53 protein-coding genes and 1 tRNA gene (2 of these 54 cut by a window edge) are annotated in these 55,310 nt (G+C 69.6%); 22 read left to right on the top strand and 32 right to left on the bottom strand.

From position 1 onward, the window contains the following. Positions 1-923 carry the 3' portion of a lytic murein transglycosylase gene (locus HNR01_RS12600; RefSeq protein ID WP_183667941.1) on the top strand. 358 nt of this gene lie to the left of the window's left edge, so only the last 923 of its 1,281 coding nucleotides appear in the window; the start codon falls outside the window, past its left edge; its stop codon occupies positions 921-923. Between the two features lie 6 nt (positions 924-929). Continuing rightward, on the top strand, positions 930-1,514 hold the full coding sequence (locus tag HNR01_RS12595) for an NAD(P)H-dependent oxidoreductase (protein WP_183667940.1): 585 nt from the start codon (positions 930-932) through the stop codon (positions 1,512-1,514). A 6-nt stretch (positions 1,515-1,520) separates the two neighbouring features. Here the strand turns inward: HNR01_RS12595 and HNR01_RS12590 are convergent, their stop codons facing one another. Beyond that, a complete protein-coding gene (locus tag HNR01_RS12590; RefSeq protein ID WP_183667939.1) occupies positions 1,521-1,916 on the bottom strand; it encodes a GFA family protein in 396 nt (131 codons plus the stop codon). Between the two features lie 159 nt (positions 1,917-2,075). Further along, on the bottom strand, positions 2,076-3,413 hold the full coding sequence (locus HNR01_RS12585) for a dicarboxylate/amino acid:cation symporter (RefSeq protein WP_153873401.1): 1,338 nt from the start codon (positions 3,411-3,413) through the stop codon (positions 2,076-2,078). Positions 3,414-3,721: 308 nt separating this feature from the next. Here HNR01_RS12585 and HNR01_RS12580 point away from each other — a divergent pair, with 308 nt between their 5' ends. Together HNR01_RS12580 and HNR01_RS12575 are read left to right on the top strand one after the other, a co-directional pair. Further along, positions 3,722-5,590, top strand: coding sequence for a sensor histidine kinase (locus HNR01_RS12580; RefSeq protein ID WP_183667938.1), 1,869 nt, complete (start codon positions 3,722-3,724; stop codon positions 5,588-5,590). Continuing rightward, complete coding sequence (locus tag HNR01_RS12575) at positions 5,587-6,939, top strand: sigma-54-dependent transcriptional regulator (RefSeq protein ID WP_183667937.1); 1,353 nt, start codon at positions 5,587-5,589, stop codon at positions 6,937-6,939. Before HNR01_RS12580 ends, HNR01_RS12575 begins: the two co-directional genes overlap by 4 nt. A 13-nt stretch (positions 6,940-6,952) precedes the next feature. On the opposite strand, the gene HNR01_RS12570 is transcribed toward HNR01_RS12575, so the two are convergent. The 6 genes from HNR01_RS12570 to HNR01_RS12545 form a co-directional block, all read right to left on the bottom strand. Further along, positions 6,953-8,014 carry a GGDEF domain-containing protein gene (locus HNR01_RS12570; protein ID WP_183667936.1) on the bottom strand — a complete coding sequence of 354 codons (1,062 nt, stop codon included), beginning with the start codon at positions 8,012-8,014 and terminating at the stop codon, positions 6,953-6,955. 262 nt (positions 8,015-8,276) lie between these two features. Beyond that, complete coding sequence (gene gatB, locus HNR01_RS12565) at positions 8,277-9,749, bottom strand: Asp-tRNA(Asn)/Glu-tRNA(Gln) amidotransferase subunit GatB (protein ID WP_017486316.1); 1,473 nt, start codon at positions 9,747-9,749, stop codon at positions 8,277-8,279. A 74-nt stretch (positions 9,750-9,823) separates the two neighbouring features. Continuing rightward, complete coding sequence (locus tag HNR01_RS12560; RefSeq protein ID WP_183667935.1) at positions 9,824-10,606, bottom strand: class I SAM-dependent methyltransferase; 783 nt, start codon at positions 10,604-10,606, stop codon at positions 9,824-9,826. Between the two features lie 27 nt (positions 10,607-10,633). Next, positions 10,634-11,521 (bottom strand): cation diffusion facilitator family transporter, encoded by an 888-nt coding sequence (locus HNR01_RS12555; RefSeq protein WP_017486318.1) that lies wholly within the window; start codon positions 11,519-11,521, stop codon positions 10,634-10,636. 75 nt (positions 11,522-11,596) lie between these two features. After that, entirely contained in the window at positions 11,597-11,848 is a 252-nt protein-coding gene (locus tag HNR01_RS12550) for a hypothetical protein (protein WP_375373189.1), read from the bottom strand. A gap of 27 nt (positions 11,849-11,875) precedes the next feature. Continuing rightward, a complete protein-coding gene (locus HNR01_RS12545; RefSeq protein WP_183667934.1) occupies positions 11,876-12,124 on the bottom strand; it encodes a hypothetical protein in 249 nt (82 codons plus the stop codon). A 125-nt stretch (positions 12,125-12,249) separates the two neighbouring features. Between HNR01_RS12545 and queA the strand changes: the two genes are divergently transcribed. Genes queA through tgt form a run of 3 tightly spaced genes read left to right on the top strand, consistent with a single transcriptional unit; the run spans position 12,250 to position 15,337 of the window. Then, the gene (queA, locus tag HNR01_RS12540) at positions 12,250-13,368 is read left to right on the top strand and encodes a tRNA preQ1(34) S-adenosylmethionine ribosyltransferase-isomerase QueA (RefSeq protein WP_183667933.1); all 1,119 of its coding nucleotides are present in this window, start codon (positions 12,250-12,252) and stop codon (positions 13,366-13,368) included. After that, a complete protein-coding gene (locus HNR01_RS12535) occupies positions 13,365-14,201 on the top strand; it encodes a nucleotidyltransferase domain-containing protein (RefSeq protein WP_183667932.1) in 837 nt (278 codons plus the stop codon). The genes queA and HNR01_RS12535 overlap by 4 nt, the downstream gene beginning before the upstream one ends. Beyond that, the gene (gene tgt, locus HNR01_RS12530) at positions 14,198-15,337 is read left to right on the top strand and encodes a tRNA guanosine(34) transglycosylase Tgt (RefSeq protein WP_183667931.1); all 1,140 of its coding nucleotides are present in this window, start codon (positions 14,198-14,200) and stop codon (positions 15,335-15,337) included. The genes HNR01_RS12535 and tgt overlap by 4 nt, the downstream gene beginning before the upstream one ends. Before the next feature lie 13 nt (positions 15,338-15,350). Here tgt and HNR01_RS12525 read toward each other — a convergent pair whose 3' ends face one another. Both HNR01_RS12525 and HNR01_RS12520 read right to left on the bottom strand, forming a co-directional pair. Next, positions 15,351-15,605: a hypothetical protein gene (locus HNR01_RS12525; RefSeq protein WP_017486324.1), complete on the bottom strand. Its 255-nt coding sequence runs from the start codon at positions 15,603-15,605 to the stop codon at positions 15,351-15,353. A gap of 184 nt (positions 15,606-15,789) precedes the next feature. Continuing rightward, positions 15,790-16,896, bottom strand: a complete 1,107-nt coding sequence (locus tag HNR01_RS12520; protein WP_183667930.1) for a hypothetical protein — start codon at positions 16,894-16,896, stop codon at positions 15,790-15,792. Positions 16,897-17,027: 131 nt separating this feature from the next. On the opposite strand from HNR01_RS12520, the gene HNR01_RS12515 reads away from it, so the two are divergent. The 6 genes from HNR01_RS12515 (at position 17,028) to HNR01_RS12490 (ending at position 21,847) form a co-directional block, all read left to right on the top strand. Beyond that, positions 17,028-17,103, top strand: a tRNA-Lys gene (locus tag HNR01_RS12515). A 224-nt stretch (positions 17,104-17,327) separates the two neighbouring features. Beyond that, positions 17,328-17,561 carry a hypothetical protein gene (locus HNR01_RS12510; RefSeq protein ID WP_183667929.1) on the top strand — a complete coding sequence of 78 codons (234 nt, stop codon included), beginning with the start codon at positions 17,328-17,330 and terminating at the stop codon, positions 17,559-17,561. 123 nt (positions 17,562-17,684) lie between these two features. Further along, positions 17,685-17,984, top strand: a complete 300-nt coding sequence (locus HNR01_RS12505) for a phage holin family protein (protein WP_246417488.1) — start codon at positions 17,685-17,687, stop codon at positions 17,982-17,984. 159 nt (positions 17,985-18,143) lie between these two features. Continuing rightward, positions 18,144-19,478, top strand: a complete 1,335-nt coding sequence (locus HNR01_RS12500; protein WP_183667927.1) for a leucine-rich repeat-containing protein kinase family protein — start codon at positions 18,144-18,146, stop codon at positions 19,476-19,478. Between the two features lie 106 nt (positions 19,479-19,584). Beyond that, positions 19,585-21,123, top strand: coding sequence for a CYTH and CHAD domain-containing protein (locus HNR01_RS12495; RefSeq protein ID WP_183667926.1), 1,539 nt, complete (start codon positions 19,585-19,587; stop codon positions 21,121-21,123). Positions 21,124-21,337: 214 nt separating this feature from the next. Next, the gene (locus HNR01_RS12490; RefSeq protein ID WP_153873413.1) at positions 21,338-21,847 is read left to right on the top strand and encodes a CYTH domain-containing protein; all 510 of its coding nucleotides are present in this window, start codon (positions 21,338-21,340) and stop codon (positions 21,845-21,847) included. Between the two features lie 45 nt (positions 21,848-21,892). Here HNR01_RS12490 and HNR01_RS27900 read toward each other — a convergent pair whose 3' ends face one another. Continuing rightward, on the bottom strand, positions 21,893-23,008 hold the full coding sequence (locus tag HNR01_RS27900) for a calcium-binding protein (RefSeq protein ID WP_183667925.1): 1,116 nt from the start codon (positions 23,006-23,008) through the stop codon (positions 21,893-21,895). A gap of 390 nt (positions 23,009-23,398) precedes the next feature. Between HNR01_RS27900 and HNR01_RS12480 the strand changes: the two genes are divergently transcribed. Then, a complete protein-coding gene (locus tag HNR01_RS12480; RefSeq protein WP_183667924.1) occupies positions 23,399-25,126 on the top strand; it encodes an adenylate/guanylate cyclase domain-containing protein in 1,728 nt (575 codons plus the stop codon). Positions 25,127-25,135: 9 nt separating this feature from the next. Here the strand turns inward: HNR01_RS12480 and HNR01_RS12475 are convergent, their stop codons facing one another. Then, complete coding sequence (locus tag HNR01_RS12475) at positions 25,136-26,335, bottom strand: L-dopachrome tautomerase-related protein (RefSeq protein ID WP_183667923.1); 1,200 nt, start codon at positions 26,333-26,335, stop codon at positions 25,136-25,138. Positions 26,336-26,941: 606 nt separating this feature from the next. Here HNR01_RS12475 and HNR01_RS12470 point away from each other — a divergent pair. Then, positions 26,942-27,184: a hypothetical protein gene (locus HNR01_RS12470; protein WP_017486334.1), complete on the top strand. Its 243-nt coding sequence runs from the start codon at positions 26,942-26,944 to the stop codon at positions 27,182-27,184. Positions 27,185-27,320: 136 nt separating this feature from the next. Here HNR01_RS12470 and HNR01_RS12465 read toward each other — a convergent pair whose 3' ends face one another. From HNR01_RS12465 to HNR01_RS12445, 5 genes are all read right to left on the bottom strand, one after another. Beyond that, positions 27,321-29,453 carry a sodium-translocating pyrophosphatase gene (locus HNR01_RS12465; protein ID WP_026105802.1) on the bottom strand — a complete coding sequence of 711 codons (2,133 nt, stop codon included), beginning with the start codon at positions 29,451-29,453 and terminating at the stop codon, positions 27,321-27,323. Positions 29,454-30,399: 946 nt separating this feature from the next. Beyond that, entirely contained in the window at positions 30,400-30,747 is a 348-nt protein-coding gene (locus HNR01_RS12460; protein ID WP_183667922.1) for a hypothetical protein, read from the bottom strand. A gap of 191 nt (positions 30,748-30,938) precedes the next feature. After that, positions 30,939-31,154, bottom strand: coding sequence for a hypothetical protein (locus HNR01_RS12455; RefSeq protein ID WP_183667921.1), 216 nt, complete (start codon positions 31,152-31,154; stop codon positions 30,939-30,941). Between the two features lie 176 nt (positions 31,155-31,330). Beyond that, a complete protein-coding gene (locus HNR01_RS12450) occupies positions 31,331-32,551 on the bottom strand; it encodes an LL-diaminopimelate aminotransferase (protein WP_017486338.1) in 1,221 nt (406 codons plus the stop codon). Between the two features lie 176 nt (positions 32,552-32,727). Beyond that, on the bottom strand, positions 32,728-33,093 hold the full coding sequence (locus HNR01_RS12445) for a hypothetical protein (RefSeq protein WP_183667920.1): 366 nt from the start codon (positions 33,091-33,093) through the stop codon (positions 32,728-32,730). 127 nt (positions 33,094-33,220) lie between these two features. Here HNR01_RS12445 and HNR01_RS12440 point away from each other — a divergent pair, with 127 nt between their 5' ends. Next, positions 33,221-35,038 (top strand): PHA/PHB synthase family protein, encoded by a 1,818-nt coding sequence (locus HNR01_RS12440; RefSeq protein WP_026105803.1) that lies wholly within the window; start codon positions 33,221-33,223, stop codon positions 35,036-35,038. 109 nt (positions 35,039-35,147) lie between these two features. Further along, the gene (locus tag HNR01_RS12435; RefSeq protein ID WP_017486341.1) at positions 35,148-36,965 is read left to right on the top strand and encodes a cation:proton antiporter domain-containing protein; all 1,818 of its coding nucleotides are present in this window, start codon (positions 35,148-35,150) and stop codon (positions 36,963-36,965) included. A gap of 13 nt (positions 36,966-36,978) precedes the next feature. Here HNR01_RS12435 and HNR01_RS12430 read toward each other — a convergent pair whose 3' ends face one another. The 6 genes from HNR01_RS12430 to HNR01_RS12405 all read right to left on the bottom strand — a co-directional run bounded on the left by HNR01_RS12430 (position 36,979) and on the right by HNR01_RS12405 (position 44,412). Next, positions 36,979-38,118 (bottom strand): helix-turn-helix transcriptional regulator, encoded by a 1,140-nt coding sequence (locus tag HNR01_RS12430; RefSeq protein ID WP_183667919.1) that lies wholly within the window; start codon positions 38,116-38,118, stop codon positions 36,979-36,981. Positions 38,119-38,495: 377 nt separating this feature from the next. After that, entirely contained in the window at positions 38,496-40,670 is a 2,175-nt protein-coding gene (glyS, locus tag HNR01_RS12425) for a glycine--tRNA ligase subunit beta (RefSeq protein ID WP_183667918.1), read from the bottom strand. Positions 40,671-40,798: 128 nt separating this feature from the next. Continuing rightward, positions 40,799-42,694 (bottom strand): PhoX family protein, encoded by a 1,896-nt coding sequence (locus HNR01_RS12420; protein WP_183667917.1) that lies wholly within the window; start codon positions 42,692-42,694, stop codon positions 40,799-40,801. A gap of 94 nt (positions 42,695-42,788) precedes the next feature. Continuing rightward, positions 42,789-43,232 carry a DUF3828 domain-containing protein gene (locus HNR01_RS12415; RefSeq protein ID WP_183667916.1) on the bottom strand — a complete coding sequence of 148 codons (444 nt, stop codon included), beginning with the start codon at positions 43,230-43,232 and terminating at the stop codon, positions 42,789-42,791. 1 nt (position 43,233) lies between these two features. Next, positions 43,234-44,172: a glycine--tRNA ligase subunit alpha gene (locus HNR01_RS12410; protein WP_183667915.1), complete on the bottom strand. Its 939-nt coding sequence runs from the start codon at positions 44,170-44,172 to the stop codon at positions 43,234-43,236. Between the two features lie 81 nt (positions 44,173-44,253). Then, entirely contained in the window at positions 44,254-44,412 is a 159-nt protein-coding gene (locus HNR01_RS12405; protein ID WP_017486347.1) for a hypothetical protein, read from the bottom strand. Between the two features lie 251 nt (positions 44,413-44,663). Between HNR01_RS12405 and HNR01_RS12400 the strand changes: the two genes are divergently transcribed. Further along, positions 44,664-44,906 (top strand): hypothetical protein, encoded by a 243-nt coding sequence (locus HNR01_RS12400; protein WP_183667914.1) that lies wholly within the window; start codon positions 44,664-44,666, stop codon positions 44,904-44,906. A 30-nt stretch (positions 44,907-44,936) separates the two neighbouring features. Here the strand turns inward: HNR01_RS12400 and HNR01_RS12395 are convergent, their stop codons facing one another. Beyond that, positions 44,937-45,500, bottom strand: a complete 564-nt coding sequence (locus HNR01_RS12395) for a TetR/AcrR family transcriptional regulator (protein ID WP_183667913.1) — start codon at positions 45,498-45,500, stop codon at positions 44,937-44,939. A gap of 3 nt (positions 45,501-45,503) precedes the next feature. Then, complete coding sequence (locus tag HNR01_RS12390; protein ID WP_183667912.1) at positions 45,504-45,968, bottom strand: nuclear transport factor 2 family protein; 465 nt, start codon at positions 45,966-45,968, stop codon at positions 45,504-45,506. Positions 45,969-46,249: 281 nt separating this feature from the next. Between HNR01_RS12390 and HNR01_RS12385 the strand changes: the two genes are divergently transcribed. Then, on the top strand, positions 46,250-47,263 hold the full coding sequence (locus HNR01_RS12385; RefSeq protein ID WP_246417487.1) for an acyltransferase family protein: 1,014 nt from the start codon (positions 46,250-46,252) through the stop codon (positions 47,261-47,263). A gap of 8 nt (positions 47,264-47,271) precedes the next feature. On the opposite strand, the gene HNR01_RS12380 is transcribed toward HNR01_RS12385, so the two are convergent. Continuing rightward, complete coding sequence (locus HNR01_RS12380) at positions 47,272-48,132, bottom strand: S49 family peptidase (RefSeq protein ID WP_017486352.1); 861 nt, start codon at positions 48,130-48,132, stop codon at positions 47,272-47,274. 123 nt (positions 48,133-48,255) lie between these two features. Between HNR01_RS12380 and HNR01_RS12375 the strand changes: the two genes are divergently transcribed. Further along, positions 48,256-48,549 carry a hypothetical protein gene (locus HNR01_RS12375; protein WP_183667910.1) on the top strand — a complete coding sequence of 98 codons (294 nt, stop codon included), beginning with the start codon at positions 48,256-48,258 and terminating at the stop codon, positions 48,547-48,549. Positions 48,550-48,603: 54 nt separating this feature from the next. Here the strand turns inward: HNR01_RS12375 and HNR01_RS12370 are convergent, their stop codons facing one another. Both HNR01_RS12370 and HNR01_RS12365 read right to left on the bottom strand, forming a co-directional pair. Next, entirely contained in the window at positions 48,604-49,356 is a 753-nt protein-coding gene (locus HNR01_RS12370; protein ID WP_183667909.1) for a tRNA1(Val) (adenine(37)-N6)-methyltransferase, read from the bottom strand. 10 nt (positions 49,357-49,366) lie between these two features. Next, positions 49,367-49,594, bottom strand: coding sequence for a putative signal transducing protein (locus tag HNR01_RS12365; RefSeq protein ID WP_017486355.1), 228 nt, complete (start codon positions 49,592-49,594; stop codon positions 49,367-49,369). 190 nt (positions 49,595-49,784) lie between these two features. Here HNR01_RS12365 and HNR01_RS12360 point away from each other — a divergent pair, with 190 nt between their 5' ends. Continuing rightward, a complete protein-coding gene (locus HNR01_RS12360; RefSeq protein WP_183667908.1) occupies positions 49,785-50,819 on the top strand; it encodes a polyprenyl synthetase family protein in 1,035 nt (344 codons plus the stop codon). A gap of 21 nt (positions 50,820-50,840) precedes the next feature. On the opposite strand, the gene HNR01_RS12355 is transcribed toward HNR01_RS12360, so the two are convergent. The 4 genes from HNR01_RS12355 to HNR01_RS12340 form a co-directional block, all read right to left on the bottom strand. Next, positions 50,841-51,716, bottom strand: coding sequence for a 4-(cytidine 5'-diphospho)-2-C-methyl-D-erythritol kinase (locus HNR01_RS12355; RefSeq protein ID WP_183667907.1), 876 nt, complete (start codon positions 51,714-51,716; stop codon positions 50,841-50,843). 158 nt (positions 51,717-51,874) lie between these two features. After that, positions 51,875-53,770, bottom strand: coding sequence for a tetratricopeptide repeat protein (locus tag HNR01_RS12350; protein WP_183667971.1), 1,896 nt, complete (start codon positions 53,768-53,770; stop codon positions 51,875-51,877). Positions 53,771-53,914: 144 nt separating this feature from the next. Continuing rightward, positions 53,915-54,211, bottom strand: coding sequence for a hypothetical protein (locus tag HNR01_RS12345; RefSeq protein ID WP_153873430.1), 297 nt, complete (start codon positions 54,209-54,211; stop codon positions 53,915-53,917). 9 nt (positions 54,212-54,220) lie between these two features. Next, positions 54,221-54,433 (bottom strand): hypothetical protein, encoded by a 213-nt coding sequence (locus HNR01_RS12340; protein ID WP_183667906.1) that lies wholly within the window; start codon positions 54,431-54,433, stop codon positions 54,221-54,223. 651 nt (positions 54,434-55,084) lie between these two features. On the opposite strand from HNR01_RS12340, the gene HNR01_RS12335 reads away from it, so the two are divergent. Then, a protein-coding gene (locus HNR01_RS12335) for a hypothetical protein (RefSeq protein WP_017486363.1) crosses the window boundary here: on the top strand, positions 55,085-55,310 show its 5' portion. Its footprint extends 17 nt past the window's final position; 226 of the gene's 243 nt are visible here — the first part of the coding sequence; it begins with the start codon at positions 55,085-55,087; its stop codon lies off the right edge, out of view.

Here is a 55,310-nt window from a genome sequence, read left to right as displayed (position 1 = left end):
AGGTGCTGGGGCGGATCGAGGCGGCCTACGGCGTCGATCGGCATATTCTGGTCGCCTTCTGGGGCGTCGAGTCGAATTATGGGGCGGCCCTCGAAGGTGGCGGAATCCGCCCCGTTGTGCCGGCACTCGCGACGCTCGCCTGCGGCGACCCCGCCCGTCCCGGCCTGTGGCGCGACGAACTCGTCGCGGCCCTGAAGATCCTCGCCGACGGCGATGCCGACACGGAGCGGATGCGCGGATCCTGGGCCGGCGCCATGGGCCACACCCAGTTCATGCCGACCGCCTTCCTGCGCCACGCGGTCGATTTCGACGGCGACGGCAAGCGCGACATCTGGCACTCGGTGCCCGACGCGCTCGCCTCGACCGCCAATTTCCTCAAGCAATCGGGCTGGCGCGCGGGCGAGGGCTGGGGCGTCGAGGTGCTCCTGCCGGACACGTTCGATTACCGGCTCGCCGACGAGACCACCGAGCGGCCCTTCTCCGAGTGGCGGGCGCTCGGCCTCGCGCCGGCCAACGGCGCCTTTCCCGAGGGTGCGGAGCGTCGCGCCGCCCTGCTGCTGCCGACCGGCGCGAAGGGTCCCGCCTTCCTGCTGGAGCCGAACTTCCGGGTGATCCTGCGCTACAACACGGCGCTCGCCTACGCGCTCACCGTGGCGCATCTCTCCGACCGTCTGCGCGGGGCGCCCGGCTTCACCCGCGACTGGCCGCGGGGCGACCGCATGCTCACGGCGGAGGAGCGGACCGACCTCCAGACCCGGCTCGCCGCCCTCGGTCACCCGGTCGGCGGCGCCGACGGCAAGATCGGGCCGAAGACCCGCGCCGCGATTCGCGCCTTTCAGGAGGCGAGGGGCCTCGTGCCGGACGGCTACGCGGACGCCGCGCTCCTCGACAGGGTGCGGGACGCGCAGAAGCCGGGACAGTAAGCTCCCATGCGAGTCCTCCTGGTCCACTGTCATCCCCGGTCCGACAGCTTCAACACGGCCCTTCGCGGCGCGGCCGCCTCCGCTCTCCACGCGGCGGGTCATGAGGTCGAGAGTCTCGATCTGTACGAACAGAACTTCGATCCGCGCCTGAGCGCGAGGGAGCGCCGCGCCTACTACGACGAGAGCGCCGACCGGCCCGACATCGCCGGCCACATCGCCGCCCTGCGCCGGGCCGAGGCGCTGGTCCTCGTCTACCCGACATGGTGGTTCGGGCCGCCGGCCATGCTGAAGGGCTGGTTCGACCGGGTGTGGCTGCCCGGTATCGCCTTCGCGCTGGGCGGGGCGAAGGTTCTACAGCCGCGCCTGACCAACATCCGCAGGATTACGGTGGTGACGACCTACGGCTCGCCGCGCTGGCTGCTCTGGCTCGTCGGCTGGCCCGACTGGCGGATGTTCCGCTTCGGCATCCGCCCGCTCTGCGCCCGGCGCTGCCGCCTCGACTGGATCGCGCTGACCGGCATGGACCGCGCCTCGGAGCCGGTGCGGGCCCGCTTCGTCGCGCAGGTCCGCAAGCGGCTCGCGGCCCTCTGAGCAGCGTCAGGCCGACGGATAGCGCTCGAAGCTCGGCAGTCGGTGCGCCTCCTCCATCCAGGCGATGCGCTCGGCCACCTGGATATGCACCTGCGGCGGCAAGGCCTCCGGCGTGTCGAGGGTGCCGGTCTGCACATCGATCATGCCCGGCAGCATCTGCTCGTTGACGTAGAACAGACCGGTCCCGCAGCGCCCGCAGAAGTGCCGCCGCCCGTGCTCTGAGGAGGCGTAGACCGTGGGCTCGCCGGAGATCGTCACGCGCTCGGCCGGCACCATCGCCCAGCCGACCATCGGCGCACCGGAATGGCGCCGGCAATCCGAGCAGTGGCAGAGCGCGTTATGCATGACCTCCGAGGACATCTCGTAGGTGATGGCCCCGCAATGGCAGCGTCCCTTGAGCATGGCGCCTCCTTCCCCGAATCCCGCAGCGTCGCCGCGGCGCGCCGGAGGATAGGGCCCAGGGACGGTCCCTGAAAGCGAGAAACCGCGACAGCCCGATTCCGGCTGCCGCGGTTCCCATACCGGACGGAGGACGCAGGACGGTGCGCCCTCCTGCCCGGATCACTCGGCCGGCTGCAGGGCCGGAGCCGCCTCGGCGACCGGCTTGCCACCCAGCGCGGCGTGGAGCTTGGCCTCGTCGACCTCACCCTCCCAGCGGGCGACGACGATGCAGGCCACCGCGTTGCCGATGAAGTTGGTGAGCGCGCGGCATTCCGACATGAAGCGGTCGATGCCGAGGATCAGCGCCATGCCGACGACCGGCACGGAGGGGACGACGGCGAGGGTCGCGGCCAGGGTGATGAAGCCCGAGCCCGTCACGCCCGCCGCGCCCTTCGAGGAGAGCATGGCGACCAGCAGCAGCAGGACCTGCTCGCCGAAGGTGATCGGGGTGTCGGTGGCCTGGGCGATGAAGAGCGCCGCCATCGTCATGTAGATGTTGGTGCCGTCGAGGTTGAACGAGTAGCCGGTGGGGACGACGAGGCCGACCACGGGGCGCGAGCAGCCGGCGCGCTCCATCTTCTCGATCAGCGAGGGCAGGGCCGATTCCGAGGAGGAGGTGCCGAGCACCAGCATCAGCTCTTCCTTGATGTAGCGGATGAGCCGGATGATCGAGAAGCCGTTGTAGCGGGCGACCGCACCGAGCACGCCGAGCACGAAGATCGCCGAGGTCAGGTAGAAGGCGCCGACGAGGTAGGCGAGGTTGGCGAGCGAGGAGATGCCGTACTTGCCGATGGTAAAGGCCATCGCGCCGAAGGCGCCGATGGGGGCGACCTTCATGATGATGTTGACGACGCCAAAGATGGCTTCCGACAGCACCTTGATGATGTCGAGCACCGGCTTGCCGCGGTCGCCGAGGAAGGCGAGGCCGAAGCCGAACAGCACCGAGAAGAACAGAACCTGAAGGATCTCACCGCCCGCGAACGCGCCGACCGCGGTGGTCGGGATGATGTTCATCAGGAAGTCGGCGATGTTCTGCTCCTTCGCCTTGCCGGCGTAGGTGGCGACCGCCTTCGGATCGAGCGAGTTCGGATCGATGTGCAGGCCGTGACCGGGCTGAAGCACGTTGGCGACGATGAGGCCGACGATCAGCGCCAGCGTCGAGAAGGTGAGGAAGTAGGCCAGCGCCTTGCCGCCGACGCGACCGACCTTCTCGAGATTCGTCATGCCGGCGATGCCGGAGACCACGGTGAGGAAGATCACCGGCGCGATGATCATCTTCACGAGCTTGATGAAGGCGTCGCCGAGCGGCTTCATGTCGGCGCCGAGCTTCGGATAGAAATGTCCGAGCGTGATGCCGATCGCGACGGCGACCAGCACTTGGAAGTACAGCGTACGATAGATGGGTTTGGGCGCGGGCGGCGCGTGGGGTGCGGTCAGCGGGGACGGTACGGCGGCCATGGGCGTTTCTCCCTCACGAAGCGATGGTGGCTCGTCGGATCGGTCGACCGCAGACCCTCAGGGGATCCCGGCGCCGCCCGCTCTTGCTTTTGGCCTCTCGGCACACAGCTCTGCGGTTCGCTCATGGCTGCGTTTCGGCGGGGGAATGGCAACCGGCATGCCAGTTCGAAAGTGCCGGTAACTTTTCGTTAAAGTGTTGAAATGAATGATATTTCCAAAGCACGCGCCGATGGCGCTCATCCCCTCGGTGCGGTGATCCGCACAAGGGGCGTCGGCGCATTCCGAATTTTCGCACCGGGCTCCGGGGCGTGATCGTTCCCAGCTCACCCAACGCGAACGATTACCGGCGCGCGCTCGCCGTCGTGGCGGGTCTCGCCATCCTCATCCTCGCGGGCTGGCTCGGCGGACGGGTGGCGGAACGGTGGGCGCTCATCGATCTTCGCCGTTCGGCCGCTTCGGCGCTCGGGCTGCAGGTCGCCGCGCTTCGAGCCGAGATGCAGACGCAGAGCTCCCTGCCTCTCGCGCTCGCCGCGGACCCCGAGATCGCCCGCGTCGTGGGGCCGGCGCCGGAACCCGGACTCGTCGAGGAGGTGAACGGGCGCCTCGCCCAGATCGCCGAGGCCACGGGCGCCGCCGTGATCTACGTGATCGGGGCCGACGGCGTGACGGTCGCCGCCAGCAATGCGGCGGCCGAGAAGAGCTTCGTCGGCCGCGACTACAGCTTCCGGCCCTATTTCAGGGACTCGATGACGACCGGTGCCGGGTCGCAATTCGCTCTCGGGACGGTCAGTGGCCGGCCGGGCTACTACCTTGCCCGCCGGTTGCCCCGCGCGGCCGGGGTCGTCGTCGTCAAGATCGAGTTCGACGCGATCGAGGCGGCCTGGCGGGGCAGCCGGGAGAGCGTGTTCGTCGCCGATTCCCGCGGCATCGTGCTGGTGGCGAGTGAAGCCAGTTGGCGCTTCAAGGCCCTGCGCAGCGTCGACGAGGCCGAGCGCAGGCGCATCCGCGAGACGCTCGAATTCGGCGAGGCGCCGCTCTCGCCACTGCCGCTCTACGCCACGGCGGAGGCCCGCGATCTCGTGCGGGTCGGCGGAGGCGCGAAGCCCGCCTGGCCCGCGCTGATGCTCGACGCCGCGATCCCCGGCACCGAGTGGCACCTCTACACGCTGACTCCCATCGCAGCCGCGGTCCAGCGCGAGCGGGCGCAGGGCCGTGTCATCGCCTTGCTGACGACCGGACTCGCCTGGGCCGGGCTCGCCACGCTGATCGGACGCCGACGCCGGATGCGGGTTCGGCTGGCCGAGGCCGCCAGTCGGCGCGAGGAACTGGAGGCCCGGGTGGCCGAGCGCACCCAGGCGCTGAGCGAGGCCAACCGGCAACTTCTCGCCGAGATCGAGGAGCGCCAGCGCGCCCAGGCCGAGCGCGAGCGCCTGGGCCGCGAACTGGCCCAGGCCGGGCGGCTGGCCGCTCTGGGTCAGTTCGCCGCCAGCATGGCCCATGAGATCAACCAGCCGCTCGCGGCGATCCGCTCCTACGCCGACAACACCGCGATCCTCGTGCGCCGCGGCCGGGTCGAGGATGCGGCGGAAAACGTCTCCGCCATCGGCCGGCTCACCGAGCGCATCGGAACCCTGACCCGCCAGCTCAAGGGCTTTGCCCGCCGCGCCTCGGGACGACGCGAGCCGGTGCGTCTCGCCGGGATTTTTCGCGCTAGTCTCGAAGTGGTCTCTTGGCGCGCGGTGCAGAGCGGGATCGCCCTCGACGTCGCGTTTCCCGCGCCGGACCTCGCCGTACTCGGCGACGGGCCGCGCCTGGAACAGGTCGTCGTCAACCTCCTGCAGAACGCCCTCGACGCCGTGGACGGCCGACTTGACCCGCGCATCGCCGTACGGGTCGAGGCGACGGCCGAGCGGGTCGCCGTCGAGGTCGCCGATAACGGACCGGGCATTCCGGAGGCGGTCCGCACGCAGGTCTTCGACCCCTTCTTCACCACGAAATCCGAAGGGCTCGGACTCGGGCTGGCGATCTGCCGCGGCATCGTCGAGGAATGCGGCGGCACGCTCGGCCTGCGCTCGGGCGCCGACGGCACCACCTTCCGGATGGAACTGACACGCGCCGTCGCTCCGCCGGAGGAGGCGCAGGACAGCAAGCCGATCGGAAGCCTGGAGGCGATATGAGCAGCGAGCCGGAGGGCACGGGCGAACGGATCGTCTTCATCGATGACGAGGAGGACGTGCGGCGCGCCAACCGCCAGAGCCTCGAACTCGACGGCTTCCAGGTCGAGACCTTCGAGGCGGCGGAGCCTGCGCTGGCGGCGATCCGGGCCGAGCCGCCGGGCGTAGTCGTCACCGATGTGCGTCTGCCCGGCATCGACGGGCGCGCCCTGTTCGAGCGGATCCGGGCGGTCGACGCGGATCTGCCGGTGATCCTCATCACCGGCCACGGCGACATCTCGATGGCGGTCGCGGCAATCCGCGCGGGCGCCTACGACTTCCTCGCCAAGCCCTATCCGGCCGAGGCGCTGATGGGGTCGGTGCGGCGCGCCCTCGACCATCGCCGCCTCGTCCTGGAGAACCGCCGGCTCAATGCCCGGCTCGACGCGGCGGTCGAGGCGGATCCGGCCTTCCTCGGCATCTCGCCGCAGATCGTGGCCCTGCGCCGACTCGTGCGCGACGTCGCGGGCGCCGATGTCGACGTGCTCGTGCTCGGCGAGACGGGTTCCGGCAAGGAGGTGGTGGCGAACGCCCTGCACCGCTGGAGCCGGCGCGCGTCCCGGAACTTCGTCGCCATGAATTGCGGCGCGCTGCCCGACAGCGTGGTGGAAAGCGAGCTGTTCGGCCACGAGGCCGGCGCCTTCACGGGGGCGCTCAAGCGCCGGGTCGGCCGCATCGAGCACGCGCAGGGCGGCACGCTCTTCCTGGACGAGATCGAGAGCATGCCGCTGGCCCTGCAGGTGAAGCTGCTGCGGGTGCTGCAGGAGCGGGTGGTCGAGCCGCTGGGCACCAACGAGCGCCGACCGGTCGACATGCGGGTCGTCTCGGCCACCAAGGTCGACCTCGGCCAGGAGGCCGCCGCCGGCACCTTCCGCGACGACCTCTACCATCGGCTCAACGTCGTCACGGTCGCGATCCCGCCGCTGCGCGAGCGGCGGGAGGACATCGTCCTGCTGTTCCAGCACTTCCTGACCCGCGCCGCCGCCCGGTTCGGGCGCGAGGCGCCCCCGGTGACGGCGGCGATGCGCGACCATCTCCTGCGCCATTCCTGGCCCGGCAACGTGCGCGAACTCGACCACTTCGCCGAGCGCTGCGCGCTGGGCCTGACCGGACAGGCCACCCCGGAGGCATCCCCGACGCCGGCCCTGAGCCTGTCCGAGCAGGTCGAGCGGTTCGAGCGCGGCCTGATCCGAGAGGAGTTGATCATGGCCGGCGGCGACGTGCGGGTGGCGGCCGAGTCCCTGAGCGTGCCCCGCAAGACCCTCTACGACAAGATCGCCCGCTACGGTCTCGCGCCCACCGATTTCCGCTGATCGTCCCGCGCCCTCAGGCGACCGCGGCTTTCGGCGTCGGGCAGACGCGGTCGCGTCCGGTCCGCTTGGCCTCGTAGAGCGCGCGGTCGGCCCGCTCGATCACGTCGCGGGCGGCCTCGCCCGGCCGGCACTGCGCCACTCCCGCCGAGATCGTGACCTGTCCCACGACATCTCCGGTGCCGCGCTTGACCAGCCGCTGGGCGCGCAGACGGCCGCAGATCTCCTGGGCGAGCGCGACGCCGGTCCCGATGCCGGCCTCGCCGAGCACGATCGCGAATTCCTCGCCGCCGTAGCGCGCGGCGAGATCGCGATCGGTGGTCTTGTCCGACAGCAGCCGCCCGACGAGCCGCAGCACCTGATCGCCGAATCGGTGCCCGTGCCGGTCGTTGAGTCCCTTGAAATGGTCGATATCGAGCAAGATGAGCGAGAAGGTGCTGCCGGTATCCGCCCTAGTCCGGGCGACCGACTCGCGCAGGAAGCGGTCGAAGGTCGTGCGGTTGGCGAGCCCGGTCAGGGCGTCGGTCGCCGCCGCACGGCGCGCCTCGACGAGATCCCGGTGCAGCGTGCCGATGTGCTCCGCCGAGGCCGCAAGCTGAACCTCGAGCAGCCGGTTGCGGGCCTGAGCCGCTTCGGTCTCGCTGATGAGGGCGACGAGCGCCGTCATGAGTTCGTCGGCCGTGGGGCGCGCCACCAGGCGGCCGGACCAATGACTGAGGGTCTCGCCGTATCCGGCCAGGGCCTCGCGACCGCCGGCGACGCGCTCCGCCAGCGCGCCTGCCGCCTCCGCCAGCCGGCCGGCCCCCTCGAGCACCGAGGCCTCGGTCGAAGCTCCGGCGATGCAGGTGTCGTAGAACGCGCTCGCCTGCTCCTCCGTCAGCAGGGCGCCGGGCGCCAGGCAGGGCCCGAGGCATTCCGACAGCGGCGGGTTGGCGCCGCTGAAGAAGGTGTGCAGCAATTCGTAGTTGCGCGGGGAGGGCGGGAGACCGTGCTGGGACAGGGCATCCCAGGCACGCTGCGCAGGGACTTGGGCGCGGCCGAGGCTCGACTCCGCCTGCTGCTGCACCAGAACAGACATCTCCAACCCCAGCCAACGCGGTTACAACCGGAGAGGTATTCGATTATTGTTAAGTTTCAGTCTTTCGTGCCGGCGCTGCGGATCTCCCGGATCGGGGAACTCGAACCGGCCCCTGCGGCAGACTCACCCCGTCTCGCGACAGCGGATCGGGGATCGGACTCATACTGAATTCGGTTGATCGCGCTGAGATGAGTTCGGGCTTCGCGCGAACGCCGGCCCGCCGAAACGGGTGTCCGCTTCGGCGGGCGAAACCCGTATCAGCCTATTCGATACCGAGCTTATCCTTGAGAAGCGCATTGACGGCGGCCGGATTGGCCTTGCCGCCGGTCGCCTTCATGGTCTGGCCGACGAACCAGCCGAGCAGGGTCGGCTTGGCCTTGGCCTGCTCCACCTTGTCCGGGTTGGCGGCGATGATCGCGTCCACCGCCGCCTCGATCGCGCCGGTATCGGTCACCTGCTTCATGCCGCGGGCCTCGACGATCTCCCGCGGGTCGCCGCCCTCCGACCAGACGATCTCGAACAGGTCCTTGGCGATCTTGCCGGAGATCACGCCCTCGCCGATGAGATCGACGATGCCCCCGAGCTGCTCGGCGGAAACCGGCGTGTCCTCGATGCTGCGGCCCTCCTTGTTGAGGCGGCCGAACAGCTCGTTGATCACCCAATTCGCTGCCGCCTTGCCGTCGCGGCCCCGCGCCACCGCCTCGAAGTAATCGGCCGAGGCCCGCTCGGCGACGAGCACGCCGGCATCGTAGGCCGAGAGGCCGAAATCCTTGATGAAGCGCGCCTTCTTGGCGTCCGGCAGTTCCGGCAGGCCGGCGGCGAGCGCATCGACGTAGGCCTGGTCGAATTCGAGCGGCAGCAGATCGGGATCGGGGAAGTAGCGGTAGTCGTGCGCCTCTTCCTTCGAGCGCATCGAGCGGGTCTCGCCCTTGCCCGGATCGAACAGGCGCGTCTCCTGGTCGATCCGGCCGCCATCCTCCAGGATCGCGATCTGACGGCGCGCCTCGACCTCGATCGCCTGGCCGATGAAGCGGATCGAGTTGACGTTCTTGATCTCGCAGCGCGTGCCGAAGGGCTCGCCCGGCTTGCGCACCGAGACGTTGACGTCGGCGCGAAGGCTTCCCTTCTCCATGTCGCCGTCGCAGGTGCCGAGATAGCGCAGGATGGTGCGCAGCTTCGTCACGTAGGCCTTGGCCTCCTCTGACGATCGCAGATCCGGCCGCGACACGATCTCCATCAAGGCCACGCCGGAGCGGTTGAGATCGACGAAGCTCTTGGTCGGGTCCTGATCGTGCAGAGACTTGCCGGCATCCTGCTCCAGGTGCAGGCGCTCGATGCCCACGGTGATCGACTCGCCGTCCGGCAGATCGACCAGCACCTCGCCCTCGCCGACGATCGGGTCCTTGTACTGCGAGATCTGATAGCCCTGCGGCAAATCCGGATAGAAGTAGTTCTTCCGGTCGAACACCGAGCGGTGATTGATCTTCGCCTTCAGTCCGAGACCGGTGCGCACGGCCTGGGCGACGCATTCCTCGTTGATGACCGGCAGCATGCCGGGCATGGCCGCATCGACCAGCGAGACGTGGTCGTTGGGCTCGCCGCCGAAGGCGGTCGAGGCGCCGGAGAACAGCTTCGAGCGGCTGGTAACCTGGGCGTGGATCTCCATGCCGATCACGACCTCCCAGTCGTGCAGGCCGCCCTTGATGAGCTTCTTCGGATCGACGCGCTCGGTCATTCTCTTCGACTTCGGTGCCGGCGCCGTCGGATCGGCGCCCGTGTCAGGTGTGTAGGAAGCCGGTGCGGGACGGGTCAAGCCGGCGGAGGGGCCGAGGGTCGCCACGCCGCGAGCGTCACCGCCGGCCCGTTCACGAAATCCGGAGCGTCGGTGACGACCCGCGTCTCGGTGAGGCCGTGATGGGCCAGCACCCGGATCAGGTCGGGCAGCTCGATCCAGCGGGTCTTGCCCTGGTTGCCGCCCCAGAAGGTGGCGAGCCCGCGGTCGCGGTAGGTCAGTTCGTGCAGGGTGAGCCGCATCCCCTCGTGCTCGACCGGGCGGGGCACGTGGCGGCGCAATCTCGGCTGCGCCGCGAAGTAATGCGTCCAGAGGAAGAGCCGGTCGGAGCGGGCGGCGGCGAGCCGGATCAGTTCGAGGGGATCGAACATGTGGTAGAGGATGCCGCAGGCGAAGATGAGGTCGTAGCGCGGACCCGGCGCGGCGAGGTGCCGGCTGACGTCACCGAGCAGGAAGGTCGAGCGGGTCAGCCCGGCGATGTTCTTGACGATGAGCGACTTGAGGAAGGCCTCCGAGTTCGACTCCACCGCCGTGACGCTGTTCGCGCCGAGCGCTTCGAGCTGGCAGGTATGGGCGCCTTCGAGCGGCCCGAGTTCGAGCACGTCGTAACCGTCGAGGCGTCCGTCGCAGCCCAGGATCTCCGCCGCCTGACGTGGGCGGGGGTCGGCCCGGAAGCCCGGCAGGCCGCCGCCGACCGGCAGGTCGGGGACGAGTTCGCTGAGATCGCTCGCCCAGCGTCCCTCGAAGAGATCGTAGGCGTTGCGGTGGCTCGGCGTGGAGGTGAGGAAGACCCGCTTCATGGGAAGCCCTATAGCCGGGCGCTCGCCTCAAATCACCGGCACGCCGCGGCCCTTGGCCTGATCGCCGGGTTCGACATGGATCACCACCACCGCGCCCTCGATCTCCGCCTCGATCACTTCCTCCAGCCGGTCGCAGATCGCGTGGGATTCCGACACCGTCATCTCGCCCGGCACGACGAGGTGGAAGTCGATGAAGGTGGCGCTGCCGGCATGGCGGGTGCGCACGTCGTGGGCCTCCAGCGCGCCCTCGCTGTGGGCCGAGATCAGGCCGCGGATGCGGCTGACCATCTCGGGCGAGGCCGCCTGATCCATCAGGCCGTTGATCGAGTCGCGCACCATGGTCCAGCCCGACCAGAGGATGTTGAGGGCGACCAAGCCCGCCACGATCGGATCCAGCGCCAGCGTTCCGGTGACGAGGACGAGCCCGAGGCCGATGAGCACACCGCCCGAGGTCACCACGTCGGCGAGGATGTGTCGGGCATCGGCGATGAGGGCGGGCGAGCGCAGCCGCCGACCGCGCCGGAACAGCATCAGCGCCCAGATCGCGTTGATCACGGTGGCGACGGCGTTGACGGCGAGACCGAGCGCGGGCGCGTCGAGCGGCTTCGGGTCGAGGATGCCGAAATAGGCCTCGCGCAGGATCAGCAGGGCGGCGACGATGACGAGCGCGCCCTCGATCACCGCGGAGAAGTACTCGGCCTTGTGGTGTCCGTAGGGGTGATCCTCGTCGGCCGGCTGAGCGGCGACGCGCACGGCCAGGAACGCGCAGGCCGCGGCCACGACGTTGATGATGCTCTCCAGCGCGTCGGAATAGAGCGCGAGGCTGCCGGTGAGCCAGTAGGCAACGAATTTCAGCGCGGTGACGAGCACGCCAACGGCGGCGCTCGCCAGGGCGGCCTTCTCGGTTCCGGTCATGCGGCTCGCAAGGGGCGGGGAGGGGACGGCCCCGCCCTTACGATCCGCGGACGAGGGAAGGCCACGGCAAAGGTTTTAGCCCGAGCTATCGCCGTCCGAGGCCGCCACCTGCGCGGTCGCGGGGAGGCGGCCTCGGGCGATCTCCCTCGCGCGGGATCGCTCGGCCTTCTCGAGTGCCCGCTGCGCCTTGCGGGCATAGAGACGGCCGAGCCAGGAGAAGCTCGCCCGTGCCGACAACTCGTCGAAGCGGGCCGCTTCCCGCTCCCAGTAGCGCACGAGCTGCGCGTCGAGGGTCTCGTGCGGCGGCTTCCTGCCGGATTCGGTCATGACTGAAGACATCCTCGCAAACGGGCTTCACGCTTCCGGTGCGGGCGGCTCAGCGGTCTCCTCGACCACCAGCCCCTCCGCGTCGCCCCGGAAGCTGCCGGGTCCGACATCGCCGGTCGGATGACCCGGCGTGCCGAACGGCTCGCTCGGATAGGCCACCTCGAAGCGGCGGCGGGCGTCCTCCGCGTTCTCGGCCTTCAGGGTGATCCGCGGCGTCTCCGGCAGGGGCCAGCGCGGGTCGGCGGGATCACGCGGGCGTAGGGCGTACCATTTCATCGTGGGTGGCGTTCTCCGTTGGACTCCTTTGGAGCGGAGGTCCAACGCGCGGGGCGGCATCTCGGCTGCACCCGAGGCATCATCCGCCATTTGCGTCGCGCGCCCATCCGTGCTGATGGCGCGGGATGCGCGTAGACCTTTTCGATTTCGAGTTGCCGGAGGCTGCGATCGCGCTGCGGCCGGCGAGCCCGCGCGACGCGAGCCGCCTTCTCGTGGTGCGCCCCGGCGCCCCCCTGGCGGATCGCGGCGTGCGCGACCTGCCCGCCCTCCTGAATCCCGGCGACGCGCTCGTCTTCAACGACACGCGGGTGATCCCGGCCCGCCTCTCCGGCATCCGCCACCGGGCGGGAGGATCGGGGCAGCGTTGCGAGGCGATGCTGCACCTGCGCGAGGCACCCGACCGCTGGCGCGCCTTCGCCCGCCCGGCCAAGCGCCTCGCCCCCGGCGACCGCATCCGCTTCGGCAACGGGGATGCCGGGCAGGCAGCCAGCGAAGTCTGCGCCCTGTCCGCGCTCGACGCCACGGTGGAGGAGCGAGGGGAGGGCGGTGAGATCCTTCTGCGCTTCGACCTCTCCGGGCCGGCGCTCGACGAGGCCATCGCCGGGCTCGGCGCCCTGCCGCTCCCCCCCTACATCGCCGGCAAGCGCGCCACCGATGCGCGGGACACCGCTGACTATCAGACCGTCTACGCCCGCGAGCCCGGCGCGGTCGCCGCTCCCACGGCCGGGCTGCACTTTTCCGACGCGCTGCTCGAGGGGATCGACGGGGCGGGGATCGAGCGGCTTCACGTCACGCTGCATGTCGGGGCCGGCACCTTCCTGCCCGTCAAGGCGGACGACACCGATGCCCACCGGATGCATGCCGAGATCGGTCTCCTCGACGCCGCCACCGCCGAGCGGCTCAACGCCGTGCGGGCGCGGGGCAACCGGATCGTCGCGGTGGGCACCACAGCCCTGCGGCTCTTGGAGAGCGCGGCCGGGCCGGACGGCACGATCCGCCCCTTCTCGGGGGCGACCGACATCTTCATCACGCCGGGCTACCGCTTCCGCGCGGTCGATGCTCTGATGACGAACTTCCATCTGCCGCGCTCGACCCTGTTCATGCTGGTCTCGGCCTTTTCCGGCCTCGACACCATGCGCGCGGCCTACGCGCACGCGATCCGGTCGGGCTACCGCTTCTATTCATACGGCGACGCCAGCCTGCTGTTTCGGGAGCGCATCCCGACGCCGGAGCATGTCGCATGAGCAGCCGGCGCCCGCCGCTCCGGGTCGATGTCGCCCGCACCGTCGACCGCTTCCTCGGCCTCATGGCGAGCGAGGGCGGCCCGACTCTGCGCGGGCTCTACCTCGTCGGCTCTGTGGCGCTCGGCGATTTCCGGCCGGGCCGCAGCGACATCGACTTCGTCGCTCTCCTCGACGGGCCGGTGGGGGACATTGAGGCGCTGGCGCGGGTCCATGCCGCCCTGGCGCGCGCCGGCGGGCCGCCGTTCGACGGCGTCTACCTGCCGATCGATGCCCTGCGGCGCGCGCCGGAAGCGGGTGCCGTCGTGCCCTTCAGCGTGGAGGGGCGGCTACGGACCGGCGAGCCCTGCCGCGAGGTGAATCCGGCGCTGTGGCGCTGCCTCGCCCGCGCGGGCCGACCGATCCTCGGCGCGGCTCCCGCCGCGCTCGGCATCGCCGACGACGACGCGACCCTGCGCGCCCACACCCTGGCCGATCTCGACGAGTACTGGCGGCCCTGGATCGCGCAAGGCGAGGCGGCCCTCGCCGCCAAGCCACCGGACTCTGCCTGCGACGCGAAGACCCTCGAATGGGGGGTTCTCGGCGTGAGCCGCATCGTCTGTACGCTGGCCACCGGGCGGGTCGTCTCGAAGCGCGAGGGCGGCCGCTTCGTGCTCGACCACCTGTCGGAAGCGCATCAACAGGCGGTCTGGGACGCGCTCGACGCCCGCGACGGCGCGCTGGAGCACGTCACCCCGGCAGAGATGCGCGCAGGCCTCGACGCGATGCGTTTCCTGATCGACGGCAGCCCGGGCTATCAGGCCGGCGCACACGCCCCCACATCCCCGGACCGATGACAGCCCCGCTCGACTTCTCCTTCACGGTCTCCGCCACGGACGGCCAGGCCCGCACCGGCCACATCGCCATGCCGCGCGGCCGGATCCGCACGCCGGCCTTCATGCCGGTGGGCACGGCCGCGACCGTCAAGGCGATGTATCCCGAGCAGGTGCGCGATCTGGGCGCCGACGTGGTACTCGGCAACACCTATCATCTGATGCTGCGCCCCGGCGCCGAGCGGATGGCGCGGCTCGGCGGCCTCCACCGCTTCATGCGCTGGGTCGGCCCGATCCTCACTGATTCCGGCGGCTTCCAGGTGATGTCGCTCTCGGCGCTGAGGAAGATCGACGAGGAGGGCGTGACCTTCCGCTCGCATATCGACGGAACCGCCCACCGGATGAGCCCGGAGCGCTCGATCGAGATCCAGGGGCTGCTCGGTTCCGACATCCAGATGCAGCTCGACGAGTGCGTTCGCCTGCCGGCCGAGCGGCCGGAGATCGAGAAGGCGATGCACCTCTCGCTGCGCTGGGCCGAGCGCTGCCGCGTCGCCTTCGGCGAGCAACCGGGCAAGGCGATGTTCGGCATCGTCCAGGGGGGCGACGTGCCGGAGCTGCGGATCGCGAGCGCGCGGGCGCTGACCGATCTCGATCTCAAGGGCTACGCCATCGGCGGCCTCGCGGTGGGCGAGCCGCAGGCGGTGATGCTCGCGATGATCGAGACCGTGGAGCCGCACCTGCCGTCCACCAAGCCGCGCTACCTCATGGGCGTCGGAACCCCCGACGACCTGATGCAGTCGGTGATGCGCGGCATCGACATGTTCGATTGCGTGATGCCGACTCGTGCCGGCCGCCACGGCCTCGCCTATACCCGGCACGGCCGGATCAACCTGCGCAACGCCCGCCACGCCGAGGACACCCGGCCCCTCGACGAGGCCTCCGATTGCCCGGCGGCACGGGACTATTCCCGCGCCTATCTCCATCACCTCGTCCGCTCGGACGAGATTTTGGGGATGATGCTGCTGACCTGGAACAACCTCGCCTACTACCAAGCCCTGATGGCCGGCATGCGCGCGGCGATTTCCGCCGGGCGGCTCGCGGATTTCGTGGCCGAGACCAAGGACGGCTGGGCGCGGGCGGAGGCCGCCGCGAAGGGTTGACGGCGGCCCGGCCTCAGCGGAGGTCGGCGCGCTTCTGGGCCTTGTTGTAGCTGGTGATCGCCGCCTGGCAGTTCGGCGAGAGCTTGGCCTTGTTCTGCTTGAAACAGGCGCGCACCTCGGCGCTGTCGGGGGCGAACTCGCCGCAATAGCTCAGGTAGTCTCCGGTGCAGTGCTGCCGCAGCGCCTCGCGGTCGGCTGGGGCCGCTGCCGGGCCGGCGAGCGCCGCGCTCGTGGTGATCATCAGGGCGATGGCTGTGCGTGCGATCATGGAAACTCTCTGCAACTCCGACATCACGGCTCCCGCCCGCCTTCGAGCGGGCCGGGACGCGAGGACGGCCCGGCAGGGCCGGGCCGCGGGGTGTAGAGCCTGCCGATCGGGCGAGAGTGCGGCCGGCTCGTGGCAGGCCGGACCCTGCTTCGGCCACAGAAAACCGCCCGGCGCCGGGCCCGGTTCACCGGCTTCGGGGTCGTCCCCGAGCCTCGCTCGAGGGCTCCGGCGCGTGCGCCAGAACCCGATAGCTCCCGTCGGGATCGTCGCGCCCGCTCGCCTGAGCCGCCTTCAGCCCCGCCACGATCCGCGCGGCGACCGGCAGGCGGTAATGCAGCGGATCCCAGTAGTTCGTGTCCTGCGTCGTGATCGGCGACGGAATGCGGAAATCGACCACGGTCGCCCCCCGCGCCGCGCCGATCCGCGCCACCTGCGCCTTGCAGGCGGCTTCGCGCGCCGCGCTGGATGAGCCCGGCGCGCCCTGTTGCGAGACATGGACGGGCGGGAAGACCACGAGTTTGCGGGTCTCGGGCGGCGCCTGCGCCAGAAGGGCCTCGAGCCAGCCGAGCGCCGGCATCGGAGCGTCGGCCGAGGTCGGCCGGTAGCCCGGCTCGGCTTCGGCGGCGGCCTGGACCGCCTGGGAATGGCGGATATGCGCCCGGGCGCGGGCCGCGTCGTAGAGGCCCTCCGGCGGGGTGAAGACCGCGTAGCCGTTGGCCGCGAGCCGCGCGCGGGCGAGCCCGAGCCGGTACAGGGCGCCCTCGAAGGCGGTGCCGAGGCTCTGCCAGTTCACCTGGCGCAGCGCGTCCCACACGGTGATGGGCTGGTAGAGCCAGGCGGGAAAGGCGCGGAACGTCAGGCGGCGCTCGGCCGCATCCGGCTCGCACCACGTCGGATCGATGCCGAGCAGCAGCGTCGCCGGCCGCTCGTGACGCAGGTAGAGCCGGGCCAGCTCGGTCTGCTCGTAGGGCGTCGCCGCGTTCATCGAAAGGTTGGCGAAGCGCCCGCCGAAGGCTTGGCCGAGATCCGCCGGATCGAGCAGGCGCAGGGTCGAGGTGCCGAACACCGCCCCGTCATAGGCGCCGCTGCGCGCGACCTGCGGATACATGAAGCGCTGGTTGCCATCCATCAGCGGCCCCTGCGCCCGGCCGGGTCCGGCCCGCAAGCCGTAGGGGTCGAGGGCGGCGACGAGGCCGATGCAAACGGCCCCGAAAGCCGCCGCCACACTCAGGAACAGCAGGACGAAGCGCCGCCATTCCGGCGGCGAGCCCGCCGGGTTCGCTCTCGTCATCGGCTCTCGTATCGACTCAACGGTCGGCGGCACACCGAGCCGTGTTGACCCTCCCGCCCCGACCCCCTATTGCGAGCCCCACGCTCCGAGCGCAACCGGCCCGCCCCGCGGCGCCCGCGCGAGCCGGGTGCGAGCGCGTAGCTCAGTTGGTAGAGCAACGGACTTTTAATCTGTAGGTCCTGGGTTCGAGTCCCAGCGCGCTCACCATTCCACCGCCGCTTGTCGAATCCTCTAACTCTCTAGTTCGTTGAATATTTTGACGTTCGTCTGTCTTTGGCGGATGGTCGCTCTCGGCCTTTTTCAACGATCGGATCAGACGCTCCTGTGGCCGGTATTGTGCCACCCGTCCGATCTCCTCGTGCAGGCGTTGCGCTCAGGACGACATCAGGAAGGGTGTTGTGCGATCCGCGCGTATCGCACAGGCTGAGGCCATGACCGATGACGTCTCACCGCAGCGGCCGCTGCCCGAGTGCCTGACGCGGTTCCTCTCCGAGCCGGCGCCTCGGCCGCCGGCGCCTCAGCGTCGTCGAGGGATCCCCGAAACCCCGGTCCGCGACCGCGCATCATCGTCGAGCCGAGCCCTGCAGATCGTGCTCCTCTGGGCACTCGGCTACAACCTGTTCGGATTTGCGATCATCCTTCTGCTATGGCGGAGCATGCAGTGAGGAGCGGTCGGCGCCCTCTCTGGCGGGGGAGGGCGTCCATCCGTGGTCGAGGAAACACGTGTCAGCGAGCGGAGCGCCCGGAGCGCTCGGCCGGATCAGGACCCGCGCACCACGGCTGTCCTGATGCTGGCCGCCGTCCGGGAGGCGGGCGCGCATCTCGGCAACCTCCTGCGGCTGTCTCGGGTCGAGATCCGGGGCAATCTGCGCGCCCTCGCGCGGCTCGTGACGCTGTTCGGCGGGGTGCTCCTGCTCGTCCTCGCGGCGCTGGTCCTGTTGCTGTTCGCGCTGCGCGACGCTCTGGCGGCACTGATCGGCCAGGACGGGCCGGCAGCCCTGATCGTCGCTCTACCCTTCCTCGTCGCCGCGGCGATCCTGACCTTTCTCGGCGTTCGGCGCATGAGCCCACGCTCGCCTGAGGCTTGAAGCGAAGCGCTCGTTCGGGGCGGTCTCGCCATCTCGGCGATCGCGCGGCTATAGACCGTTGACCGGCCCGTCACGCGCTTTCGCGTGCAGCGGATTGATTGCGGGTTGATCGCGGATTGCTGGGCGGCCATCCCGGCGCGGGCGAGACGCGAGATCTCCATGGACGTTCCACAGCACCCCACGCTGCAGGCCCTGCGCCGCGGCGACCTTGCCGGAACCAAGGAGCTGCGCCTCGGCGGAGCGGTGACCGCGTTTCCGCCCGAGATCTTCGGGCTTGCCGATACGCTCGAAGTGCTCGATCTCAGCGGCTGCGGCCTCAGCGATCTTCCCGATGATATCGGCCGGCTCAAGCGGCTTCGTGTCCTGTTCTGTTCCGGCAATCGCTTCGAGCGGCTGCCGCCCGCACTCGGAGATTGCCCGGCCCTGAGCCAGATCGGTTTCCGCGCCACCGGGCTGCGGGAGGTGCCTGAGGAGGCGCTGCCGCCGGCCCTGCGCTGGCTCACGCTGACCGACAACCGGATCGAGCATCTGCCCGACGCCCTCGGCCGGCGCCCGCAGTTGCAGAAGCTGATGCTGGCGGGAAACCGATTGCGGAGCCTGCCGCCTTCGCTCGAAGGCGCGGGCAGCCTCGAATTGCTGCGTCTGTCCGCCAACCGGTTCGAGGCGCTGCCCGCTTGGCTCCCGGCGCTGCCGCGCCTCGCCTGGATCGCCTGGGCCGGTAATCCCCTCGACGGCGAGGCCGCCCCGGCCCCCGTGCCGCGCGTGGCCTGGGACGCCCTCGATCTCGGCTCGTGCCTCGGCGAGGGGGCCTCGGGCCGGATCTTCCGGGCATCGTGGCGCAGAGCCGGGGGGACGGAGCTGGTGGCGGCGAAGCTGTTCAAGGGCCGGATGACCAGCGACGGGTTGCCCGAGCGCGAGATGGAGGCCTGCCTCGCCGCCGGCCGGCACCCGCACCTCACCGGCGCCCTCGGCCGGATCGAGGGGCACCCGGAGGGCGCGCAGGGGCTGCTGATGCCGCTGATCCCCGACGGATGGCGGATCCTGGCCGGACCGCCGAGCCTGGAGAGCTGCAGCCGCGACGTCTACGCGCCGGACCTCGCCCTGCCGCCGCAGGCGGCGCTGCGGATCGCGGCCGGCGTCGCCGGGGCGGCCGCCCATCTCCACGACCGGGGCGTGCTCCACGGCGACCTCTACGCGCACAACACCCTCTGGGACGGGCGCGCGGGCGATGCGGTGCTGAGCGATTTCGGGGCCGCTTCCCCGCTGCCCCGCGGCGAGGCCGGCGCCCCCTGGCAGCGGGTCGAGGTCCGCGCCTGGGGCGTCCTGCTCGGTGAACTGCTCGACCGCTGCGCCGAGGAGCCTCCGGGGATCGCCGCGCTGCGGGCGCTGGAGCGGGCCTGCTGCCAGGCCGACGGGCGGGCGCGCCCCTCGATGGCGGATGTCGTGGACACCCTGTCCCCGCATTTGTCGCCGGAACGTCACGCTCCTGCATGATCCATGATCCATGACGCGTGCAGCCGCGTTGTGTCTGTTCCGGACCATGCGGCAAGATGCAGACCGGCATCGGCCACAACCATCACGAGGAGCAGGACGAAACCGCATGAGCGACCCGCGCGAGATCGAGCTGAAGCTGGAATGCGAGCCTTCCGACCTCGCCGCCCTGCAGGATCACCCGCTTCTGCGCGAGGCGGCGGTGCAGGGGGAAGCGGAACTCGCATCCGTCTACTTCGACACTGCCGACCGGCAATTGCTCGCGGCCAGGCTCGGCCTGCGGGTGCGCGAGAGCGCCGGCCGCTTCGTCCAGACCCTGAAGGCGGAGGGTGATGGGCTGTTCGACCGGCCGGAATGGGAGCAGCCGGTGGTGCGCTCCGAACCGGATCGGGCGGCTCTCGCCGACACGCCGTTCGCGCGCCACGTCGATGCCGAGGCGGCACTCGAGCCGCTCTTCATCACCCGGGTGACCCGGCGGACCTACCTCGTCGAGCAAGGCGACTCGCGCATCGAGGTCGCCCTCGACACCGGCCGGATCGAGGCGCCGGCCGCGGGTGACCGCATCCTGCCGATCTGTGAGGTTGAGCTCGAACTGAAGGACGGAACGGCGAGCGACCTGTTCGCCCTGGCTCAGGCCATCGCGAACCTCGTGCCGGTCCGCCTCGGCGTGCGCAGCAAGGCCGAGCGCGGCTACGCCCTGGCCACGGGCAAGCTCGACAAGGTGCGCAAGGCCGAGCCCGTGCCGCTGCGCGAGGACATGAGCGCGGCGGACGCCTTCCGCGCCGTCGCCCATGCCTGCCTGCGCCAGATGCGCATCAACGAGGACATCCTGCTCAAGGGCCGCGACGCCGACGCCCTGCACCAGATGCGCGTCGCGATCCGGCGCCTGCGCTCGGCCTTCTCGCTGTTCGGCGACCTTGTGGACGATCCGCTCGGCGTGCGCATCCGGACCGAGTTGAAGGAGGTCACCGAGCCGCTCGGCCGGGCACGCAACCTCGACGTCTTCCTTGCCACCATCCTTCCGGCCGAGCGCGAGCGGCACCCCGACGAGACCGGCCTGCTCGGACTCGAACGTCAGCTCGAGGACGAGCGCACGAAGGCCTATCGCGACATCGCCGCCCTCCTGGGCTCGGATGCGTGGCGGATGCTGCTGCTCGACCTCGTCGGCTGGATCAATGCCGGACCCTGGCTGCGGGACGAGGGCCCCGGCCGCACCGCCCTGCGCGAGGAGCCGGCCCGGGTCTTCGCCGCGCGCGAGCTCGACCGGCGGCGGCGGCAGGTGAAGCGGCGCGGGCGCCATCTCGACGAGCTCGAGCCCGAGGAGCGCCACCGGGTGCGCATCGCCGCCAAGAAGCTGCGCTACGGCGCCGAGTTCTTCGCTGCGCTCTTCCCCGGAAAGAAGGCTGCCAAGCGCCACAGCGCCTTCGGCAAGGCACTGTCCGACCTCCAGGACCATCTCGGCGCGCTCAACGACATCGCCACCGGCGACGAGCTGATGCGGGACATGACGGTGGAGCCGGTCGGCGCGTCGACCCTGTTCGCCGCCGGTATGACCGCGGCCGACATCGAGTCGCGCACACGGACGCTGCTCGAGGCGGCGGCCGAGGCGCACGAGGAGCTCGTCGACACCAAGCCGTTCTGGCGCTGAGCCGGCTGCCGCCACGAGCGGGGTCGGGCGCTCTTCCCACGGGAGGGGACCATGCGAACCCGGCTCCCGTGTCAATGGATCCAAGAGGGTTCTAAGTCCGCTCGGTCTGCGCCCGTGGCCTGCACAAGACCCGATTGCACGCAATCAAACGCTGCCGTAACGGGGCTTCGCTGAAGGCGCGGGAACGTTTCCGCGACCAAAGTTTTTCGCGGTAATGCGTTTCGAGGTCGAGCGGAAATTCCTCGTGGCCGATGAGGGCTGGCGGACGGGGGTCACCTCGCGTCGCCGCCTCACGGATGGCCTGATCGGACAGTTCGCGACAGGCAACAAGGTGCGGGTGCGGCTCGACGACGATCGGGCCTGGCTGACGGTCAAGGGGGAGCGCGTCGGTCTCGGGAGACCGGAATTCGAGTACGAGATCCCGCGCGCCGACGCGCAGTCGATGTTGAGCCTCGTCTGCGATACCTGCTTCATCGAGAAGACGCGCCACTGCGTGCCGCATGCCGGGCTGATCTGGGAAGTCGATGTCTACGGCGGAACCCTGACCGGGATGATCCTGGCCGAGGTGGAGCTCGACGACGAGGGACAGAGCTTCGAGCGCCCGGCCTGGCTCGGCCGGGAGGTGACCGGCGATCCGCGCTTCCGCCAGTCGGCGCTGCTGCGCCGCTTCGGCGATGCGGGTCGCATCGTCACGCCGGAGGAGGTCCTGGCCCTGCCTCTGTGAGTCGCCGACTCCGACCGCCTCTGCGGCGTGGCGTGGCGTCGTGCCTCACACGATCAAGGCAGCGGACAGCGCGTCCGTGAGATCGACGCCTTGCAGTATGACAAGCGTCTCGAAGCTATCCGCGCCTCCATCGCTGTCGAAGAGGAGTTGCGTCGATCCATCGACCGAGGCGAACGACAGCCACCCGTCTCCGAACGCGTCGGCAGAGGCTCCGACCTTGGCGAGCAGTCCCGACACGTCCAGCTTGTCCTTGGCCGCAATCGAGAAGTCGGTGATGGTGTCGGCACCCATCATGTCCAGTTGCACGAGATCGCCATAGACGAAGCGATCCGCTCCCGCGCCCCCGGTCATCACGTTCTGGTAGGCGCCGCTCTCCAGCGTGTCGCGCCCATCGCCGCCATCGAGGATATTGTGCCCTCGGCTGATGATGACGTCGTTGCCGGCGCCGCCGTAGAACTGGCTCGACACGTAGCGGTCATAGCCGCCGGTGAGGTGGTCGTTGCCGTCTCCGCCTTCGACGACCGCGCGTCCGACATTCACCGAAATCGTGTCGTTGCCGCTATCGCCGTAGACGTAGGCGGTCGATTTGGCGGCACCGATCGCGATCGTGTCATTGCCGTTTCCGCCGTGGATCCTGCCCAGCGCACTACCGATTCGGATGCTGTCGTTGCCGTCGTCGCCCGACAGCGTGCCGCCCGACATCGTGTTGATGTCGAACGTATCGCGATCGTCGCCTCCTTCCAGACGGCTCGCCTGAAGGAAGTCGAAGGTGAAGCTGTCGCGACCGGCATCGCCGTGCAGGGTCAGGCGGAATCCGTATGATCCCGCGCCGGTGAAGCTGTCGTCGCCCGACCCACCGAACGCCTCGATCCTGTCCAAGGGGATGCCCGGCTCCGGCGGCAGCAGGATGAACTGATCGTCGCCGCTCTCTCCGTACAAGAGGTCGCCGCTGCCACCGATCAGCGTATCCCGCCCACTCCCTCCCCAGAGGACGTCGGCGCCAGCGCCCCCGTCGAGCCGATCGTTGCCGGATCCGCCGTGAAGGGTATCGCTCCCAGCGCCGCCGGTCAGGCTGTCGTTGCCGCCAAGCCCGTCGATGACGTCATCCTCCGTTGTGCCCAGGAGGGTGTCGTTCGAATTCGTTCCGCGGATCGTCGGCATGTCTTGGGTCTTCCCTGAGGATTCGAATCCGGACAATCCTACCGCTTTGACTCGAACTTCCGCAGTCGCACTTCGGAGTTAGATCAATATCAGTTTCTATCTTCCGATATTTCGATCCGACACGATCGGGACTGACCGCGCATTGTCAAATTTTAGAAGCATTCGAACCTGCTTTTTGTCTGAACGAGCGTGCTTCTAAAACCTGCACGACGTCGAGCGTGGGTCCTCGATCGCGTTCGGAGGCTGTCGCGACGCCGTCACGCAGGATGCCGGCGAGCCGCGCCTGACGGCGAAACGTCCGCCATGTGGTCGCGGCAGACGTCTTCGTCGTTGCGCCGCGCCACGCTATGAAGGTCGCAGAAACGGCGTTCAAATCAGGGAGCGGGAGCGGTGGGGCAGGCGGCGCGTGCGGGTTCTGGCCGCCCCTTCCGCCTGCACTGGCCGGGCCGCCCGAGCGTGCGGCAGCTTCGCCTCGGCAGCGGCCTCTTACTGTTCGCCTACGTGCTCACGCATCTGCTGGTCCATGCGCTGGGCAACGTCTCCCTCGGCGCGCTGGAGGCGGGGCTCGCCGTGAAGGTCGCGCTGTGGCGCACGCCGCCCGCCGTGCTGCTCCTCTACGGCGCGCTTCTCATCCACCTCGTCCTCGGCCTCCACGCCTTCTACGAGCGGCGCTTCTACCGGGTGCGGCCGGCGGAGACCGCACAGCTCCTGCTCGGCCTCGCGGTGCCGGTACTGCTTCTCAGCCACGTCGTCGGCACCCGTCTCGCCTGGAGCCTGGAGGGGCTCGACCGGGGTTATCCCCAGGTTCTCTACGCCACCTGGGTCGCCGCGCCGGGCCAGGGCATGATGCAGGCGACCGGCCTCGTCGTGGCGTGGCTGCACGGCTGCTTCGGCCTCTACTTCTGGCTCCGGCTCAAGCGCGGCTTTCCCCGCGCCGCGCCGTGGCTGCTCGCGGGCGCGGTGCTCGTGCCGGTGCTGGCGCTCCTCGGCATCGTCCAGGGCGGACGCAGCGTGGCGCTGCTCGCCGCCGATCCCGCGTGGCGGGCGCAGGAACTCGGAGCGAACCATTTCGGCCTGAAGGAGCAGGGAGAGCGGCTCTCCGCGATCCGCCGCGACTTGTTCTCGGCCTATATGACGGCGCTGGGGCTCGTCGTGCTGGCCCGCGGCGCCCGGACCTTGGCCGAAACGCGGGGCGGCTTCGTGCGCATCGGCTATCCCGACGGGCGCACCGTCCGGGTGCCACGGGGCAGCAGCGTCCTGGAGGCGAGCCGGCGCGGGCGCATCCCGCATGCGAGCGTGTGCGGCGGCCGGGGCCGCTGCTCGACCTGCCGGATCCGGGTGGTCGATCCGGAGCGCAGCCGCCACCTGCCTGAGCCGGAACGGGCGGAGCGCCTCGTCCTCGAACGCATCGGCGCGAGCCCCGGCATCCGCCTCGCCTGCCAGCTCCGGCCGGCGGCCGACCTCACCGTCGCGCCACTGTTCACGCCGCAGGCCCGCGCCCGATCCGTCCCCGACACGGAGCGGGCCGCGACCGGCGAGGAGCGGTTCGTCGTCGTACTGTTCGCCGACCTGCGCGGCTCGACCCGGTTCGCCGAGGAGCACCTGCCCTACGACACCGTCTTCGTCATCGGCCGCTTCCTCGGCGCGGTCGGCCGGGCGGTGCGCGAGGCAGGCGGATCGGTGAACCAGCATCTCGGCGACGGGCTGATGGCGATCTTCGGTCTCGACCGCGACCCGAAACACGCCGCCCGCGCCGCCCTGAAGGCGGTCGACGGCATTGCGGCCCAGGTGGAGCAGCTGAACCGCATGCTCGCCGCCGATCTCGGCGAGCGCCTGCGCTACGGCGTCGGTCTGCATGCGGGCCTGGCCATCGTCGGCGAACTCGGGGACGAGACCGAGTCCCGCTTCACGGTTCTCGGCGACACGGTCAACGTCGCCGCGCGGCTCGAGGGCCTGACCGGGCCGATGCGCCAGGTCGCGATCGTCTCGGAAGCCGTCTACGCGGCCGCCGGCCTCGCCCCCGGCCCGCTTCAGGAACTGACGCTGACGGGGAGGGCCCAGCCGCTCCGGGCGCACTTGATCGGTGCCGGTGCTCCGGCCGCCCTCCAGGACGGCTGAGCGCTCCGATCAGCGACCCGTCGCGGTTCCGGCGGATCCGGTCGCGTCGGCGGGCAACGGCTTGATGGCCCAGAGTTCCGTTGGCAGGCTGACCGGCGCGCCGGGTTTGTAGTCGGCCGAATCCTGGATGTGCGAGGTGGTGACGTAGATCGTCCCGTCCGGCCCCTCGCTGAACGTGTCCGGCCAGCGCAGGGCGGGATCCTGCACCAGGGTCGTCAGGCCGTCCCCCTTTCCGGCATTGCCGCCGGAGAGGTCGCGCACCTTCACCGCGTTGTCCTGGGGCGAGGTCACGTACATCCGCCCGTCGCGGCGGGCGATCTGCAGGCCGTCGGCGACACCATTCTCTCCGACCTTCGCGACCTTGCCCGAGAGACTCTTGTCGGTGAGGGTGTCGGGCACCACCGAGGCGGCGGTCCAGCCAGTCAGGGCATCGGTCGGCAGGCTGTAGAGCGTCTTACCCTTGATCGCCTGCCAGTAGAGCGTCTTGCCGTCGTTCGAGAGGGCGATGCCGTCGGCGGCGAACGCCACGCCGCGCCCGTCGGGTCGGCGCAGCGGCTTGCCGTCGTAGCTCACGGTCACCGATGTGTCGGGCATGGTCGACGGGTCACCCGAGAGGATGCGCTTGGCCGTACCGCCCTCGAGATCGACGACGATCAGCGCGCCTTCGGCACCGGAATCGGTGAGGTAGGCGGTCTTGCCGTCCGGCGAGATCCGCACGTCGTTGAGATAGGAGGCCTGGAGCACCGTGTCGGGGTCGAAGGAGATCGTCTTGACCACCTTGTTGGTCTTCAGGTCGATCCCGACGAGCTTCGGCCCGTCCTTGATCACGTGCGCCATGGCGGGCGCCGCGGCGTCCACGACCCAGAGCCGGTCCCGCCCATCGGCGACGACGCTCTGCACGCAGACGAAATGGTCCCTGGGCGGCAGTTCGTCGGCCCGCGCGTTGCGCCACGCGTTCCACCGCTCGTCTGGATAGGGGACCGGCTTGCCGTCCTTGAGTTCGGCCATCGAGATCGGCGCGTCCTCGCTCCAGCGCGGAAAGTTGACGAAGATGCGCCCGTCGCGGGCGACGGTGACGCCAGTGACCTGATGCTCGAAGCCCGCCACCTTGGTGAGCACGGCCTTCCCCTCCTGGGCCGAGGCGGGGAGGGGGCTCGCCATCGTCCCCGTGAGCAACGCCACGGCGAGAACGGTCAGGGATCGGGTCATGGTCGGCAAGCTCCGCTGAGAGGATCGAGCGCACACTCTCGGCGCAACCCCAGCCCCGCCGGCCGAGGTCCCTCACAAAACCGTTGCTCTCTCCGTTGCCCTCTCGAAAGCTCCGGCATGACGGATCCCGCGCTCCGCCTGCATCGGCGAGTCGAGGGGCGGCGCGAATCGGCGGCAGAGCGCGGAAAGGCGGTCGTCGGCGCAGTGCCGGCAGCCCCGCCGATCGCGGCCGGCGCCTATCTAGGCGGCCGGTCCGACGGGACCTCCGAGCGGCCCAAGCAGACACCGCTTAGGCCTGCCATACGCGGCCGATACTGCGGACCGCGAGCGATCGGCTGCGATCTCGCTCTCATGCGGCGTCGGTGTCCCGATACCGTTCCGCCCGCAGATCGGGACAGCCGTTCTTCGCAGCCCCGTGTCTCAGCGGATCCGTCGCGGTGGACCGTGTGTACACGCGAAGGTTCGGGTGAAAGCCCATGATCCGGCGGTCCGTCGTGGATCTTCGATCGCCCCGGCAAAAGGATCGAGTGCGTCGCCAAATTCGTCGGAACGGTTCAGGTTCGACCGCCGTTACTGGCGCAGAATTGTCCGATACGGAGGATTTTCATGCGCAAATCCCTTCTCGCTGCGGCCGCTGTTCTGACGCTCGCCGGTGTCTCGGGCGCCTCCGCCCAGACCACCGTGATCGAGCGTGACGCCCCGGACCGGGTCGTTGTGGACCGCCCCGCCACCACCTCCTCGACCACGGTCGAGCGGCGTGAGCGTACGGACGGCTGCTCCAGCAAGACCGTCACGAAGGAAAACGACATGGGCGACCGCAAGACGGTGACCAAGGAAGCCTGCGACTGATGCACTTCCATCGTCCCGAAAGCCGGCAGACGGCTTTCGGGACGATTCCGACACAAGGGGCTGGAGCTACAGTCCTGGAATAGAACAACCCGCCGCGGGTGCCCGCGGCGGGTTGTTCTTTTCGGGCGTTGTCGGCTCAGGCGTGCGCGAGCACGGCGAGCAGGAGCAGCGCGATGATGTTGGTGATCTTGATCGCCGGGTTCACGGCGGGGCCGGCCGTGTCCTTGTAGGGGTCGCCGACGGTGTCACCGGTCACGGCCGCCTTGTGCGCGTCCGAGCCCTTGCCGCCGTGGTGGCCGTCCTCGATGAACTTCTTGGCGTTGTCCCAGGCGCCGCCGCCCGAGGTCATCGAGATCGCCACGTAGAGGCCGGTCAGGATGACGCCGAGCAGGGAGGCGCCGACGGTGGCAAACGCCTGGCTCTTGCCCGCGATCGGCTGGATCACGAAGAACAGCACGATCGGCGTCAGCACCGGCAGGAGCGAGGGGATGATCATCTCCTTGATCGCGGCCCGGGTCAGCATATCGACGGCGCGGCCGTAATCGGGACGATCGGTGCCCTGCATGATGCCGGGCTTGGCCCGGAACTGGCGCCGGACCTCCTCCACCACCGCACCGGCGGCGCGTCCCACCGCCGTCATGGCGATGCCCGCGAACAGGAACGGGATCAGGCCGCCGAGCAGGAGGCCGACCACGACGTAGGGGTTGGAGAGCGAGAAATCGACGGAGACCCCCTGGAAGAAGCGGTACTGCGTCGGGCTCGCATTGGCGATGAAGTAGTTCAGGTCCGAGGTATAGGCGGCGAACAGCACCAGGGCACCGAGGCCGGCGGAGCCGATGGCGTAGCCCTTGGTCACCGCCTTGGTGGTGTTGCCCACCGCATCGAGCGCGTCGGTGGCCTTGCGCACCTCGGAGGGCAGGCCGGCCATCTCGGCGATGCCGCCCGCGTTGTCGGTGACCGGGCCGAAGGCGTCCAGCGCCACGATGAAGCCGGCCAGCGCCAGCATCGCCGTGACCGCGATGGCGATGCCGAACAGACCGCCGAGCGCGTAGGTGGCGATGATGCCCGCCACGATGACAATGGCCGGCAGCGCGGTCGATTCGAGCGAGATCGCGAGCCCCTGGATCACGTTGGTGCCGTGACCGGTGACGGAGGCGGTGGCGATCGACTTCACCGGGCGGAAATTGGTGCCGGTGTAGTACTCGGTGATGACGACGATCAGCGCGGTGATGAGGAGGCCGAGCACCGCGCAGCCGAACAGCGCCCCCGAGGTGAAGGTGAGGCCTGTATTCGTCGTGAAGGTGGTCGAGAATCCGCCGAACAGGGCGAGGTTCACGCCGGCGATGGCCACGATCGAGAGCACGCCGGCCGCGATCAGACCTTTGTAGAGCGCCCCCATGATCGACTGGTTGGCGCCGAGCTTCACCGCGTAGGTGCCGATGATCGATGTGACGATGCAGGCCGCGCCGATCGCCAGCGGGTAGAGCATCATCGCCTCCAGCACGGCAGCGTTGCCGGCGAAGAAGATCGCGGCGAGAACCATGGTGGCGACCACCGTCACCGCATAGGTCTCGAACAGGTCCGCGGCCATGCCGGCGCAGTCGCCGACGTTGTCGCCGACGTTGTCGGCGATGGTGGCCGGATTGCGCGGATCGTCCTCGGGAATGCCGGCCTCGACCTTGCCGACGAGGTCGCCGCCGACATCGGCGCCCTTGGTGAAGATGCCGCCGCCGAGGCGGGCGAAGATCGAGATCAGCGAGGCGCCGAAGCCCAGGGCCACCAGCGCGTCGATGACCTCGCGGCTGCCCGGGGCGAGGCCGGCGCCGCGGGTGAGGAACAGGTAGTAGAGCGCGACGCCCAGCAGCGCGAGCCCCGCCACCAGCATACCGGTGACGGCGCCGGACTTGAAGGCGACCTCCAGGCCGCCGCCGAGCGACTGCGTGGCAGCCTGGGCGGTGCGGACGTTGGCGCGAACCGAGACGTTCATGCCGATGAAGCCGGCCGCGCCCGAGAGTACCGCGCCGATCAGGAAGCCGATGGCGACCTTGATGCCGAGGAAGAAGGCCAGGAGGACGAAGAGGACGAGGCCGACGATGCCGATGGTGGCGTATTGGCGCCTCAGATAGGCCTGCGCGCCCTCGGCGATGGCGCCCGCAATCTCCTGCATGCGCTGCGTGCCCGCATCCCTTCGCATCACGTCACGGATCGTCACAACACCGTAGGCAACGGCGCAGAGCCCGCCCACGATGATCAGCAAAAGTGCGGTCATGCGTGCGTCCTTGGATTTTGATGGAAGTGTGCCGAGCTTGGCCGGGATGGCCATTGGACGTCGCTCGGTTTGAGGCGCCCTCCCTGGAGAAGCGGAACTTGATTGCCAAACTTCGGCGTTCAGCGCAAATGCCTCGTGCCGTTGAGAACCTTTCGAAACGGCCAAGATGCAAGATAATGACAATTTTCGAATTGCTGCAGCGCAATCGCTGCATTGCAGGATGAGGATGTGAGGGGTCTCCTCAACTCATCCGAGGAGAGCGGCGCGGACTTTTCGCAACCCTGTAAGTGACGGCGAACGCCCGACGGATTGCTGTCCCGCCATGCCCTGTCCCCGTCGTTTCCGATTGCAGAGATCGCTTGCGTCGAACCTACCGAGGCGCGGAAGCAGCGCGCAGGCCGTATGCCTCAGGCAGCAGCCGATCGGCCCTTCAGGGATGGCGAGACGCGAGTCGTGCGCCGGTGCCGTTTGAACGGAGCGCGATTCGCTCGTGACACGGTCTGCGGCATCGATTCGCAACAGGTCGCCGGTCGGAGAAGAGGCAGATATCGACCCGATTCGCTGCTTCCGGAATTGGCACTCCAAGAGCGATCCGAGACGGATGCGCGAGCAAGGGCCGTGTCGCGGGCAGCCGCTTCTCACCCACAGACGGGTGCAGGGAGCGGATCCAAGCGAAGAGGGCGCGGGGCGGCGAACGTCCCTCCCGCGTCGGCACTAAGGACGGGTCGAGTCCCGCGCCCGGCGCGCCCGTTCGAGGGTCGCGGCCGATCCACCTCCGGGTTCGGCCGCCGCCTGGATGAGGGGTGTGAGCTCGGTCACGGCCCTGTCGTTGAGCCCGAAATCCAGCGATCGATCGCGTGATGCCGGGGCAGGTGCTCGACCGCGGGACGCGGCCGATCACGAGTCTCCGCCGCCAAGCGGCGCCGATGGCAGTCGGATGGGTGCGTCAGCGCAGGGGCGGGGACTTGTAGGCTGGGGCTAGGACGTAGCCGTCCGAGTTGCGGCGCGGGCCCTGCGGCGTCGCGATGAGCACGTTGCCGAAGTAATCGTTGCCGGTCGGGCCGAAACTGCCGCCGTTCATGACGGTCGGCACCGGCACGGCGCCGATGGCGCGCAGATCCTGGCCTTCGGTGCTGATCGGCGGTCCGCGGAAGCGACCGGTGTCGGGATCGACCTGATGCACCACGGGGGCCCGCGCCTCGCCGTAGGGACGGTCCTGCAGGTTCTGGGCCTCAGCGCCCGGGGCGGCGAGCCCGAGGAGAGAGGCGGCAAGGAGGAGGCGGGCACGGGCCACGGGCTTGCTCCGTCGTTGGAGTCTCTTGCGCCGAGCGAGTGCCGCCCGGCCTGAGAGCGCATCGACACTGGGAATGAGCCGACGCCGCTCGCAGCGCAGTCGGATCGGGCTGGCGTCTCGAAGCTGCGATCAAACCCCGGGACGTGACAAGGAAAGGTTGACGGACAGGGTTGACGGATCGGCCGTCAGCCTCAGCCTTTCGACTGCAGGACGACGCGCGGCTCGCGCAGCACGGGCGTGCAATCCGACTTGTAGGCGTTCAGCGGCAGCGGGGTCGAGCTGCAGGAATAGGCCTCCTCCGGCAAAGGGGCGGGCACGGGATCGCGCGCCACGATCGGATGGGGGGCGCAGGCTCCGGTGGCGGCGCCGGCGAGCGCCAGGGCGGCGATGAGCTTCAGGCGGCGCATGCGGGTCCTCGAAACACGTCGACCCGCCGGGACGGCCCGGCGGCGGAACGGGAGAAGACCCTGCGGACACGGAGGCTCACTGACAAGCTTCTCCCCCCCGATGGGCAGGCGAACAGGGCCGTTTGCCCGGCCCTGTCGCCCCACCGCAACAACCTGCGGCAGGAGAACCTTCCGGCTCAGACCGCCTTCTGCATCGGCACCACGTTGTGGAGCGTGCGGTCGGCGTTGTCGAAGAAGCGGCGAACGTTGCGCGCCGCCTGCCGGATCCGCTGCTCGTTCTCGACGAGCGCGATGCGGACATACTCGTCGCCGTGCTCGCCGAAGCCGATGCCCGGCGCCACCGCGACGTCCGACTTCTCCAGGAGCAGCTTGGAGAATTCCAGGCTGCCGAGCTCCCGGAACTTCTCCGGGATCGGCACCCAGGCGAACATCGAGGCCTCCGGCGTCGGCAGCTTCCAGCCGGCCTTGCCGAAGGATTCGATCAGGGCGTCGCGGCGCTTCTTGTAGGTCGCCCGCATCTCCTTGATGCAGTCGTCCGGCCCGTTGAGCGCGGCGGTGGCCGCGACCTGGATCGGCGTGAAGGCGCCGTAATCGAGGTAGGACTTCACCCGCGTCAGCGCCGCAAGCAGTCGCTCGTTGCCGACCGCGAAGCCCATGCGCCAGCCCGCCATCGAGAAGGTCTTGGACAGCGAGGTGAACTCCACCGTGCAATCCATGGCACCCGGCACCTGCAGCACGGAGGGTGGCGGGTTCTTGTCGTCGAAATAGACCTCGGCATAGGCGAGATCCGAGAGCAGGATCAGCTCGTGCTTCTTCGCGAAGGCGACGAGGTCGCGGTAGAAGTCGAGGCTCGCGACGTAGGCCGTCGGGTTCGAGGGATAGCAGACCACGAGCGCCACGGGCTTCGGGATCGAATGGACGACCGCCTTCTCCAGCGCCGGGAACATCGCCGGGGTCGGCTCGGCCGGCACGGAGCGGATCACGCCCCCCGCCATCAGGAAGCCGAAGGCGTGGATCGGGTAGCTCGGGTTGGGAACCAGCACCACGTCGCCCGGCGCGGTGATCGCCTGGGCCATGTTAGCGAAGCCTTCCTTCGAGCCCAGCGTCGCCACCACCTGCGTCTCGGGGTTGAGGCTCACCCCGAAGCGGCGCTGATAGTAGCCGGCCTGGGCCCGGCGCAGGCCGGCGATGCCCTTGGAGGCGGAGTAACGGTCGGTGCGCGGCTTGCCGGCGGTCTCGACGAGCTTCTCGATGACGTGGCGCGGGGCGTCGAGGTCGGGGTTGCCCATGCCGAGATCGATGATGTCGGCGCCACGGGCTCGGGCGGCGGCCTTGATCCGGTTCACCTGCTCGAAGACGTAAGGCGGAAGGCGCTTGATGCGGTGGAAATCGGTCATGGCGTCGATCTGTCCGGTGTCGCGAACCCTCCTCCCGCGGGGAATCGTCGGCGGTGAGGAGTCGGTCTGTTTACCACCGACGCGCCCGCGCGCCGATACGAAATCTCAATCCCGGCATCTCGCCCCGTATCACGATGCCGGACCCTGCCCTCGGTCCGGCGATCGAAGCGGGTTCCTCACTGCACCGGGTTCGGCGCGAGGCCCTTCGCGGCGTCCTTGGCCGCCCCTTCCGCCGCGCGCCCCTTAGCCTCGTTGCGGTTGCGCGCGCCCTCGAGTTCCGCCTGCAGCGCGCTCTGCCCGGCCGGGTTGCGGGCGCGGATGGCGCGCCGGGGCGCCGATTCGCCCACCGGCAGGTAGGTCGCGTCGCTCTTGCGGGATTGCGCCACGAAATCGGGCGCCTCCACCGGCTTGATGCCGGAACCCGTGCTGACCATCGCCGCCTTCAACGGATTGACGTCGCTCGAACAACCGCCGGCCGAGGCCACGGCGGCGGCGACCGGCAGGACCAGAACAATGGCGCGGGCGGCACGGCGCAAGATCATGACAACGGGCTGAAAATCGATCCTGGAGCGGGCGACATCTGCTGGGTGGAGCGTTAATTTGTCGGAAACGAGGCTCGGGCCGTCCGGAAGGGGCGGAATGCGGGCGCACCCTGGGAGGACGTGTCGCGTGGCCACGGAGCGGATGAGCCCGGCAACGCCGGAATTCGAGAGGATCGCGCACAGCGCGAATCAACTTGCGGAGGCATTCCGGCAATCGGCGGCGGCCAGCCTGAAACCGTTCGAGCAGGCGGGACAGGGAACGCTGCAGCCGGGCGCGAAGCTTCAGGGCGCCGACGAGATCGACGAGATGACCCGCACCCTCACGCGGGTCGCCGAGACGTGGCTGAAGGATCCCGAGAAGGCGCTGCAGGCCCAGACCAAGCTCAGCCAGTCCTTCGCCGCCCTCTGGGCCTCGACCCTGAGCCGGATGCAGGGCGCGCCCGCCGCGCCGGTCGCCGAGCCCGAGGCCAAGGACAAGCGCTTCGCCCACGCCGATTGGAGCGCCAATCCGCTCTTCGACATCATCAAGCAGAGCTACCTGATCCTCGGCCGCTGGGCGGAGGAAATGGTCGAAACGGCGGAGGGGATCGACGAGCACACCCGCCACAAGGCCGAGTTCTACCTGCGCCAGCTCCTGTCGGCCTACTCGCCCTCGAACTTCGTGATGACGAATCCGGAACTCCTGCGCCAGACGCTGGAGGAGGGCGGTGCCAACCTGATGCGCGGCATGAAGATGCTGCAGGAGGATCTGGAGGCGGGCGGCGGCCAGCTCCGGGTGCGCCAGACGGATCTCAACGCCTTCACCTTCGGCGAGGACGTCGCGGTGACGCCCGGCGAGGTCATCTTCCGCAACGAGCTGATGGAGTTGATCCAGTACGCGCCCAAGACCGAGACGGTGCTGAAGCGCCCGCTGCTGATCGTGCCGCCCTGGATCAACAAGTACTACATCCTCGATCTCAACCCGAAGAAGAGCCTCATCGGCTGGATGGTCTCGCAAGGGATCACGGTGTTCGTGATCTCCTGGGTCAACCCGGACGAGCGCCACCGCGACAAGGACTTCGAGTCCTACATGCGAGAGGGCATCGAGACCGCCATCGACATGATCGGCGTGGCCACCGGGGAGACCGAGGTCGCGGCGGCGGGCTACTGCGTCGGCGGCACGCTGCTCGCCGTGACGCTGGCCTATCAGGCGGCCACCGGAAACCGCCGCATCAAGAGCGCGACCTTCCTCACGACCCAGGTCGACTTCACCCATGCGGGCGATCTCAAGGTCTTCGCCGACGAGGGGCAGATCAAGGCGATCGAGGAGCGGATGGCCGAGCGCGGCTATCTGGAAGGCGCGCGCATGGCCAACGCCTTCAACATGCTCAGGCCCAACGACCTGATCTGGTCCTACGTCGTCAACAACTACGTCCGCGGCAAGGCGCCGGCGGCCTTCGACCTGCTGTACTGGAACGCCGACGCCACCCGGATGCCGGCGGCCAACCACTCGTTCTACCTGCGCAACTGCTACCTCAACAACACCCTCTCCAAGGGGCAGATGGTGCTCGGCAACGTGCGCCTCGACCTGAAGAAGGTGAAGGTGCCGGTCTTCAATCTCGCCACCCGCGAGGACCACATCGCCCCGGCGCTCTCGGTCTTCGAGGGATCGGCCAAGTTCGGCGGCAAGGTCGATTACGTGCTGGCCGGCTCGGGCCACATCGCGGGGGTCGTCAACCCGCCGGGCCCGAAGGCCAAGTACGGCTTCCGCACCGGCGGACCGGCCCGGGGCAAGTTCGCGGACTGGATCGAGAAATCGACGGAGCATGAGGGCTCGTGGTGGCCCTACTGGTTCCAGTGGCTGGAGGAGCAGGCGCCCGAGCGTGTTCCCGCCCGCGTTCCCGGAACGGGGGCGCTGCCCTCCCTCGCCCCGGCGCCCGGCACCTACGTGCGCATGAAGGGGTGAGGAATCGACAGGAACCGTGCATCCACCGCATCGCTGTTGCGGACACGGGACCGTGATTTGCCTTATCTGATCCTGGGGCCGGCTTCCGCCCCAGGAGGATCGAAGCAGGGTGCAGCACGCGACCGAACTCATCTCGATCATCGCGCTCGGTCTGGTCTGCGCATTCATCGGCGGCATGCTGGCGCAGCGGATCCGGCTCCCGCCCTTGGTCGGCTACCTCGTCGCCGGCATCGCCATCGGTCCCTTCACCCCCGGCTTCGTCGGCGATCCGGCTCTGGCGAGCCAGCTCGCCGAACTCGGCGTCATCCTGCTGATGTTCGGCGTCGGCCTGCATTTCTCCATCGGCGATCTGCTCGCGGTGCGCACCATCGCGCTGCCCGGTGCGATCGTGCAGATCGCGGTGGCGACCGCGATGGGCGCCGGCCTCGCCTGGGGCTTCGGCTGGGGCGCGGGGGCAGGTCTCGTCTTCGGGCTGGCGCTCTCGGTGGCGAGCACCGTCGTGCTGCTGCGGGCGCTCGAGGGCCGCGGCCTGCTCGATACCGATAAGGGCCGCATCGCCGTCGGCTGGCTGATCGTCGAGGATCTCGCCATGGTGGTGGCCCTCGTGCTTCTGCCGGCGCTGGCGCCCTCTCTGGGCGGGGAGGCGGCGGGGATGGTGGGCCACCACGTCGCTTCCGATCACGGCCTCTGGGTCACGCTGGGCCTGACGCTGGCGAAGGTCGGCGTGTTCATCGCGGTGATGCTGATCGGCGGCCGCCGGATCGTTCCCTATCTGCTGGCACTGGCCGCCCGCACCGGTTCGCGGGAGCTGTTCACCCTCGCGGTGCTCGCGAGCGCCGTCGGCATCGCCTACGCCTCCTCCGAACTGTTCGGCGTCTCCTTTGCGCTCGGAGCCTTCTTCGCGGGGATGGTGCTCGCCGAATCCGACCTCAGCCACCAGGCGGCCGCCGATTCCCTGCCGCTGCAGGACGCCTTCGCGGTTCTGTTCTTCGTCTCGGTCGGCATGCTGTTCGATCCGGGGATCGTCCTGCGCGAGCCGCTCTCGATCCTCGGCGTGGTCGGCGTCATCGTGCTGGGCAAGTCGCTCGCGGCCATCGCCATCGTGCTCGCCTTCGGCCATCCCGTGGGTACGGCGCTCACCATCGCCGCCAGCCTCGCGCAGATCGGCGAGTTCTCGTTCATTCTCGCCGGCCTCGGCATCGCCCTGAAGCTGCTTCCGCCGGAAGGGCGCGACCTGATCCTCGGCGGCGCGCTCCTGTCGATCACCTTCAATCCGCTGTTCTTCGTGCTGGCCGACCGGGTGTCGCGCTGGCTCGGCGAGCGGCCGGATCTGAGCCGCCGCCTCGAGCGCCGTGCCGCCGCGCCGCTGCCGGTGAGCACCGCCGCCCCAGCGATGAGCGGCCATGCCGTGATCGTCGGCTACGGCCGCGTCGGCAGCGCCATCGGCAAGGCGTTGCAGGATTGGAACCTGCCCTTCGTGGTGGTGGAGCGAGACCGACGCCGGGTCGAGGAATTGCGGATGCAGGGCGTGCCGGCGGTGTTCGGTGACGCCACGGCGCCGGGGATCCTGGACGCCGCCGACATCGCCTCGGCCCGCCTCGTCGTCATCGCCACCCCCGACCCGCACCAGGCGCGGCGGCTGCTCGCCAAGGCCCGCAAGGACAATCCTGGCATCGACAGCGTCGTGCGCACCCACAGCGACAGCGAGCGGCGCCGGCTGGAGGAGGACGGCGTCGGCCTCGTCCTCATGGCCGAGCGCGAACTGGCGCTCGGCATGATGACCTACGCGCTGCGCAGCCTCGGCGTGCGCGAGGGCGAGGCGCGGCTGTTCGTGGATTCGAGCCGCTCGGAGGGGCAGGTCGCCCCGGTCTCCGAGCCCGAGCAGCCGGTCCCGGAGCTGCGTCAGCGGCGGGACGAGCCGGAATAGGTCGGGGTGCGCGTCAAAGGCTGTCGAGGCGGGTGATGAAGACCGCGAGCTCGCTCTGGCGACGGATCGCGAGCTTGCCGTAGACGGCCTTGAGCTGGCTGCGCACCGTGCTCTCGCCGACAGCGAGCTGGTCGGCCACCTCCCGCGGCGCCGCGCCCCGCCCGACCAGGGCGGCGACCCGCGCTTCGGCCCGGGTGAGGCCGAGCTGCTCCAGCAGCGGTTCGATCGGACGCGTCGCCGGCGCGAGCAGATCGCGCAGGAGCAGGATGACGCCGCCTCCGAGCCCGGCGCCGGCCGCCGGAAGCGGGTCGTCGCCGCGCAGGGGAAGCGCCTCGACATAGAGCGGACGCCCGCCGCCCCGGCGGCGCAGGAGGAGGCGGTCCTGCCGCGGCCATGTCTGCTCCGGCAGAACGTCGCTCAGGAAGCGATCGAAGCGCCCCCCCTCGATCGGCTCCGCGGCGGCCGGTACGGCACCGGTGCGCAGGATGAGATAGCCCGTCGCCAGACGCTCGGCCGCCGGGCTGACGAGCCGGATCCGGCCGCGGGGATCGAGGACGATGAGACCGGCCCGCATCCGTTCCAGGGCCGAGGTCAGCCCCTCCGTCTCCCGGCGCAGATCGCCGACGAGCGCCGTGAGCCTGAAGGCGCGGATGACGTGCGGTCCGACGAGCCCCAGCCGCTCGATCTCCGCGCCCTCGAACGGGCCCTTCCGCACATCGCGCGGAGCGCTGAACGACAGGGTGTAGCGGTCCATCGGGTCGGCGCCGACATAGGCGCAGAGATTGCCAAGGCGGTGGCGCTCGATGAAATGCTGGAAGAACGGATCGGCCCGCTTCTCTTCGGCCGTGAGATACATCTCGTCGACCGTGACCGTGCCCGGCCGCATGATGCCGCGCGCCCGGCCGAGGCGGATGCGCGTGTCGTGCTGCCACCAGCCGCCGACGCCGTAATCGAGGTTCACGTCGGCGATCCGCCCGGATGCCAGGGTCTGCGCCGTCCGCACGGGATCGTGCGAGACGATCACGCCCCCGCGCGCGCCGACCGCATCGGCGATCCCGTCGAGCGCGTCGGACCACGCGCCGGACCGCGTCTCGGGCTCGAGGGCGGCCGCGTAGCACGCGTCGATCAGGGCAAGTGGGTCGAAAGCCGACATCGCCGACACGAGAGCCCGCGCCGGTCGGCCCGCGGCGGAAACCGCCCGCCGCGGGCTCGCCCGAATGTTGAGAGGCGGATTCACCGATCAGGTCGTTTCAACCGGCTCGGACCCGCTTCCTTGGAAGAAAGTGAATCAATCTGAAGCAGGTTTCGCGTCGGACGGCGACAGCCGATCGGAAACAATGAGGCTTCCGGAGGATGCCATCCCCAGTTGTCTCGCGATGAGGGAGCGCGGCACCTCGCTGATGGATGAGCACCGCCAACCTCAGGACCGCCGAGCCAGCGATGGGCCGCCGCGGCCTGTCCGGCTCTCGTCGCTGCCGCGTACTCGTGGCAGATCGGAGCGGAGAGACATCCTCCGCCCGCCGCCTTTGCTCAGCCCTCGATGCGCGAGAAGTCTGCGACCTCGCGGGTGGCCGCGCGCAGGGCGTTGAGGAGCAGGAGCCGGTTCTGGCGAAGGGCCGGATCGTCGGCGTTGACGGTGACCTTCTCGAAAAAGGCGTCCACCGGCGCCCGCAGGCGCGACAGCGCCCGCATCGCCCCGGCGAAATCTTCGGCCGCCACTGCCGCCGACGCCTCCCGCCGGGTCTCGGCAAGCGCCTCGGCGAGCGCCCGCTCCTCCGGCTGGCCGGACGACGCGAGCGCCGCATCGGGGACGGCGTCGTAGGAACGGCCGTCCTTCTTCTCCTCGATGCGCAGGATGTTGGCCGCGCGCTTGTAGCCCGCGAGCAGGTTCTTGCCGTCATCCGTGCCGAGGAATTCACCCAGCGCCTCGACACGGCGGACGACCATCAGCAGGTCGTCCTGACCGGGCAGGGCGAAGACGGCGTCGATCAGATCGTGGCGGGCCCCTTGGTCGCGCAGATAGACCTTGAGGCGGTCGGCGAGGAAAGCGAGGAGATCCTTCGCCCGCGGATCGGTCAGATCGGTCTCGCCGTCGAGCGCGTCGAGGGCGGCAGCGCCCGACAGGTCGAGCACCACGGCGGACTTGCCCGGCAATTCGTCGAAGGCATCCCAGATCGGCCCGTCGAGAAGCGGCAGGCGCAATCCGTTCTCGAGGATCAGGCGGATCACGCCGAGCGCGGCGCGCCGCAGACCGAACGGATCCTTGCTACCCGTCGGCTTCTCGTCGATCGACCAGAATCCGGCGAGCAGATCGAGCTTGTCGGCCATCGCGACCGCGATCGAAACGATCTCCGTCGGCACACGGTCGCTCGGGCCGAGCGGCTTGTAATGCTCCTCGATGGCGGCCGCGACGCGGGGATCCTCGCCCTGCAAGGTCGCATATTTGCGGCCCATCAAGCCCTGAAGCTCCGGAAACTCGCCGACCATCTCGGTCACGAGATCCGCCTTGGCGAGGCGCGCGGCCCGCTCGACGAGATCGAGGTCGAACCGGATGTCGATGGCGGAGGCGATCCGACGGGCCAGGCCGGCGATGCGGTTGACCCGCTCGCCCTGCGTGCCGAGCTTCTCGTGGAAGACGATCGAATCGAGCTTCGGGAGGCGGTCCTCCAGCCTCACGGCCTTGTCGGTTTCCCAGAAGAACTTCGCGTCGGAGAGGCGGGCGCGCACCACGCGCTCGTTGCCGGCGGTGATCGCCGCGCCGCCGTCCGAGGCGAGAAGATTCGAGACCAGTACGAAGGCCGGTGCCAGTTCCTCGGAACCGGATTTGCGCAGCACGAAGCACTTCTGATTGGCGCGGATCGTCGCGCGGATCGCCTCGGCCGGGATTTCCAGGAAGCGTTCCTCGAAGGCACCCATCAGCACCACGGGCCGCTCCACCAGCCCGGCGACTTCCTCCAGCAGGCCCTCATCCTCGACGAGGTCGAGGCCGCGGGCGAAGGCCAGATCCTTGGCGTCGTGCAGGATGATGTCCTTGCGCCGGTCGGCGTCGAGGATCACATCGGCCCGCTCCAGCGCCTGCACGTAGTCGTCGAAGCGGCGCACCTCGAACGGCTCCGGCTTCAGGAAGCGGTGGCCGCTGGTGGTCGTGCCGGCGGCAATGCCGTCGACCGAGAACGGCACGACGTCCGGCGTCTCGGTCTCGGGGCCGAAGGTGGCAACGATCGATTGCAGCGGGCGCACCCAGCGCAGGGAACCGGGCTGGGCCGAGGCCGCGCCCCAGCGCATCGATTTCGGCCAGGGGAAATTCCGGATGATGCCCGGCAGGATCTCGGCCAGCACGTCGATCGTCTCGCGGCCGGGCCGCTCGATCACCGCGAGGTAGAACTCGCCCTTCTTCGGGTCGGTGACGGTGGTGGCCTGATCGAGGCTCGACAGCCCCGCGCTCTTCAGAAAGCCCTGCAGAGCCGCCTCGGGGGCACCGACGCGCGGGCCGCGCCGCTCCTCGCGTACGGCCTCTCCGCGGGCGGGCAGTCCGGCGACGTGCAGCGCCAGCCGCCGCGGCGTCGCGAACGCCTTGGCGCCCTCGTAGAGGAAACCTCGCTCGACCAGCGCGTCGGTGACGAGCTTCCTCAGATCCTCGGCCGCGCGCCGCTGCATGCGCGCGGGGATCTCTTCGGAGCGGAGTTCGAGCAGAAGGTCAGGCATGCGCGCGGGAATAGCCCTCCGCTCAAGCCGCGTCGAGACGGGAGATGGACGTCATCTGTCACCGCGCGCGCTTCGTCATCACGCGCGCCAGCGAAGCGATGGCGGGGGGCGTTTCGGCCCGCCCCTTCTCACCCGATCGGCCCGCCCCCTTTCCGCGTCACCGCCACCACCGACGGCCGCGGCGGCATGTCGGGCGAGAAATCCGGCCAGCGGGTGGACGGCTTCTGGTAGGAACCGAGCGCGCCTTCCTCGTCGGGTTCGCCGGGATGCTGGACGGCGACGAAGAAGGTCTCGTCGTCGGGGGTGAAGCAGGGGCCGCACATCTCGGCTCCCACCGGAACCCGCAGGAAGTGGCGCGCGGTGCCCCGGCGCGGCCCTTCCGTCTCCACCGCCCAGATACCGTCGGCCCGGCCGGTGGCACGGCGGTTGTTGCCGTCGGTGGCGATCCAGAGTCGGCCGCGCCCGTCGAAGGTGCAGTTGTCGGGCATGCCGAACCAGCCGTTCTCGGTGGTCAGCGCGGAGAAACTCGCCTTCACCTCGGGCTTGGCCGGGTCGCCGCAGCGCACCAGCACCTCCCAGCGGAAGGTCTCGGCACCGTGGTCGGTCTGGTCGGGAGCGATCTCGATGACGTGCCCGAAGGCGTTGGGGCCGCGCGGGTTGCTCGGGTCGGTCTGGTCGGCCGTGCGCTTCACGTTGTTGGTCAGCATCACGTAGACCCGGCCGGTGCGCGGGTTCGCCTCGATGTCCTCGGGCCGGTCCATCGGCGTGGCGCCGAGCCTCTTGGCGGCGCGGCGGGTCTCGATCAGCACGTCGGCCTGGGACGCGAAGCCGTTCTCCGCATCGAGCCCGTTCGCGCCATGCACCAGCGGCAGCCAGCGGCCGGTGCCGTCCGACTCGAACCGGGCGACGCTGAGCGTGCCGGAATCGAGGAGATCGGCGTTGGCGCCGCGCTCCGCCTGCAGGCGCCCGGCGCTGACGAAGCGGTAGACGTGCTGGAAGCGCTCGTCGTCGCCGAGATAGACGACGTAGCGCCCGTCGAGAGTCCGCGCGCCCGCCGCGCCCTCGTGCTTGAACCGGCCGAGCGCCGTGCGCTTCCTCGGAGTCGAGCCCGGATCGAACGGATCGATCTCGACCACCCATCCGAACCGGTTCGGCTCGTTGGGCGTCCGCGCGAGATCGAAGCGCGGATGGAAGCGGCTCCAGGCGTATTGCAGGCTGCCCATGCCCATCGCCTTGGCATTGCCGGCCTCCGGATGCCCTGCGGGCAGGGCGCCGCCGAAGTAGTAGTTGATGTTCTCCTCGCCCGAGAGCCACGTCCCCCAGGGTGTGATGCCGCCCGAACAATTGTTGATCATGCCGAGCACATGACGGCCGCTCGGATCGTCCTCGGTGACGAGGCGGGGATGGCCGGCCGCCGGCCCGGTGAGATCCATCGGCGTCCGCGCCGTGATGCGCCGGGTGTAGGGCGAGCCGAGCACCGGGCGCCAGCCTTCCGCGCCGCGGACGATCTCGACCACCGAACCGCCATGGGCGGCCATCTCGACCGCGACCTGATCCGGGCTCAAGGCCGCGGTCACGGCCTTGCGGTCGGCCGCATCGAGACCGGGAAACATCAGCTCGGCATTGGTGTATTCGTGGTTGACCACGAGCAGGCCGCGCCGACCCTCGGTCTCGAGCGGGATGAAGCCGACGAAATCGTTGTTGTAGCCGAACTGGCGCTCTTGGCCCCCGGCGCTCTGCCGCCTCGGGTCGAAGGCGGGGGCATCGGCAAACAGCGGGTCGCCCCAGCGCAGCAGGGGCTTCGCCTCGTAGCCCTCGGCCACGTGCAGGTGCTCATCGACGCCGGCCGCGAGTTCCGGGAAGTCGAAGGCGGAACCGTCGGCCGCCGCGGCAGGCGAGGCGACGGCCTGCGGCGCGACCCCGGCGGCGAGCGCGGCGGCCAGCGAGCCGCGCATCAGGTCGCGCCGGGAGAAGCGGTGCGCGATCACCGCGTCGAGGGTTGGGGCGTCGGGCATGTCGGACATCGTTGCGCGTCTCATCAGCCTGCGAGAGTCGGCGCGCCTACGCCCGTCAGATGTCGCTTCGATGACGAAACAGCTTTGGGTGAGGGGCGGCGCGCTACGGAAGCGGCGCCGACAGGAGGGCGACGAGATCCCAGGTCTCGCCCTTCACCGATCGGACATTGGCGATCTTCCACGCGCCCGCCTCGCGCACCAGGCTGTAGCGCAGCTCCTGCGGGCCGCCGTTGCGGAATCGCGCCCGCACCTCGGCCCGGTCCCCGTCATTCGAGAGCGCTGCGAGCGCCAGCGATCGGGCGAAGCCCGCCTCGGTGTCCTGGCCGTTGACGTGAAAGGCGAAGCCGAGCCGCCCGACCTCTCCGTCGGCCTCGCGCCGGTCGCGCTCGTAGAGTTCGCGCAGTCGCTTCGCGTAGAAGCGCACGGCATTGATGTCGTCCGCCGCGTAGAAGGCCTGCACGGCCTCCACCGGGTCGGCCGCAGATTGTGCGAAGACCGGACCGGCCAGAAGCCCGAAGGCCAGCGCCAGGACGGCGCGGCGGCGCATCTCAGGCCGCCGCCGCGTGGCCGCCGGCCTCGGTCTTCAGCCACGCCGCGCCGCAGGCCTTGGCGAGTTCGCGCACCCGCAGGATGTAGCTCTGGCGCTCGGTGACCGAGATCACGCCGCGGGCATCGAGCAGGTTGAAGACATGGCTCGCCTTGATGCACTGGTCGTAGGCCGGCTGCACGATGCGGTGGCGGGCGCCCTCGCTCTCGGGGGCGCCGGCTTCGAGATAGAGGCGGCAGGCCTTCTCGGCGTCGGCGAAATGGCGGAACAGCATCGCCGTGTCGGCGGCCTCGAAGTTGTGGCGCGAATATTCCTGCTCGGCCTGGAGGAAGACGTCGCCGTAGGTGACCTTGTCCTCGCCCTCGCCGCCGTTGAAATTGAGGTCGTAGACGTTCTCGACGCCCTGCACATACATCGCGAGACGTTCCAGGCCGTAGGTCAGCTCGCCGGCGACCGGGGCGCATTCGAAACCCGCGACCTGCTGGAAATAGGTGAACTGGCTCACCTCCATCCCGTCGCACCAGCATTCCCAGCCGAGCCCCCAGGCACCGAGCGTCGGACTCTCCCAATCGTCCTCGACGAAGCGGATGTCGTGGAGCTTGAGATCGACGCCGATCGCTTCCAGGGAGGCGAGGTAGAGCTCCTGCAGGTTCGGCGGGTTCGGCTTCAGGATCACCTGGAACTGGTAATAGTGCTGCAGCCGGTTCGGGTTCTCGCCGTAGCGGCCGTCCTTCGGACGCCGCGAGGGCTGCACGTAGGCCGCCTTCCAGGGCTTCGGGCCGAGCGCCCGCAGGGTGGTGGCCGGGTGGAAGGTGCCGGCACCGACCTCCATGTCGTAGGGCTGGAGGATCACGCAGCCCTTGGCCGCCCAGAAGCGCTGCAGGGTGAGGATCAGGCCCTGGAACGAGCGTGTGGGCGAAAGGTCGGCGTCGCTCGACATGGCAGATCCGGCAGGAGGGAAACTGCCGGACCGTTTAAGAGCGGGGGGCGGGGTGTCAAGCGAACCCGCCTCCTGGCTCATTCAGGTCCGCGGTGCAGAGCGGTTGAAGGTCCGCCGGTCCTTGCGCTCCTTCGGTGCGGCCTCGATCGCGGGCTTGGCCGCCAGGAGACGCTTCACGCGTTCGTTGAAGTCGGACGAGGTGACGGGGCGTGCGCCCCCCTTTTCCGGAGCAAGTGCCATATCGGCCTCCGCTTGAACGCCCAAGGCACGGGATTGCGCGGAGGGTCACCTTCATATGGGGCGCCGGCCACCATTTGCGAACCGGATGCGCCGGGCGGGGTATGCGGCGAGCCCTCGGTGCGTGCCGGCACATCTTTTTACGATCCGCGGGCTCAGAGCGGGAACGGCAAAGCTTTCAGCCAAGTTAATGCGGCAAAGGAACAGCCCCGCTTCACCGCGACGGTCGAGCGGATACCAATTTGAGACAGATCATGCGCAAGGGATTGACTGTTTTCGCCGCTCTCGTCGCGGCCGCTCTCGCCACCACATCGCTGGTGATGGGTGCATCGAACGCGCTTGCCACGCCGGATGGCACCACGGCGGTGGAGAAGACGGTGGCGATCACGCCGGTCGAGATCGCCCCGGTCGCCGCCATGCCGGCGGCCGAGACCTGCACCCGCAAGGTCCGGGTGGTCTATTCCGGCTACTCGGCCCCGGCCGGCTGCGCGCGCTGAGCCGCAGCGCCATCAGGATGACGCCGAGCCTCAGGCGGTACCGAGGCAGCGCGCCCGCAACCCCGTCAGGATCCGCTCGAAAACGTCGGGCCGGTCGAGGGCGCGAGCCAGCACCACCGCTCCCTGGATGCCGCCCACGGCCTCCTCGGCGATGGCGCCAGCCGCCTCCGGACCGTGTCCCGCGCGGGCGAGGGCTGCGGTGAGCGCTTCGACCCAGCGGGCGAAGTAGTCCCGGAGGCGACCGGCGAAACGGTCGCGGGCATCGCTCAGGCTCAGGGCGCCGACCAGGCAGACCCGACGGCCGGAGCGGAAATACTCGGCGGTCGTCGCGAACATCGTCGCCACGGCCGCCCTCGGGTCGTTCGTCTCCCGCAGGGGACGGAAGACGTTGGCCTCGAACCAGCCGTCGATCTCGGCGAGCACGGCTACCGCCATCTCCTCCTTCCCTCCGGGGAAGAAATGATAGAGGCTCCCTTTGCCGAGCCCGGTCGCCTTCGAGATCAGCGACAGGCTCGCTCCCTCGTAGCCGTGCTCCCGAAACACCTCCGCAAGCAGCGGCAACACGTCGGACCGCTCGGCGACGGTGCGAGCCACGCGCTACAGCCCGAGATCGCTGAGGGACGGATGGTCGTCCGGCCGGCGGCCGATGGGCCAGTGGAACTTCCGGTCGGTCTCCGCGATCGGCAGATCGTTGATGGAGGCGATCCGGCGGCGCATCAGGCCCGCCTCGTCGAATTCCCAGTTCTCGTTACCGTAGGAGCGGAACCACTGGCCGCTGTCGTCACGCCACTCGTAGGCGAAGCGCACGGCGATGCGGTTGCCCTGATGCGCCCAGACTTCCTTGATCAGCCGGTACTCCAGCTCTCGGGCCCACTTTCGCCGCAGGAAGGCGGCGATCTCCTCCCGACCCTTCACGAACTCGGCCCGGTTCCGCCAGACGCTGTCGGGCGTGTAGGCGAGGGCGACGCGCTCCGGGTCGCGACTGTTCCAGGCATCCTCCGCCATGCGCGCCTTCTGCGCGGCGGTCTCGTCGGTGAAGGGCGGGAGCGGGGGACGGGGCATGGCAAGCCTTTCTGTACCGATCAGTACGAATGATACCGATCGGTACAGTAACTCGACTTCGGCGACAAGCCCGGGCTCGGATCGGGCAGGCGGAAGCCCTCCGCCGGGCCACGGGTGCAGAGTTTTCCAAGGAGTGAAAACCCCAACCGAATACCAGTCCATTCTGATGTGCAGCCGGCTCTAACAGATTAGAAACGGTCCTCAGGGCAATTCTTCAGCCCGACCGCCAGCGAACGCTTTGAAACTCCATGTCCGGAGCACTCCGCCTGCTTCTCGCCGTCATGGTGATCCTGAGCCACTTTGCCGGCGATCCGTATTACAAGCACTTCGGCTATTATTCCGTCAGCGTCTTCTTCATCCTATCCGGATTCGCCATCACGGCAGCGTTGAATGAGGTTTATGCGTTCGATCTCAAGCGCTTCTGGATAAATCGAGCGCTAAGGCTCCTGCCGCTCTACTACATCACCTTGGCAGCAACCCTGGGAACGGTTCTCGCTCTTCCCGGCGAAACGGCGCGGTTCTCCACGCACTGGGCCGGACCAAGCCTCCACGACTTCTGGCTCAATCTCTTGCTGCTGCCGATGATGAGTTGGGAACACCAATTCCGCCTCGTCATGCCGGCCTGGTCCGTCGCGGTCGAGATTTTGATGTACGCTTATCTCTCACTCGGATTCGCGCGCAGGAAGTCCTATGCCACCTGGCTGTTCGCGACCGCCGTGGTGTTCCATGCCCTCACAGCTCTGGGCGGAGACGGCTGGCATACCCGCTACTTCGACCCGCATGGCGCGACCCTCGGCTTCTCCATCGGAGCCCTGATCTACTTTCAACGCAAGCAGCGCCTGTCGAAGATCTCACCTCGAGCCGTCCCGCCCCTGCTGATGCTCTGGATCGCCAACATGATCTGCGGCGGTTGGATACTCTCCGACGACTACGTCCGCCTCGGAGGATTCTACCTCAACAGCATCATCGGTGCCGCGCTCGTCGCAGCCCTCGCGGATTGGAGGCCGGCCGCGACGCTGCGCGTCGTGGACGCGCACATGGGGGAACTGGCCTATCCCGTCTTCCTCTGCCACTGGCTGGCCGGGTTCGCCGTCGCGCTGGCGGCTTTCTCGCCCGAGGTGCGGGGAACCGGCTTCGCTCTTGCCGCGATCCTCGCCTCGCTCGGCATCGCCGTCGTGATGGCGTCTCTGAACGCGCGGTGCATCGAGCCGATGCGCCGAAACATCCGGCGAGGGGCGGGGATCACGGTGCCGCGTACGCGCGGGGGCGGTGCGGTCACCGCCGCCGGAGCATGATCCCTCGTCTACAATCCCAACCTTGCCCAGGCGGCGCGCTCCTCCACCGCCGCAATCAGCGCATCGGGGAGTCCGGCGGCCGTCTGGCCGGGACCGGCACGGCGCAGCAGGCGGGCGAGCCATGAGCCGCGGGTCTCGGCCACGAGCCGCAGTTCGACCTTCTCGCCGTAGCGGGCGCGCAACGTCCCGCGCAGGTCGCCGAGCGCATCGACGAGGCCGAGTTCGAGCGCCTGCCGTCCGGTCCAGACCGCGCCGGTGAACAGGTCACGGCTCGCATCGAGCTTAGGCCGCCGCTCGCGTACGAGGCCGGTGAACAGGGTCTGCACATCGGCCTGAATGTCCTTCAGCCGGGCGACGTCCTGCGGGTTCTCCGGCCTGAAGGGATCGAGCATCGCCTTGGCTTCGCCCTGGGTATGGACGCGGCGCTCGATGCCGATGCGCTCGATCAGCCGGTCGAAACCGAAGCCGGCCGAAACCACCCCGATGGAGCCGACGAGCGAGGCGGGATCGGCGACGATCTCGTCGGCGGCACAGGCGATCATGTAGCCGCCCGAGGCCGCGGCATCCTCCACGAAGGCAAAGACCTTGATCTCCTTCTCCGCCGCGAGCGCTCGGATGCGGCGGTAGATCAGGTGGGATTGTACCGGGGAACCGCCGGGCGAGTTGATGACGAGGGCCACCGCCGACAGCCCCGGCATGGTGAAGGCGCGTTCCAGGCTCGGCGCCACCGTAGCGATGGAGAGGCCCGGCCGGAGCGGCGAGACGGTGCCGATCACGCCGCTCAGGCGTACCACCGCGACCCGCGCCGGAGGCTTGCGGAAACGGCCGGGCAGGAGGAAGCGCAACCAGGTCGGGATGGTCAGCGGCATGGCGGCTTCTTTTCGCGGCTTCGTTCCGAGGTCGCAGAGAGCGCCGCCCTCGGGGGGCGGACCGATCCTCCGTTAGCAGGACGCCGCCGGCCGATCCATCGCGGCGGATCGAAGCCCTGCCCGATGCGTGCCCCACGTCTGGCCATCCTGGCCTTCGGGATGCTCGGAGGCCTCGCCGGCCCGAACGCCACCGCCAGCGCTGCCCCGCTCCCCGTGCCATCCGCAGCGGCCCAGGCGACCGATTCGGCCCTGTTCAACACGGCCCACTGGTACGGCCGCCGGCATGATCGGCGCCTCTACTGCCGCCCACGCAACCACTACCGTCACGCGTCTTGGCGGCCGCGGCCCTACTACCGTCGAGCCTACTGGCGGACGCACTACGACCATCGGCCCCGGTTCTACCACCCCTGGCACTGAGGCGTGGCGCCGAGCCCGAGGCGGATCGAGGGATGCCCGAGCGGGCATCCCTTTTCATGGGAGAGGCCAGGGGTCACCGCGATGCAGCGCCTCGGCTTCCGGCGTGAAGTGCCCGGCCGCGTCCTGAAGCACCAGAGGCGGCAACAGGCGCAACGGGGCGCGGCTGCCCTTCACACCCGCGATCAGCACGCGGATCGCCGGCCGCTCGGCCCGTGCGTGAACGGGGCGAACGGCATAGTCGCCGAAGCGTCCGCGCAGCGCGTCGAGGCAAGCGGGAAGGGCGTCGGCCCGGTGAATCAGGCCGAGGCGTCCGCCGGGACGCAGCAAGTCGGCACAGGTTCTCAGCCACCGATCGAGCCCCCCGGCCGCGAAGGTGTGCGCCGTGGCCTTCTGCGGGATGGGGGAGGGGCGGTGCATGCCGGACTCGAAGAAGGGCGGATTGGTCAGCACGATGTCGGCGCTGTCCGGCTCCAGTCCGGCCTCCCGGCGCTGCCGCGCCGGCGCCAGGAGTTCCGCCTCGATCACCGCGACGCGGTCGTCGAGCCCGTTCGCCGCCGCATTCTCCCGGGCGAGGGCGGCGAGGTCGGGGTCGCGCTCGACCAGCACCACGCGGCCGACCTCGGACAGTCGCGCCGACGCGAGCCCCACCGCGCCGGTGGCCGCGCCGAGATCGAAGAGCGTGGCGCCCGGGGCGGGAACGAGAAGGCGGGCGAGCAGCACCGCGTCGGTGCCGGCGCGGTGGGCGCCGCGGGGCGGCTGTCGCAGCTTCAGGCGACCGCCGAGAAAGGCGTCCGTCTCGGTCCTCACGCAGGCTCGCTCAGCGATCGTCGCGCAGTTCGGCGGACAGTCCGGCATCGGTCAGGATGCGGCGCGCCTGCCGCGCGTGATCATCGGGCACGAGCAGGCGCCGGCCGAAGGCGCCGATCGAACCTTCCAGCGCGCTCATGTGCTCGTCGGCGACGAAGAGCGGGACACCCGCCTCCTCCAGAAGCGAGCGCGCGAAACCGATCAAGACGATGTCGTTGGTGCGGATCAGTTCCGTCACGGCATCAAACCCCTTCAGCCGCCTCCCGGCATGCGGGCCCGCGGAGTATGGCTCGTAACATTGTCCACGCCCGTGCGCAGCCATGCGGCACGACCGCGTGTTGCAGTGCCGACGGCCCCGTGCGACAGGGGCAGCCGCGGGGCAGGGGTTCCGGCAGGGTGCCGGTCGAGAGTTTCCGGAGGCATCGCGCTTGGGCGTCGTCGTTACCCTCGATGAAGGCCGCTCCGATCCGGAGGCCAGCCTCACCGATCTCGTGCGCCTCGTCGCGGCCGGGATGGAGCGGGTGAATGCGACGATCCTGTCGCGCACCGGCTCCGACGTGGCGATGATCCCCGAGGTCGCCAACCACCTGATCGCCTCTGGCGGCAAGCGGCTGCGGCCGATCCTGACGCTGGCCTGCGCCGACCTGTGCGGCTACGGCGCCGAGAACCGCGAGGCCGACGGCGCGGTGAAGCTCGCCGCCGCGGTCGAATTCATGCACACCGCGACCCTCCTTCACGACGACGTGGTGGACGAGAGCGACATGCGCCGCGGCCGGGTCGCCGCCCGCATCAAGTGGGGCAACGAGGCGAGCGTGCTCGTCGGCGACTTCCTGCTCGGTCAGGCCTTCCGCATGATGGTCGAGGTCGGGAGCCTGCGCGCCCTCGACATCCTGTCGGCGGCGGCCACCGTGATCGCCGAGGGCGAGGTGATGCAGCTCACTGCCGCCAAGAACATCGAGACGAGCGAGGACGAGTATCTGGCCGTGATCCGCGGCAAGACCGCCGAGCTGTTCGCGGCGGCCTGCGAGGTCGGCCCGGTCCTGGCCGGGCGTCCGGACGCGGAACAGACGGCCTGCCGCGCCTACGGCATGAATCTCGGCATCGCCTTCCAGCTCATCGACGACGTGCTCGATTACGGCGGCACCAGCGCCGCGCTGGGCAAGAATGTCGGCGACGACTTCCGCGAGGGCAAGATCACCCTGCCGATCGTGCTGGCGTTGCGCCGCGGCACGGACGAGGAACGCGCCTTCTGGCGCCGCACCCTCGAGCGGGAGGATCTGGAGGAAGGCGATCTGCAGCAGGCGCTGGCCATCCTGCTCCGCCATCGCGCCCTCGACGACACGATCGAGCGCGCCCGCCACTACGGCGATCAGGCCCGCGCGGCATTGGACCCGTTCCCGAACGGACCGATGAAGATCGCCCTGTTGCAGGTGGTGGATTTCTGCATCGCCCGGGCGCACTGACGCGCCCGCAGCAGCGCCGTCTCAGGCGAGGCGCGTCGGCTCCACCCACCAGCTCGGCTGCAGGGCGCGGATCGCTCCCGCCGCAGCCTCCGCCGCCCCATCGTCTGCGAAGATCGCGAACACGGTCGCGCCCGATCCGGACATCCGCGCGAGGCGGCATCCGCCCTGGGCGCGCAGCAGCGCCAGCGCCTCGCCGATGACGGGGGCGACGGTGAGGGCCGGAGCCTCCAGATCGTTGCGGGCCGGTGCGATCGCGCCGAGCAAGGACGTCGCATCGAGACCGCTGCCGATCACCGGATGCGCAGCCCCGTCGAGCCGCTGCCCGACGGCCAGTCCCAGCGCCTTGAAGACCGGCGCCGTCGCGACGGGTACGCCGGGATTGACCAGCACCGCCGGCAGGGAGGCGAGATCGAGCACGGGTCCGATCTCCTCGCCCGCGCCGCGCATCATCCGCGCCCGCGGATCGAGGCAGACCGGCACGTCGGCGCCGGTGGCGCGGGCGGCGGCGATCACGGCGGGATGACCGAGCGGGAGGCGGTTCAGTTCGGCGAGCAGCCGCAGGGCGGCCGCCGCATCCGACGAGCCGCCGCCGATCCCGGCCGCCACCGGCAATTGCTTGTGCAGCCGGAACGCTCCGTGCCGCATGCCGTCCACGCCCGCGGCGAGGTGGCGGGCCGCGCGCAGGACGAGGTTGTCGTCGAGCGGCCCCGCCGGCCCGGCCGTGGGACCTGAGACCTCCAGCGCGAGGTCAGGGCCCGGCACCAGTTCCAGCATGTCGGCCACTTCGGCGAAGGCGACGAGGCTCTCCAGCGCATGGTAGCCGTCGCCCGGCCGGCGGCCGAGAACGTGCAGGGTCAGGTTGATCTTGGCCGGAGCGCGGGTGGTGAGCAGGGACACGAAGGCTCTCGGCCAGAGGGGCAGGGGATGCGCCCTGCCTTAGGCGGACAGCCGGGAACGAGCAAGACGACGGCTGGACCGTTCGGCAGAGGCCGGGTCCGATCCCAACCTCTGCCTGATGGGCCGCTCCCGTGCGAGAGACCGCTCGAGCGGCTATCTCACTTCCCCGGCTTCTTGTCCGCCGCCCCCGGCGGCTCGTTGGGTGCGGGCGCACCCTTCGGCAATTCCGGATTGTCCGGATTGTGCGGCGCCGCCACGGGGGCGGGCACGGCCTGAGCCGGATCCTGCTGCGGCGGGTTCTCGGCGGTGGCAGTCGGCTTGTCCGGCTCCGGCAGGCCGTCCTTGAGCTTGGCGTTGATCTTCACGAGATCGTCCGGCTCGGGGTTCAGGTCCTTGGCGTGCTGCCACTGGAACTTGCCCTCGAGCCGTCGGCCCGTGCGCCAGTAAGCGTCGCCGAGATGGTCGTTGATGGTCGGATCGCCCGGCTTCAGCTCGACCGCCTTCTCCAGCTCGCGCACCGCGTCGTCCCAGCGGCCCAAGCGGAAATAGGCCCAGCCGAGGCTGTCGATGATCATGCCGTCGCGGGGCGAGAGATCGACGGCCTGCTTCAGCATGGTGAAGCTCTCGTCGATGTTCATGTTCCGGTCGACCCAGGAATAGGCGAGGTAGTTGAGCACCTGCGCCTTGGCGTTCGGCTGGGTCGGCGGCACGAGGCTGAGCGCCTTCTTGAGGTCGGCCTCGGCCTTCTGCCACTCGCCGGCCCGCTCGTAGGCGGTGCCGCGGAAGTAGAACAGAGTCCAGTTGTTGGCTTCCTTGCCCGGCTCGATCAGGTTGATCGCGCGGGTATAGGTGTCGGTCGCCTCGGTGAACTTCTTGCGCGAGCGCTGCACGTTGCCGAGGGCCGAGATGACGTCGATGTTGTCGGGATGCGCCTTGAGCACGGTGTCGAGGTGCTGGAGCGCCTCGTCGCCCCGGCCCATCTGCTCGAGGTTGAGACCGATCTGGATGTCGGCGTTGAGCTTGAGCGGCGAGGAGGCCGGGATCTGCGCGTAGGCCTCGTTCGAGCGCTCGGTCTGCTTCATGCGGTCGAGCGTGTCGGCGAGCGTCAGCCGGGCCACGGCATGTTCGGGGGCGAGATAGAGGGCGAGCCGCAGGTAGACCACCGCCGGAAGCTCGTCGCCCTGCGTCGAGCCGGCCGAGCCGAGGCCGTAGAGCACCTCGGCGGCGCCTTCCTGGGCCGACGAGACCAGCGGGGTGAGCGGCTTGCCGGCCTTGAGCTTGTCGAGCGCGTCCACCACGAGGGGATGACGCGGCATCACCTTCTCGAACTCGCTGTAGGCGTCGATGGCGAGATCGGTGCGGCCGATCCCGGCCTCAAAGCGGGCATAGCCGTCGACGATGCGCAGGGTGTTGTGGTCGGCGTCGTAGGCCGCCTTCAGCTTGCGCTCGGCCTCGGCCCGGTCGCCGATCACCGAGGCGATCAGTCCGGCATGGTAGTCGCGGAAGACGTTGAAGTAGCGCTCACCGCGCAGGCGGTTCAGCGTCTCGTAGGCGCGCTTGCCGTCGCCCGCGCCGGCATAGGCCCAGGCGGTGAGCAGCGTCCCGGTCAGGTCGGCCGCCGCACCGCGGCCGCTGCGGCCGAAGCTCTGGCGAGCGGGCCCGTACTGGCCGGCCTTGAGCTGGCGGACCCCGAGGGCGAGTTGGGCGAGGCCGTTCGAGCTCTCGCGGGTGGCGAGCCGTTCGGCGGCGCGGAAGGCGTCGGTCATGGCGCCGTCGGCCAGAAGCGACACGAAGGCGCGCTCCAGAAGCTCGGCGTTGCGCGGATCGCCCTTCACGGCCTCGCGGTAGAAGCTCGCGGCGGCCGCCGTGTCCTTCGAGGCGCCGGCGATATAGGCGGAGAGGAAGTTGCCTTCCAGCGACTCCGCCGGCTCGTACTCGGAGATCGGCGAGGATTCCCGCGGCTGCATGGCCACGGCCGGCAGGGTGCCGAGACCGGTCGAAGCGAGCAGCAGGGCGAGCGCGGTGGCGCTCCGGCGGGTGGCGTATCCGAACATGGGCACCAGTCACGGCTCCTTCGCGGGACCGGCGGACGGGGTTTCCTCCGGCCGGCTCCGGTTTGGCGGGGGACACTGAACTCTTCCCGCCATGACCGCAAGGCGAAAGGATGGCGCGGGGGAGGGCCCCCTCGACGCCCTTCCTCAGGTGCCGTCGCCGATCTCGGCGCGGGCATCCTCCACGAGCTGAGCCAGCCCGGCATCGACCTCCGCCCCGAGCAGCGCGCGCTCGGCCGCGGTCAGGTCCTTCGCCCAGGCGCCGCTGCCGAAGCCGTCCCGGCAGCGCCCCCGCTCGGCCTCGATCGCGGCTCGCGTCTCGTCGGGGCGGTCCCGCATCGCCTGCACGAAGCCGAACCATGCCGCGCGCTCGACCACGGCGAGGCGGGCGCGCAGCCGCATCTCCACGGCGCGGACGGGGTCGACGGTCTCATCCTCAGCCATGACGGGCTCCTAGCGCTCCTTGCGCTGCTCGCAGCGGGTCTTCACGTAGGTATCGGCCTCCCCGCCATGGCCGGCACTCGCAGCGAGCACCGGTCCCTGGATCAGGCATTCCTGCAGCGTGTGAGCCGGCCCGATGATCACGTCGAGGGCGGTCTCGCGGGAGCAGTCGGGCATCTGAACGGTGGACGCGCAGACGAGCGCGACGACGAGGATGGGATTCATGGGGCCGGCCTCCCTGCCGGAGATGGTTTCGACGTTCGGAGCGTGTCGAGGCTCCGGCGGCCCGTCACGGTCGTCGGATGAGCATAATCCGCGCTCTGCGTCGGTTGAGAACGGAAAACATCCCGAAAGGCTGCCCTGAGCCGATGCGTCACAGCAGCCCGGTCAGGCCGGCGCCGCGGTCAGGGCCGGCCGGGTAAGGCAGGCGCTCCCCGCCGAAAAGGCGGAGGAAGGCGAGGAAGTCGCGGGCGTTTGGGGGCACCCCGCATGATGATGCGGTCGAAGCCCGGCGCGTCGCCGCCGTCATAAGGGCGCGCCGCAAGGCGGGCATCTCGCCTGGAAGGTGCACATGCCACCGCCGTCCCCCACGAACAGGGCGGAGGCGGTCCTCCCCTCCGCCCCGCCACCGGGCGGGACGTCCTCGAGCCTGATCCTGATCTCGCCGGCCACCATATCCGGCTCCTCGCGGCTGTCTCAGACAGATCCCAGGCGACAGATCGCGACCGGCAGCGAGGTTGCGGGCACCGGCCAACCCCCTGCACGAACAGCGTATTTCGCCACCGATTGGGGGCTGCCCCAAAAAAGTCGCAAGAGGGTCCTGTCTTCGCGCGGATCGGACAAGGTCGTGACCGGCGTTTTCACAGGGAGGCGGCAATGTCTTTCGAGATCGTTCTGACGCAATCCGCGCAGGAAATCGCAGAGAGAAGCGGTGTTCTTCCAGTGCTCGAGGAGCGCGCGCGCGATGAAATCGCTGAACTACCCGGAGAGGGGCTCGAAGAACTCGAGCGCCGCCTATTCCATGCCTTCGCACTCGACGACGGCACCGAAGTGATCTGCTCGCTGACCGCCGACGGCAGCGTGCGGGTCGATGCCTGCGAGG

Source organism: Methylorubrum rhodesianum, assembly GCF_014199985.1.
GTDB classification, from domain to species: domain Bacteria; phylum Pseudomonadota; class Alphaproteobacteria; order Rhizobiales; family Beijerinckiaceae; genus Methylobacterium; species Methylobacterium rhodesianum.
Note: the sequence above shows the minus strand (reverse complement) of the source record. Positions and strands in the feature narration are given on the sequence as shown.

Excerpts from the sequence above, each read along its gene's own strand:
- HNR01_RS12595 (WP_183667940.1), top strand. The coding sequence starts at position 930 with ATGCGAGTCCTCCTGGTCCACTGTCATCCCCGGTCCGACAGCTTCAAC.
- HNR01_RS12590 (WP_183667939.1), bottom strand. The coding sequence starts at position 1,916 with ATGCTCAAGGGACGCTGCCATTGCGGGGCCATCACCTACGAGATGTCC.
- HNR01_RS12585 (WP_153873401.1), bottom strand. The coding sequence starts at position 3,413 with ATGGCCGCCGTACCGTCCCCGCTGACCGCACCCCACGCGCCGCCCGCG.
- HNR01_RS12575 (WP_183667937.1), top strand. The coding sequence starts at position 5,587 with ATGAGCAGCGAGCCGGAGGGCACGGGCGAACGGATCGTCTTCATCGAT.
- HNR01_RS12570 (WP_183667936.1), bottom strand. The coding sequence starts at position 8,014 with ATGTCTGTTCTGGTGCAGCAGCAGGCGGAGTCGAGCCTCGGCCGCGCC.
- gatB (WP_017486316.1), bottom strand. The coding sequence starts at position 9,749 with ATGACCGAGCGCGTCGATCCGAAGAAGCTCATCAAGGGCGGCCTGCAC.
- HNR01_RS12560 (WP_183667935.1), bottom strand. The coding sequence starts at position 10,606 with ATGAAGCGGGTCTTCCTCACCTCCACGCCGAGCCACCGCAACGCCTAC.
- HNR01_RS12555 (WP_017486318.1), bottom strand. The coding sequence starts at position 11,521 with ATGACCGGAACCGAGAAGGCCGCCCTGGCGAGCGCCGCCGTTGGCGTG.
- HNR01_RS12550 (WP_375373189.1), bottom strand. The coding sequence starts at position 11,848 with ATGACCGAATCCGGCAGGAAGCCGCCGCACGAGACCCTCGACGCGCAG.
- HNR01_RS12545 (WP_183667934.1), bottom strand. The coding sequence starts at position 12,124 with ATGAAATGGTACGCCCTACGCCCGCGTGATCCCGCCGACCCGCGCTGG.
- queA (WP_183667933.1), top strand. The coding sequence starts at position 12,250 with ATGCGCGTAGACCTTTTCGATTTCGAGTTGCCGGAGGCTGCGATCGCG.
- HNR01_RS12535 (WP_183667932.1), top strand. The coding sequence starts at position 13,365 with ATGAGCAGCCGGCGCCCGCCGCTCCGGGTCGATGTCGCCCGCACCGTC.
- tgt (WP_183667931.1), top strand. The coding sequence starts at position 14,198 with ATGACAGCCCCGCTCGACTTCTCCTTCACGGTCTCCGCCACGGACGGC.
- HNR01_RS12525 (WP_017486324.1), bottom strand. The coding sequence starts at position 15,605 with ATGATCGCACGCACAGCCATCGCCCTGATGATCACCACGAGCGCGGCG.
- HNR01_RS12520 (WP_183667930.1), bottom strand. The coding sequence starts at position 16,896 with ATGACGAGAGCGAACCCGGCGGGCTCGCCGCCGGAATGGCGGCGCTTC.
- HNR01_RS12510 (WP_183667929.1), top strand. The coding sequence starts at position 17,328 with ATGACCGATGACGTCTCACCGCAGCGGCCGCTGCCCGAGTGCCTGACG.
- HNR01_RS12505 (WP_246417488.1), top strand. The coding sequence starts at position 17,685 with ATGCTGGCCGCCGTCCGGGAGGCGGGCGCGCATCTCGGCAACCTCCTG.
- HNR01_RS12500 (WP_183667927.1), top strand. The coding sequence starts at position 18,144 with ATGGACGTTCCACAGCACCCCACGCTGCAGGCCCTGCGCCGCGGCGAC.
- HNR01_RS12495 (WP_183667926.1), top strand. The coding sequence starts at position 19,585 with ATGAGCGACCCGCGCGAGATCGAGCTGAAGCTGGAATGCGAGCCTTCC.
- HNR01_RS12490 (WP_153873413.1), top strand. The coding sequence starts at position 21,338 with ATGCGTTTCGAGGTCGAGCGGAAATTCCTCGTGGCCGATGAGGGCTGG.
- HNR01_RS27900 (WP_183667925.1), bottom strand. The coding sequence starts at position 23,008 with ATGCCGACGATCCGCGGAACGAATTCGAACGACACCCTCCTGGGCACA.
- HNR01_RS12475 (WP_183667923.1), bottom strand. The coding sequence starts at position 26,335 with ATGACCCGATCCCTGACCGTTCTCGCCGTGGCGTTGCTCACGGGGACG.
- HNR01_RS12470 (WP_017486334.1), top strand. The coding sequence starts at position 26,942 with ATGCGCAAATCCCTTCTCGCTGCGGCCGCTGTTCTGACGCTCGCCGGT.
- HNR01_RS12465 (WP_026105802.1), bottom strand. The coding sequence starts at position 29,453 with ATGACCGCACTTTTGCTGATCATCGTGGGCGGGCTCTGCGCCGTTGCC.
- HNR01_RS12455 (WP_183667921.1), bottom strand. The coding sequence starts at position 31,154 with ATGCGCCGCCTGAAGCTCATCGCCGCCCTGGCGCTCGCCGGCGCCGCC.
- HNR01_RS12450 (WP_017486338.1), bottom strand. The coding sequence starts at position 32,551 with ATGACCGATTTCCACCGCATCAAGCGCCTTCCGCCTTACGTCTTCGAG.
- HNR01_RS12445 (WP_183667920.1), bottom strand. The coding sequence starts at position 33,093 with ATGATCTTGCGCCGTGCCGCCCGCGCCATTGTTCTGGTCCTGCCGGTC.
- HNR01_RS12430 (WP_183667919.1), bottom strand. The coding sequence starts at position 38,118 with ATGTCGGCTTTCGACCCACTTGCCCTGATCGACGCGTGCTACGCGGCC.
- glyS (WP_183667918.1), bottom strand. The coding sequence starts at position 40,670 with ATGCCTGACCTTCTGCTCGAACTCCGCTCCGAAGAGATCCCCGCGCGC.
- HNR01_RS12420 (WP_183667917.1), bottom strand. The coding sequence starts at position 42,694 with ATGTCCGACATGCCCGACGCCCCAACCCTCGACGCGGTGATCGCGCAC.
- HNR01_RS12415 (WP_183667916.1), bottom strand. The coding sequence starts at position 43,232 with ATGCGCCGCCGCGCCGTCCTGGCGCTGGCCTTCGGGCTTCTGGCCGGT.
- HNR01_RS12410 (WP_183667915.1), bottom strand. The coding sequence starts at position 44,172 with ATGTCGAGCGACGCCGACCTTTCGCCCACACGCTCGTTCCAGGGCCTG.
- HNR01_RS12405 (WP_017486347.1), bottom strand. The coding sequence starts at position 44,412 with ATGGCACTTGCTCCGGAAAAGGGGGGCGCACGCCCCGTCACCTCGTCC.
- HNR01_RS12400 (WP_183667914.1), top strand. The coding sequence starts at position 44,664 with ATGCGCAAGGGATTGACTGTTTTCGCCGCTCTCGTCGCGGCCGCTCTC.
- HNR01_RS12390 (WP_183667912.1), bottom strand. The coding sequence starts at position 45,968 with ATGCCCCGTCCCCCGCTCCCGCCCTTCACCGACGAGACCGCCGCGCAG.
- HNR01_RS12385 (WP_246417487.1), top strand. The coding sequence starts at position 46,250 with ATGGTGATCCTGAGCCACTTTGCCGGCGATCCGTATTACAAGCACTTC.
- HNR01_RS12380 (WP_017486352.1), bottom strand. The coding sequence starts at position 48,132 with ATGCCGCTGACCATCCCGACCTGGTTGCGCTTCCTCCTGCCCGGCCGT.
- HNR01_RS12375 (WP_183667910.1), top strand. The coding sequence starts at position 48,256 with ATGCGTGCCCCACGTCTGGCCATCCTGGCCTTCGGGATGCTCGGAGGC.
- HNR01_RS12350 (WP_183667971.1), bottom strand. The coding sequence starts at position 53,770 with ATGTTCGGATACGCCACCCGCCGGAGCGCCACCGCGCTCGCCCTGCTG.
- HNR01_RS12345 (WP_153873430.1), bottom strand. The coding sequence starts at position 54,211 with ATGGCTGAGGATGAGACCGTCGACCCCGTCCGCGCCGTGGAGATGCGG.
- HNR01_RS12340 (WP_183667906.1), bottom strand. The coding sequence starts at position 54,433 with ATGAATCCCATCCTCGTCGTCGCGCTCGTCTGCGCGTCCACCGTTCAG.